The 56267-nt window shown below is 60.4% G+C and carries 55 protein-coding genes and 1 tRNA gene (1 of these 56 running past the window's edge); 25 read left to right on the top strand and 31 right to left on the bottom strand.

Going from position 1 to position 56267, the window contains the following annotated elements:
* The 4 genes from ACR0K1_RS10895 to ACR0K1_RS10880 form a co-directional block, all read right to left on the bottom strand.
* Nucleotides 1-202, bottom strand: the beginning of a protein-coding gene (locus ACR0K1_RS10895; RefSeq protein ID WP_480614035.1) for a glutamate--cysteine ligase. It extends 1169 nt beyond the left edge of the window; the window shows 202 of its 1371 coding nt (coding positions 1-202); the start codon lies at nt 200-202; its stop codon lies beyond the left edge, outside the window.
* Nucleotides 203-269: 67 nt separating this feature from the next.
* Nucleotides 270-797, bottom strand: a complete 528-nt coding sequence (locus tag ACR0K1_RS10890) for a hypothetical protein (RefSeq protein ID WP_480614034.1) — start codon at nt 795-797, stop codon at nt 270-272.
* Nucleotides 794-1642, bottom strand: coding sequence for a GNAT family N-acetyltransferase (locus tag ACR0K1_RS10885; RefSeq protein WP_480614032.1), 849 nt, complete (start codon nt 1640-1642; stop codon nt 794-796). The genes ACR0K1_RS10890 and ACR0K1_RS10885 overlap by 4 nt, the downstream gene beginning before the upstream one ends.
* Nucleotides 1639-2364 (bottom strand): 16S rRNA (uracil(1498)-N(3))-methyltransferase, encoded by a 726-nt coding sequence (locus tag ACR0K1_RS10880; RefSeq protein WP_480614030.1) that lies wholly within the window; start codon nt 2362-2364, stop codon nt 1639-1641. Before ACR0K1_RS10880 ends, ACR0K1_RS10885 begins: the two co-directional genes overlap by 4 nt.
* Nucleotides 2365-2376: 12 nt before the next feature.
* Here ACR0K1_RS10880 and ubiA point away from each other — a divergent pair, with 12 nt between their 5' ends.
* The 3 genes from ubiA (at nt 2377) to ACR0K1_RS10865 (ending at nt 5639) form a co-directional block, all read left to right on the top strand.
* A complete protein-coding gene (ubiA, locus tag ACR0K1_RS10875; protein WP_480614028.1) occupies nt 2377-3339 on the top strand; it encodes a 4-hydroxybenzoate octaprenyltransferase in 963 nt (320 codons plus the stop codon).
* Nucleotides 3340-3403: 64 nt separating this feature from the next.
* On the top strand, nt 3404-5317 hold the full coding sequence (locus ACR0K1_RS10870; RefSeq protein ID WP_480614026.1) for an OmpA family protein: 1914 nt from the start codon (nt 3404-3406) through the stop codon (nt 5315-5317).
* A 1-nt stretch (nt 5318) separates the two neighbouring features.
* Nucleotides 5319-5639, top strand: coding sequence for a hypothetical protein (locus ACR0K1_RS10865; RefSeq protein ID WP_480614024.1), 321 nt, complete (start codon nt 5319-5321; stop codon nt 5637-5639).
* A 10-nt stretch (nt 5640-5649) separates the two neighbouring features.
* Here ACR0K1_RS10865 and ACR0K1_RS10860 read toward each other — a convergent pair whose 3' ends face one another.
* The 3 genes from ACR0K1_RS10860 to pgsA are packed head-to-tail and all read right to left on the bottom strand — an operon-like array spanning nt 5650 to nt 7012.
* Nucleotides 5650-6093: a molybdenum cofactor biosynthesis protein MoaE gene (locus ACR0K1_RS10860; protein ID WP_480614022.1), complete on the bottom strand. Its 444-nt coding sequence runs from the start codon at nt 6091-6093 to the stop codon at nt 5650-5652.
* A 1-nt stretch (nt 6094) separates the two neighbouring features.
* Nucleotides 6095-6340 carry a molybdopterin converting factor subunit 1 gene (gene moaD / locus ACR0K1_RS10855; RefSeq protein ID WP_480614020.1) on the bottom strand — a complete coding sequence of 82 codons (246 nt, stop codon included), beginning with the start codon at nt 6338-6340 and terminating at the stop codon, nt 6095-6097.
* Nucleotides 6341-6343: 3 nt separating this feature from the next.
* Nucleotides 6344-7012 carry a CDP-diacylglycerol--glycerol-3-phosphate 3-phosphatidyltransferase gene (gene pgsA, locus ACR0K1_RS10850; RefSeq protein ID WP_480614018.1) on the bottom strand — a complete coding sequence of 223 codons (669 nt, stop codon included), beginning with the start codon at nt 7010-7012 and terminating at the stop codon, nt 6344-6346.
* A 147-nt stretch (nt 7013-7159) separates the two neighbouring features.
* Here pgsA and ACR0K1_RS10845 point away from each other — a divergent pair, with 147 nt between their 5' ends.
* Nucleotides 7160-8044 (top strand): DMT family transporter, encoded by an 885-nt coding sequence (locus tag ACR0K1_RS10845; protein WP_480614016.1) that lies wholly within the window; start codon nt 7160-7162, stop codon nt 8042-8044.
* Here ACR0K1_RS10845 and uvrC read toward each other — a convergent pair.
* The 7 genes from uvrC to ACR0K1_RS10810 form a co-directional block, all read right to left on the bottom strand.
* A complete protein-coding gene (gene uvrC / locus ACR0K1_RS10840; RefSeq protein WP_480614014.1) occupies nt 8041-9915 on the bottom strand; it encodes an excinuclease ABC subunit UvrC in 1875 nt (624 codons plus the stop codon). The genes ACR0K1_RS10845 and uvrC overlap by 4 nt on opposite strands.
* A 290-nt stretch (nt 9916-10205) precedes the next feature.
* Nucleotides 10206-10985: an SDR family oxidoreductase gene (locus ACR0K1_RS10835; protein ID WP_480614010.1), complete on the bottom strand. Its 780-nt coding sequence runs from the start codon at nt 10983-10985 to the stop codon at nt 10206-10208.
* A 21-nt stretch (nt 10986-11006) separates the two neighbouring features.
* Complete coding sequence (locus ACR0K1_RS10830) at nt 11007-11969, bottom strand: calcium/sodium antiporter (RefSeq protein WP_480614009.1); 963 nt, start codon at nt 11967-11969, stop codon at nt 11007-11009.
* Nucleotides 11966-12136, bottom strand: a complete 171-nt coding sequence (locus tag ACR0K1_RS10825) for a hypothetical protein (RefSeq protein WP_480614007.1) — start codon at nt 12134-12136, stop codon at nt 11966-11968. The genes ACR0K1_RS10830 and ACR0K1_RS10825 overlap by 4 nt, the downstream gene beginning before the upstream one ends.
* A 1-nt stretch (nt 12137) precedes the next feature.
* The gene (locus ACR0K1_RS10820; RefSeq protein WP_480850587.1) at nt 12138-12935 is read right to left on the bottom strand and encodes a S49 family peptidase; all 798 of its coding nucleotides are present in this window, start codon (nt 12933-12935) and stop codon (nt 12138-12140) included.
* A gap of 114 nt (nt 12936-13049) precedes the next feature.
* Nucleotides 13050-13811 (bottom strand): ABC transporter permease, encoded by a 762-nt coding sequence (locus ACR0K1_RS10815; protein WP_480850585.1) that lies wholly within the window; start codon nt 13809-13811, stop codon nt 13050-13052.
* The gene (locus ACR0K1_RS10810; protein ID WP_480850583.1) at nt 13808-14737 is read right to left on the bottom strand and encodes an ABC transporter ATP-binding protein; all 930 of its coding nucleotides are present in this window, start codon (nt 14735-14737) and stop codon (nt 13808-13810) included. Before ACR0K1_RS10810 ends, ACR0K1_RS10815 begins: the two co-directional genes overlap by 4 nt.
* Nucleotides 14738-14930: 193 nt before the next feature.
* Here ACR0K1_RS10810 and ACR0K1_RS10805 point away from each other — a divergent pair, with 193 nt between their 5' ends.
* Nucleotides 14931-16019 carry a CaiB/BaiF CoA transferase family protein gene (locus ACR0K1_RS10805; protein WP_480850581.1) on the top strand — a complete coding sequence of 363 codons (1089 nt, stop codon included), beginning with the start codon at nt 14931-14933 and terminating at the stop codon, nt 16017-16019.
* Nucleotides 16020-16099: 80 nt separating this feature from the next.
* Here the strand turns inward: ACR0K1_RS10805 and hemE are convergent, their stop codons facing one another.
* Complete coding sequence (gene hemE / locus ACR0K1_RS10800) at nt 16100-17134, bottom strand: uroporphyrinogen decarboxylase (protein WP_480850579.1); 1035 nt, start codon at nt 17132-17134, stop codon at nt 16100-16102.
* Nucleotides 17135-17240: 106 nt separating this feature from the next.
* Here hemE and hemC point away from each other — a divergent pair, with 106 nt between their 5' ends.
* Nucleotides 17241-18203: a hydroxymethylbilane synthase gene (gene hemC, locus ACR0K1_RS10795; protein WP_480850577.1), complete on the top strand. Its 963-nt coding sequence runs from the start codon at nt 17241-17243 to the stop codon at nt 18201-18203.
* A 219-nt stretch (nt 18204-18422) separates the two neighbouring features.
* Here hemC and ACR0K1_RS10790 read toward each other — a convergent pair whose 3' ends face one another.
* From ACR0K1_RS10790 to ACR0K1_RS10760, 7 genes are all read right to left on the bottom strand, one after another.
* Entirely contained in the window at nt 18423-19700 is a 1278-nt protein-coding gene (locus ACR0K1_RS10790) for an aspartate aminotransferase family protein (protein ID WP_480613993.1), read from the bottom strand.
* Nucleotide 19701: 1 nt separating this feature from the next.
* A complete protein-coding gene (locus ACR0K1_RS10785) occupies nt 19702-20805 on the bottom strand; it encodes a mandelate racemase/muconate lactonizing enzyme family protein (protein ID WP_480850574.1) in 1104 nt (367 codons plus the stop codon).
* Between the two features lie 109 nt (nt 20806-20914).
* A complete protein-coding gene (locus ACR0K1_RS10780) occupies nt 20915-22030 on the bottom strand; it encodes a mandelate racemase/muconate lactonizing enzyme family protein (protein WP_480613989.1) in 1116 nt (371 codons plus the stop codon).
* Nucleotides 22030-23133 (bottom strand): mandelate racemase/muconate lactonizing enzyme family protein, encoded by a 1104-nt coding sequence (locus tag ACR0K1_RS10775; RefSeq protein WP_480613987.1) that lies wholly within the window; start codon nt 23131-23133, stop codon nt 22030-22032. The genes ACR0K1_RS10780 and ACR0K1_RS10775 overlap by 1 nt, the downstream gene beginning before the upstream one ends.
* Entirely contained in the window at nt 23130-23705 is a 576-nt protein-coding gene (locus ACR0K1_RS10770; protein WP_480613985.1) for a dimethylsulfonioproprionate lyase family protein, read from the bottom strand. The genes ACR0K1_RS10775 and ACR0K1_RS10770 overlap by 4 nt, the downstream gene beginning before the upstream one ends.
* Entirely contained in the window at nt 23702-24784 is a 1083-nt protein-coding gene (locus tag ACR0K1_RS10765) for an alcohol dehydrogenase family protein (protein ID WP_480850571.1), read from the bottom strand. The genes ACR0K1_RS10770 and ACR0K1_RS10765 overlap by 4 nt, the downstream gene beginning before the upstream one ends.
* Nucleotides 24784-27237: an FAD-dependent oxidoreductase gene (locus ACR0K1_RS10760; RefSeq protein WP_480850570.1), complete on the bottom strand. Its 2454-nt coding sequence runs from the start codon at nt 27235-27237 to the stop codon at nt 24784-24786. The genes ACR0K1_RS10765 and ACR0K1_RS10760 overlap by 1 nt, the downstream gene beginning before the upstream one ends.
* Nucleotides 27238-27305: 68 nt before the next feature.
* Between ACR0K1_RS10760 and ACR0K1_RS10755 the strand changes: the two genes are divergently transcribed.
* The 13 genes from ACR0K1_RS10755 to ACR0K1_RS10695 all read left to right on the top strand — a co-directional run bounded on the left by ACR0K1_RS10755 (nt 27306) and on the right by ACR0K1_RS10695 (nt 38911).
* Nucleotides 27306-28193, top strand: coding sequence for a MurR/RpiR family transcriptional regulator (locus ACR0K1_RS10755; protein ID WP_480613980.1), 888 nt, complete (start codon nt 27306-27308; stop codon nt 28191-28193).
* Nucleotides 28190-29281 carry an aromatic ring-hydroxylating oxygenase subunit alpha gene (locus ACR0K1_RS10750; protein ID WP_480613978.1) on the top strand — a complete coding sequence of 364 codons (1092 nt, stop codon included), beginning with the start codon at nt 28190-28192 and terminating at the stop codon, nt 29279-29281. The genes ACR0K1_RS10755 and ACR0K1_RS10750 overlap by 4 nt, the downstream gene beginning before the upstream one ends.
* A 13-nt stretch (nt 29282-29294) precedes the next feature.
* A complete protein-coding gene (locus tag ACR0K1_RS10745) occupies nt 29295-30128 on the top strand; it encodes an aspartate racemase/maleate isomerase family protein (RefSeq protein WP_480613976.1) in 834 nt (277 codons plus the stop codon).
* Nucleotides 30129-30132: 4 nt separating this feature from the next.
* Nucleotides 30133-30873, top strand: a complete 741-nt coding sequence (locus tag ACR0K1_RS10740) for a sulfotransferase-like domain-containing protein (RefSeq protein WP_480613974.1) — start codon at nt 30133-30135, stop codon at nt 30871-30873.
* A 17-nt stretch (nt 30874-30890) separates the two neighbouring features.
* Nucleotides 30891-31283, top strand: a complete 393-nt coding sequence (locus ACR0K1_RS10735) for a carboxymuconolactone decarboxylase family protein (protein WP_480613972.1) — start codon at nt 30891-30893, stop codon at nt 31281-31283.
* A 167-nt stretch (nt 31284-31450) separates the two neighbouring features.
* On the top strand, nt 31451-32161 hold the full coding sequence (locus tag ACR0K1_RS10730) for a DUF4129 domain-containing protein (RefSeq protein ID WP_480613971.1): 711 nt from the start codon (nt 31451-31453) through the stop codon (nt 32159-32161).
* On the top strand, nt 32158-33468 hold the full coding sequence (locus ACR0K1_RS10725) for a hypothetical protein (RefSeq protein ID WP_480850566.1): 1311 nt from the start codon (nt 32158-32160) through the stop codon (nt 33466-33468). Before ACR0K1_RS10730 ends, ACR0K1_RS10725 begins: the two co-directional genes overlap by 4 nt.
* A complete protein-coding gene (locus tag ACR0K1_RS10720; protein ID WP_480850564.1) occupies nt 33458-34414 on the top strand; it encodes an AAA family ATPase in 957 nt (318 codons plus the stop codon). The genes ACR0K1_RS10725 and ACR0K1_RS10720 overlap by 11 nt, the downstream gene beginning before the upstream one ends.
* 17 nt (nt 34415-34431) lie before the next feature.
* Nucleotides 34432-35694 (top strand): DUF58 domain-containing protein, encoded by a 1263-nt coding sequence (locus tag ACR0K1_RS10715; protein ID WP_480613965.1) that lies wholly within the window; start codon nt 34432-34434, stop codon nt 35692-35694.
* On the top strand, nt 35694-36689 hold the full coding sequence (locus ACR0K1_RS10710) for a stage II sporulation protein M (RefSeq protein WP_480850562.1): 996 nt from the start codon (nt 35694-35696) through the stop codon (nt 36687-36689). Before ACR0K1_RS10715 ends, ACR0K1_RS10710 begins: the two co-directional genes overlap by 1 nt.
* Nucleotides 36686-37573, top strand: a complete 888-nt coding sequence (locus ACR0K1_RS10705) for an RDD family protein (protein ID WP_480613961.1) — start codon at nt 36686-36688, stop codon at nt 37571-37573. Before ACR0K1_RS10710 ends, ACR0K1_RS10705 begins: the two co-directional genes overlap by 4 nt.
* A gap of 115 nt (nt 37574-37688) precedes the next feature.
* Complete coding sequence (locus ACR0K1_RS10700; RefSeq protein ID WP_480613960.1) at nt 37689-38483, top strand: hypothetical protein; 795 nt, start codon at nt 37689-37691, stop codon at nt 38481-38483.
* Nucleotides 38484-38821: 338 nt separating this feature from the next.
* Nucleotides 38822-38911, top strand: a tRNA-Ser gene (locus ACR0K1_RS10695).
* Nucleotides 38912-39266: 355 nt separating this feature from the next.
* Here ACR0K1_RS10695 and ACR0K1_RS10690 read toward each other — a convergent pair.
* A complete protein-coding gene (locus ACR0K1_RS10690; RefSeq protein ID WP_480850779.1) occupies nt 39267-39887 on the bottom strand; it encodes a transposase in 621 nt (206 codons plus the stop codon).
* A 180-nt stretch (nt 39888-40067) separates the two neighbouring features.
* Between ACR0K1_RS10690 and ACR0K1_RS10685 the strand changes: the two genes are divergently transcribed.
* Nucleotides 40068-40772: an SDR family NAD(P)-dependent oxidoreductase gene (locus ACR0K1_RS10685; protein WP_480613958.1), complete on the top strand. Its 705-nt coding sequence runs from the start codon at nt 40068-40070 to the stop codon at nt 40770-40772.
* A gap of 490 nt (nt 40773-41262) precedes the next feature.
* Here ACR0K1_RS10685 and ACR0K1_RS10680 read toward each other — a convergent pair whose 3' ends face one another.
* On the bottom strand, nt 41263-42285 hold the full coding sequence (locus tag ACR0K1_RS10680) for an amidohydrolase family protein (RefSeq protein WP_480850559.1): 1023 nt from the start codon (nt 42283-42285) through the stop codon (nt 41263-41265).
* Nucleotides 42286-42350: 65 nt separating this feature from the next.
* On the opposite strand from ACR0K1_RS10680, the gene ACR0K1_RS10675 reads away from it, so the two are divergent.
* The 3 genes from ACR0K1_RS10675 to ACR0K1_RS10665 all read left to right on the top strand — a co-directional run bounded on the left by ACR0K1_RS10675 (nt 42351) and on the right by ACR0K1_RS10665 (nt 46110).
* Nucleotides 42351-44063, top strand: coding sequence for an AMP-binding protein (locus ACR0K1_RS10675; protein WP_480850777.1), 1713 nt, complete (start codon nt 42351-42353; stop codon nt 44061-44063).
* Nucleotides 44064-44862: 799 nt separating this feature from the next.
* Nucleotides 44863-45063, top strand: a complete 201-nt coding sequence (locus tag ACR0K1_RS10670) for a hypothetical protein (protein WP_480850557.1) — start codon at nt 44863-44865, stop codon at nt 45061-45063.
* Between the two features lie 567 nt (nt 45064-45630).
* Nucleotides 45631-46110, top strand: coding sequence for a GNAT family N-acetyltransferase (locus tag ACR0K1_RS10665; protein ID WP_480850555.1), 480 nt, complete (start codon nt 45631-45633; stop codon nt 46108-46110).
* A gap of 382 nt (nt 46111-46492) precedes the next feature.
* Here ACR0K1_RS10665 and ACR0K1_RS10660 read toward each other — a convergent pair whose 3' ends face one another.
* Nucleotides 46493-47359: a LysR family transcriptional regulator gene (locus ACR0K1_RS10660; protein ID WP_480850553.1), complete on the bottom strand. Its 867-nt coding sequence runs from the start codon at nt 47357-47359 to the stop codon at nt 46493-46495.
* Between the two features lie 96 nt (nt 47360-47455).
* Here ACR0K1_RS10660 and ACR0K1_RS10655 point away from each other — a divergent pair, with 96 nt between their 5' ends.
* Nucleotides 47456-48763, top strand: a complete 1308-nt coding sequence (locus tag ACR0K1_RS10655) for an aminotransferase class I/II-fold pyridoxal phosphate-dependent enzyme (protein ID WP_480850551.1) — start codon at nt 47456-47458, stop codon at nt 48761-48763.
* 244 nt (nt 48764-49007) lie between these two features.
* Here the strand turns inward: ACR0K1_RS10655 and ACR0K1_RS10650 are convergent, their stop codons facing one another.
* The 5 genes from ACR0K1_RS10650 to ACR0K1_RS10630 all read right to left on the bottom strand — a co-directional run bounded on the left by ACR0K1_RS10650 (nt 49008) and on the right by ACR0K1_RS10630 (nt 54694).
* Entirely contained in the window at nt 49008-50630 is a 1623-nt protein-coding gene (locus ACR0K1_RS10650) for an FAD-dependent oxidoreductase (RefSeq protein ID WP_480850549.1), read from the bottom strand.
* A gap of 403 nt (nt 50631-51033) precedes the next feature.
* Nucleotides 51034-52530 carry a tripartite tricarboxylate transporter permease gene (locus ACR0K1_RS10645; RefSeq protein WP_480850547.1) on the bottom strand — a complete coding sequence of 499 codons (1497 nt, stop codon included), beginning with the start codon at nt 52528-52530 and terminating at the stop codon, nt 51034-51036.
* 1 nt (nt 52531) lies between these two features.
* Entirely contained in the window at nt 52532-52981 is a 450-nt protein-coding gene (locus ACR0K1_RS10640; protein ID WP_480850545.1) for a tripartite tricarboxylate transporter TctB family protein, read from the bottom strand.
* On the bottom strand, nt 52981-53937 hold the full coding sequence (locus tag ACR0K1_RS10635; protein ID WP_480850543.1) for a tripartite tricarboxylate transporter substrate binding protein: 957 nt from the start codon (nt 53935-53937) through the stop codon (nt 52981-52983). The genes ACR0K1_RS10640 and ACR0K1_RS10635 overlap by 1 nt, the downstream gene beginning before the upstream one ends.
* Before the next feature lie 25 nt (nt 53938-53962).
* Nucleotides 53963-54694 carry a GntR family transcriptional regulator gene (locus tag ACR0K1_RS10630; protein WP_480850541.1) on the bottom strand — a complete coding sequence of 244 codons (732 nt, stop codon included), beginning with the start codon at nt 54692-54694 and terminating at the stop codon, nt 53963-53965.
* Nucleotides 54695-54774: 80 nt separating this feature from the next.
* On the opposite strand from ACR0K1_RS10630, the gene ACR0K1_RS10625 reads away from it, so the two are divergent.
* Nucleotides 54775-55560 carry an amidohydrolase family protein gene (locus tag ACR0K1_RS10625; RefSeq protein ID WP_480850539.1) on the top strand — a complete coding sequence of 262 codons (786 nt, stop codon included), beginning with the start codon at nt 54775-54777 and terminating at the stop codon, nt 55558-55560.
* A gap of 386 nt (nt 55561-55946) precedes the next feature.
* On the opposite strand, the gene ACR0K1_RS10620 is transcribed toward ACR0K1_RS10625, so the two are convergent.
* Nucleotides 55947-56165 (bottom strand): hypothetical protein, encoded by a 219-nt coding sequence (locus tag ACR0K1_RS10620; protein WP_480850537.1) that lies wholly within the window; start codon nt 56163-56165, stop codon nt 55947-55949.
* Between the last annotated feature and the right edge of the window lie 102 nt (nt 56166-56267).

Below are 56267 nucleotides of genomic sequence, written 5' to 3'. Positions count from 1 at the left end.
GGCCGCGCAGACCTTCCAGCACCGCAACGATCGAGCGGGTGCCTTCGAAGGGCAGCGGTTTCAGCGTGTCCTTGCAATAGCCGAACTTCTCGTGCTCGGTGCCGATGCGCCAATCGGATTTGGGCTTGCAGCCTGATTCCAGATATTCGGCCAGTTGCTCATGGCGTTCGATCGGCCCGCCGCCGGACTGGGGGATGGACATGAACCGCTCTCCGATCCTGATGTGTCTCTGTCTTGACGGTCAGTCCTGAGCGCAATCCGCGCCGGTGTCAATGCAGCCGAACGTGGGAAGGGCGCATGGGCTTGCGTTCCCAGATCACCACCGGATGCACCGCGCCGCCGTTCAATTCCGACAGCATCTGTTCGGTTTTCAGCCCCGGCAGGGTCGAGAACACATCGAACAGCGCCTCGGCCCCTTCGGCGTTCACCGGAATGTGAAGCGTGGGCTGTCCCGGCTGGTCCAGCACCCAATGCGCCGGGTCCGAGGTCGGATCCAGCGCCAGCCTCTCGATCTCACGCGTTGCGACCATGCCGCCGTCCAGCGGGCCGAGATAGGTGATCTGCCCCTCGTCGACAGACACGACGCCGGGGCCGCCTGCCCCGCCACGAAACCGCGCGCGCTGAAAGCCGATCACCGCCAGGGCAAAGGCTACGGCGACCAGAACCAGCCCGAGCCAACCCAGCAGCCCGCCCGGGCCGCTGTACCAGCTGAGGCCGACCAGCAGGACCACCACCGCCACCAGCACCTCACGCCAGCGCCACAGGGTTCGTTTGGCTTCGGGACGAATGAAACTCATGCCGGGTCCTCTGGGGTCTTGAACAGGATCAGCGAGAACTGTCCTGCCGGTTGGAATCCGATAGCGATATAGGCACGCGCGGCGGATTCGGAAGCGGCGAACAGACCGGCGCGAGTTGCCCCGGCATTTCGCGCCTCGTGCAAATGCAAGGCAACCGCCAGCCGAGCATAGCCGCGCCCACGCAGATCGGGTGGTGTGTAGACGCCGCCAACCTGAACAGCTTCGGGCAGGCGCGCGTTGAAACCGGTCATGGCCACGGGCGTGCCGTCCATCAGCAGAACCCGATGAGAATTGCGCGCCGTGTAAGCGGCCCAGTCCTTTCCCGCCTGACACCGCGCCCGTTCAGGGTCGAAATCCATCGCTTCGATCAGGTATTCGGCCCGCCATCCTTCGGTAACATCGCGGCCCAGATCACCCAGCCGCACCAGTTCGGCCCCTTTGGCGTCCGGCATGACAAGCTGGCTCAGGTCCAGCGAAAAACCCGGCTCGTCGCTGTTGAGCGTCGCGGGCCGATCCTGCCAGCCTGCCAGCCGCATGATCCGGCGGGCCTGTGTCGCCTCGGCGGCCACACCAAACAGGGGACGGCCCCGGATCAGGTCGATTGCGGCAGTCAATTCGTCATCGGTGCAGTCCGGGCATTGCGGCAGCACCATGCCTTCGTTGGTGATGGCGAACACAGCGCGCAGGGGGTCGCCCAGCATCCAGACGGTCACCGCCCGCGGGTCAGACCCCCGCAGGCCATAATCGCGCAGATTGGCCAGCGGGAACATCGAGCTCTGGATGTGCTGCATCAGAAAGCGGTCGATCTGTGCAACCTCTGCCTCCTGCGCCAGCCGCCACGTCACGACCAATCCCCCAGCGCCTGTTGCCACATGGTCAGCGCCGCCACTGCCGCCGTGTCTGCCCGCAGGATGCGCGGGCCAAGGCTGACCACATGCGCATAGGGCAACGCGGTCAGCCGCGCGCGTTCCCGGTCGGAAAACCCGCCTTCGGGGCCGATCAGAATGGCCCAGGGCTGGCCTTTTTCGTTGGCAGCCAGCCGCAGGGCCGAGCCGACCTCGGCCTCGTTACAGAACATCAGTTGCCGCCCCTCGGGCCATGCATCCAGCACCCGGTCGAGGCGTTGCAGGTCCAGCACCTCGGGCACATATGTGCCGCCGCATTGCTCGGCGGCCTCAACCGCATGGGCCTGCAGCCGGTCCTGACGGATACGTTCGGAATTGGTAAATTCGGTCTGCACCGGCATGATCCGCGCCGCCCCCATTTCCGCCGCCTTTTCAACGATGAAATCGGTGCGCGCCTTTTTGATCGGCGCGAACAGGAACCACATGTCGGGCGGCAGTTGCAGCGGTTTGGTCTGCTCGACACAGGCCAATACACCGCCGCGTTTACCGGCCTCGGCCACTTTGGCCAGCCACTCGCCGTCCTGCCCGTTGAACAGGGCAACCTGCCCGCCAACGGCCAGCCGCATGACGCCGAACAGGTAATGCGCCTGATCGCGCGTCAAATCAACCGATTGCCCCGGACCCAAGGGCTGCTCTACATACAATCTGATCTTCGCAGTCATGAGACCTTACATATGCAAGGCAATGCCCCAACACCAGACGGTCAGGTTGCCGATGCCGTCAGCGGCAACTGGGTTGATACCCACGCGCCCGTCTTTGCCCGCCCTTACCTGCGCCTGTCGCGCGCGGACCGGCCCATCGGCACTTGGCTGCTGCTGATTCCCTGCTGGTGGGGTCTGGCGCTGGCGATCCTCAGCGACGGCAGCCCAAGGTGGGAGGATCTGTGGATCGCCATTGGCTGCGCCATCGGGGCCTTTCTGATGCGCGGGGCGGGCTGTACGTGGAACGACATCACCGACCGGGATTTCGACGGGCAGGTGGAACGCACCCGCTCGCGCCCGATACCCTCGGGTCAGGTCAGCGTGCGGCAGGCGGTTATCTGGATGGGCCTGCAATGCCTGCTGGCGCTGGCGATTCTGCTATCGTTCAATCAGGCCGCCATTGCGATGGGCGTGCTGTCGCTGCTGCCAGTCGCCATCTACCCGTTTGCCAAACGCTTTACGTGGTGGCCGCAGGTGTTTCTGGGGCTGGCCTTCAACTGGGGCGCGCTGCTGGCCTGGGCCGCGCATACCGGCGGCATCGGCTGTCCTGCCATCACTCTGTATCTGTCGGGAATCGCCTGGACGCTGTTCTACGACACGATCTACGCGCATCAGGATGCCGAGGATGATGAGATGATCGGCATCAAATCCACCGCCCGGCTGTTCGGCACAGACACGGCGAAATGGCTGAAGTATTTTCTGATCGCAACCGTCGCCCTGATGGGGCTGGCGATTGTCGATGCCGGGGTACCGGATGCCTCGGCCTTTGCGGTGATCGTGGCGCTTGGCGGGCCCTGGGCGATGGGCTGGCACATGATGTGGCAACTGCGCGGTCTGGATATCGAAGACAATGGCAGGCTGCTGATGCTGTTCCGCTCGAATCGTGACACCGGCCTTATTCCGCTGATCTTCCTCTGCGTCGCCCTGCTGCTCTGATTGCACCTGCTGTCCGGGGTCTGTAAGAGTCCGCCCACCTGCCTGAGGAGTCTCAACGCCGCACATGCGTCTGCCCTATGTTTTTGCCGTTTCCCTGATTTTTCTTGTCTCCGCCGGGCTGTCGTTGCTGGCGGCCAGCTATGCGGTGACAAAGATCGAAGAAAGCTCGGAATTCGCCGTGCGGCGTGCGTTGGACCTGAACGGCCATGACTGGGCCGAGGTCGAGTCCGACGGGCTGCGCGTGGTGCTGACCGGCATTGCCCCGGATGAGGCCACCCGCTTCAACGCCCTGACCGTTGCGGGGACCGAGGTCGATACATCCCGGGTCATTGACGAGATGGAGATCACGGCGACATCCGATCTGGCGGCACCGCGGTTTTCCGCGGAAATCCTGCGCAATGACAGCGGCATTTCGGTGATCGGGCTGATCCCGGCCAGCCATGATCGTGATGATCTGATCGCGCGGCTGGATGATCTGGACAGCGACCGCGCCGTATCGGACCTGTTGGAAACGGCGGATTACCCAAAGCCCAAAGGCTGGGATGAGGCGATGGCTTACGCAATCGAATCCCTGTCCAGCCTGCCCCGGGCCAAAATCTCGGCCAGCCCCGGTCTGGTCAAGATCACCGCAATCGCCGACAGTCAGCAGGAAAAAGAGCGACTGGAACAGGACCTGACCCGCGCCGCGCCGCCCAGCCTGCGGATCGGGCTGGCAATCTCGGCCCCGCGGCCGGTGATCACGCCCTTTACCCTGCGCTATCTGATCGACGCAGACGGCGGCCGGTTTGATGCCTGTTCCGCACAGGATGAAGAGGCGCGCGATGCGATTGTCGCAGCCGCCCAGGACGCGGGGCTGTCGGTCCCCTACAACTGCACCATCGGTCTGGGTGTGCCCTCGCCCCGCTGGCCCGAGGCGGCGTCTTTGGCGATCCGCGCGCTGGCCGAGATCGGGCAGGGCTCGGTCACGATGTCTGATGCGGATATCACCCTGATCGCGGCGCAGGGCAGCGACCCTGCGGTGTTCGACCGCGCCGTGGGCGAGTTGGAAAATGCCCTTCCCGGCGTCTTTGCCCTGCACGCCGTCCTGCCCGAACCCGAGGTCGAAGAACAGTCCGGCCCCATCGAGTTCTCGGCCACGCGCAGCCCCGAAGGGCTGGTTCAGCTGCGCGGGCGGCTGGGCGACGAAACCCTGCGGGACATGGTCGACAGCTACGCGCGCGCGGCCTTTGGCTCGGAACAGGTCTATACCGCCACCCGCATCGCCCCCGATCTGCCCGGCGACTGGCCCGTGCGCGTGCTGGCCGGGCTCGAGGCACTGTCGCAACTGCATAACGGGGCGCTGACGGTGACGCCGGATTCGGTCGATCTGACCGGTCTCAGCCATGATGAAGAGGCCAGGGCCCGCATCGCCGGGCAATTGTCCGAAAAGCTGGGCGAGGCGCAGGATTTCACCCTGTCGATCACCTATCAGCCGCCGCCCGAACCCGAAGACGCCCTGCCCGACCCCGAGATCTGTGAGGAGCGGATCGCCGAGGTGCAGGCGCTGAGCAAGATCGCGTTCGAACCCGGCTCGGCCACTATCGCATCAGAGTCGCGCGACACAGTGAACCAGATCGCCGAGATCCTGCGCGATTGCGGCCCGATCCGGATGGAGATTCAGGGCCACACCGACAGTCAGGGCCGCGAAGAGATGAACCAGCAGCTGAGCCAGGCGCGCGCGCAGTCGATCCTGAACGAGCTGCGCGGGCGGCGGGTGCCGACCTCGAGCTTCACCGCCGTGGGCTATGGGGAAACCCAGCCCATCGCCGACAATGACAGCGAAGAAGGCCGCGAGGAAAACCGCCGGATCGAGTTCCGCCTGATCCGGCCCGAACCGCTTGAGAATGCGGAAACCGGGCTGGAAGCCATGGAAGACGGCACCACCGGGGCCGAACAGACGGACAATGCCGCCTCAGACGCGGATGCAGGGGACCAGTAAGTTGAACCGAATCGAATTCATCATCGCCACCGCCATCATCCTGTTTGCCGCCTTCTGCATGGGCTGGTTCGCCAACTGGCTGGCCCATCGCCTGTCCCGCGTGCGCCAAAGCGACGTGGCCGATCTGGACCGCATGAGCCAGGAGTTGCACGAGGCCGAGGAAACCCGCGATCAGGCCATCACCTATCTGCAGCAGCGCGAGGCGGAACTGACCAACCAGCTGACCCAGACCGAAGCCGAATTGTCTGCGGCGATGGACGGCCTCCGCGCCGCCCGGCAAGAGGCCGAGGAACTGCGGGGCCGGATCAACAACGCGGATTGAGACCGGGCGCTTACCACCGCGTCAGTGCGTCTTCGTCTTCATCCTTGGCGGCGACCCATTCCTCACCGGTTCTGGTGATCTCTTTCTTCCAGAACGGCGCGCGGGACTTGAGGTAATCCATCAGGTACTCTGCCGCCTCGAACGCATCCTTGCGATGGCGCGCGGCGGTGGCGACCATCATGATCCGGTCGCCCGGTGCCAGCCGTCCGTGCCGGTGGATCACCAGCACATCGCCCAAAGACCAGCGCGCTTTTGCCTCTTCGGCGATCTTGGTCAGGGCGCGTTCGGTCATGCCGGGGTAGTGTTCGATCTCCATCACGTCCAGATCACCCGCCGCCAGATCGCGCACAACCCCGGTGAAGGTCACGATGGCCCCGTTGGCGTCGTCCCCGGCAGCAAAGGCGTTGGCCTCGGCCCCCAGATCGAACGGGGCGTCCTGAACCACGATACGCATGTCAGCCGCCGGTCATGGGGGGAAAGAACGCCACCTCGCGCACGCCTGCCAGCGAGGCATCGAAATCCGACAGTTCCTGATCCAGTGCCACGCGCAGGGCCGAGATATCGGCAAAAGCGGCGGCATAGCGGTCTTCGCGCGCGCTCAGCTCGGCCACAAGGTCGCTGACCGTGGCGGCCTGCGTCTCGACGCGTTCGCGGGGCAGGCCGATGCGTTCGCGCACCCAGGCGAAATACAGCACATCCATCCGTTAACTCTCCTTCAGATGCGGCATGGCTTTACGTAGGTAGTCATAGCCCGTGATCAATGTCAGAGTCGCCGCGATCCACAGCAGCCACAGCCCGATCCGGCCCGACCAGAACATCCCCTGAAGATGCCAGCGCAGCCCGTTTGCGTCTTCGACCTGCCCGCTGAGCACCTGATCGATGAGGGCCGGGTCCATGCCGAAGGATCCCATCACAAAGTAGTGCTCGAAAATGCCCTGCGAAAACAGAACGGCAATTGCCACCATCTGCGCAGTCGTTTTCCACTTGGCCAGCTTGGTGACTTTCAGCGTCCCCGCCGTGTCGCCCAGATATTCGCGCAGGCCCGAGACAAACACCTCGCGGAACAGGATCACGGTCGCTGGCAGCACCAGCCAGGGCGTCCAGCTTTCGGTTGAATAGCCCACAAGGATCATCAGCGCGATCACCACCATCGCCTTGTCGGCGATTGGGTCCAGCATCGCGCCGATCTTGGTTTCCTGTTTCCACGCCCGGGCCAGGTAGCCGTCGAACCAGTCGGTGATGGCGGCAGACAGGAACAGGACCAGCGCGAACCAATCGGCATAGGGCCGGGTGAAATACAGAAACATCACGGCCAGACCGGGTGCGGCCAACAGGCGCAGGACGGTCAGGATATTGGGCAGGTTCCACTTCATGACCCGACACTACATCGCGGTTTCGGGACAGAAAAGACAGGGCGGCGAAAAACATCCCCAATCCCAGACAGTTGGTCACTGCATAGCAGCCCTTGGCCTTTGGTCGATTTGGCGTCAGATTGCGGCTCGAAACAAAGGTAAAGACGCATGACCCCCCATATCCGGACCGACCCCCGGTCGAACCTGATCGGCAGCGCGTGGATGATAGCGGGCATGGCGCTGTTCGCGCTGGAAGATGCGCTGCTGAAAGGCGCCTCCGCAGCCCTGCCGATCTGGCAGATTCTGATCCTGTTCGGCCTCGGCGGGTCGGTGATCTTTGCCATCGTCGCTCTGATGCGCGGCACTAATCTGTTGCACCGGGATGTGCTGTCGCGCCCGATGAAGGTTCGGGTGTTTTTTGAAATTTTCGGACGGCTGTTCTATGTGCTGGCCATCACGCTGACGCCCCTGTCGGCGGCCACGGTGATTTTGCAGGCGACCCCTCTGGTCGTGGTGGCGGGTGCGGCGCTGTTTTTCGGCGAAACCGTCGGCTGGCGGCGGTGGAGCGCCATTGTCGTCGGACTGCTCGGCGTTGTTGTGATCATCCAACCGACCGGGGACAGCTTCTCGGCCCTGTCCATCCTTGCGGTGCTGGGCATGCTGGGGTTTGCCGGGCGCGACCTGGCCAGCCGCGCCGCACCCGCGTCGCTTGGCACCGAGGTTCTGGGCTTTTACGGCTTTCTCTGCGTCATTGTCGCCGGGCTGCTCTATCGGTTTTGGGAGGGCGCCCCCCTTGCGCCGGTCTCGCTGCATACCGGCCTGCACGTCACGGGGGCCTTTCTTATGGGCACCGCCGCCTATGCCGCGCTGATGAAAGCGATGCGGACGGGCGAGGTTTCTGCGGTCACGCCATTTCGCTATTCCAGGCTGCTGTTCGGGGTTGCGCTGGGGGTCGTGTTTTTTGGCGAGAGGCTGGACCAGACCATGTGGATCGGCAGCGCGCTGATCGTGGCCTCGGGGCTATATATCCTGTGGCGCGGGCGGCGGGCCTAGCCCTTGTCATGGAAGAAATCGTAAACCTTCTGCGCCAACCCGGCTGAGATCCCCTCGACCGCTTTCAGATCGGCCAGATTTGCGCGGCTGACCGCCTTGGCACTGCCGAAATGGGCCAGCAGGGCGCGTTTGCGGGCCGCGCCGACGCCGGGGATTTCGTCCAGCGGTGTCGCCCCAACTGCCTTGGCCCGTTTGGCGCGATGGGTGCCGATGGCAAAGCGGTGCGCCTCATCCCGCAGGCGCTGGATGAAATACAGCACCGGGTCATTGCGTTTCAGGGCAAAGGGGCGCTGGCCGATGCGGTGGAATTCCTCTTTGCCGTGGTCGCGGTCAACGCCCTTGGCGACGCCGACCATAGGGATATCCTCGACCCCGTGCTGGGCCATGATCTCATGCACAGCACTCACTTGCCCCGCGCCGCCATCGATCAGCAACAGGTCGGGCCAGTGGCCTTTGTCGCGGTCCGGGTCTTCCTTTTGCAGACGGGTGAAACGGCGGGTCAGAACCTCTTTCATCATGCCGAAATCGTCGCCGGGGGTCAGGTCGTCGCCGCGGATGTTAAACTTGCGATAGGCGTTTTTCATGTACCCCTCGGGGCCCGCCACTATCATACCGCCCACCGCATTGGTGCCCTGAATGTGGCTGTTGTCGTATACCTCGATCCGGGCCGGAGGGCCGTCGAGGTCAAACGCCTCGGCCACGCCGCGCAGCAGTTTGGCCTGCGTGGCGCTTTCGGACATGCGGCGGGCGAGCGATTCACGCGCATTGCGCAGCGCTCCGGCGACCAGTTCCTGTTTCTCACCGCGTTGCGGCACGAGGATGTCCACTTTACGTCCGGCTTTTTCCGACAAAGCCTCCTGCATCAGATCGGCGTTTTCGATCCCGTCCGACAGGATCAATTGCCGGGGCGGTTCCTTGTTGTCGTAGAACTGACCCAGAAAGGCCTCCATCACCTCGGCCGCCGACACATCCGGGCCGACCCGGGGATAGAAATCCTTGTTGCCCCAGTTCTGGTTGGCTCGAATGAAGAACACCTGAACGCAAGCCTGCCCGCTGTCCATATATAGCCCGATCACATCCGCCTCGGCCACGCCGCGCGGGTTGATGCCCTGCGACGTCTGCACCTGCGTCAGCGCCCGGATGCGGTCGCGCAGTCCGGCGGCGCGTTCGAACTCCATCGCCTCGGACGCGACCATCATCTGTTCGGCCAGATCCTCCTGCACCTTGGTCGAACGGCCCGACAGAAAGCGTTCCGCATCGCGCACGCTTTCGCGGTAATCCTGTTCCGAGATCAGCCCGACGCACGGCCCCGAACAGCGTTTGATCTGATACAGCAGGCAAGGCCGCGTGCGGCTGTCGAACATGGAATCCGAGCAGTTGCGCAGCAGGAACGCCTTTTGCAGCTGGTTCAGTGTCCGGTTCACCGCCCCCGCGCTGGCGAAAGGGCCGAAATAAGCGCCCTTTTCCTTTTTCGCGCCGCGATGTTTCTTGATCTGCGGAAAGGCGTGATCCTTGGCGACCAGAATGTTCGGAAAGCTTTTGTCATCCCGCAGCAGCACATTGTATTTCGGCTTGAGCTGCTTGATCAGGTTCTGTTCCAGCAGCAGCGCCTCGGTCTCGGTGCGCGTGGTCAGGAACATCATCGAGGCGGTCGCGCCAATCATTTTCTCGATCCGGCCCGAATGCCCCGGACGGGTATAGTTCGACACCCGCGCGCGCAGGTTGCGCGCCTTGCCCACGTATAAAACCCGGCTGTCGGCATCCAGCATCCGATACACGCCCGGTGAACTGTCCAGCGTCTTCACGTAACGCTGGATGCAGGCATAACCGGTAGGCTGAGTGTCCGAGGGCGAGTCGTTCTGAGTGGTCATGACCCAGAGATATGATTCTCTGCCACCGGCTGCAATCTTGAGCGCTTGGGATCAAGGGAAAACAAATCCACGGATTATGTGGATAAGTTTGATGATAAGTTTTGCCGCATCGGGATTCTCCCTTGTTTTCTTGCCTTTTCCTTGATTTGCACAAAAAATAGGCAGCTCTATAACATATTGATTTTTATGGAAATTTATTTGTGCACAAGGCAAGTGTATGAAAAACAATACAATTTTGTAACGCGCATGTAACGGGATTGAGAGCGGTGTAAAACTTGCGGCGAATATGTCTATTCTACGCCCAGAACGTCCGGCGTCTGCCATGCCAGATGCTGCCCGCCATCGACGCATAGCAACTGCCCCGTGACAGCCTGCGCATCCAGAAAATACCCCAGCGCGGCGGTGATATCGGATGGGTTCGCGCCACGCTCCAGAACCGTATTTGCCCGCTGGGCGGCGAAGTGCTCGGCGCTCTGCCGGTGGCCCTGCAGGGTGGGGCCCGGTCCGATGGCGTTGACGCGGATGGCCGGGGTCAGTGCCTGCGCCGCGGTGCGTGTCAGCGCCCACAGGCCCATCTTGGCAATGGTATAGGTCATGAACTCGGGCGTCAGCTTGCGCACCCGCATATCGACCATGTTGACGATCAGGCCGGTGGCGACCGGTTCGCCATTGGCATCGGTGTCCGGCTTCAATCCTTGCGCGGCCATGGCCTGTGTCAGAACAAAGGGCGCGCGCAGGTTGCTGTCCATATGCCGGTCCCAGCTTTCGCGCGTTGCGGTGCGGATCGTGTCATATTCGAAGATCGAGGCATTGTTCACCAGACAGGTGATCGGCCCGCCCAGCGCCTCGGCGGCGCGGGGCAGCAGGGATGTGACCTGCGCCTCGTCCAGCAGATCGGCCTGCAGGGCGACCGCCTGACGGCCCAGCGTGCGAATGTCTGATACGGTGTCCTGCGCCGGTTGTTCCGAGGATGCGTAGTGCACGGCCACGTCATAACCGCGACCCGCCAGATACTCGGCCATGGCCCGGCCCAGACGAATTCCGGCACCGGTCACTAAAGCTCGGGTCATGGATCACCTCTTTCCGTCAGATCACACCAGCAGGGTGGTGACATAAAGCGCATAAAGGAAAGTCAATGCCAGACCCCAGCCACGCGTGATATCCTGCTTGTAAAACACGAAGGGGATCAGCAGCAGCGAGGCACCCAGCATCACCCACAGGTCGAAATACAGGAATTCCGGGTCGACCGGGATATTGCCGAACCATGTCGCGATGCCGACAATGGCCAGCAGGTTGAACATGTTCGACCCGATCACATTGCCCAGCGCCACATCCGCCTGACGGCGCAGCGCGGCCATCATCGTGGTCGCAAGCTCGGGCAGAGATGTTCCGACCGCGATCAGGGTCAGACCGATCACCGTTTCACTGACCCCATAGGTGCGCGCGATGACGGTGGCATTGTCCACCAGCAGATGCGCCCCCATCGGCAAGCCGACCAGCCCCAGGATCAGATAGATCGACACCTTCCAATAGGGCATGTCGGGGTCGGCCTCTTCCAGACCGTCCAGTTCCTCATCATCGGCGCAGGCTTCGCCGCAGGCGGCGCGATGGCGTTTCGCCTCGCGAAAGGCATTGCCCAGCACCAACGCCAGCGCCGCCAGCAGGATGGCCCCGCTGATCAGGTTGAAGACCCCGCAGAAAGCCAGACCGATGAACAAAACGGTCGCCAGCAGCATGAACACATAGTTCCTGCGGCTGTCACACTCGCTGGTATGCAGCGTGGCCAGCAATGCGGGCAGGCCCAGCACCAGCAGGATATTGGCCGTGTTCGACCCGACCACGTTCCCCAGCGCGATGCCCGGAGCGTTTTCCTTGAGCGCGCTGATGGCGATCAGAAGCTCGGGCGCCGAGGTACCGAAGGCCACGATGGTCAGACTGACGATCAGCGCCGGAACCCCCAGCCGCAGACTCAGGTTCACCGCACCGCGTACCAGCGCGTCGCCTGCCAGCAGCAGGATCACCAGACCCAGACCGGATAACAGCCATGCCGTCATGTCCGGTCTCCTTTTTCGCAGGCGCAGGGGCCCTTGCCGATCCGGAACCGCCCGCAGCGGGGGCATTTGGCGGAACTCAGCTTCTTCTGTCCCGGAAAGCGCAGCTTGCCGAACATGGCCAGAACGCCCATGGCGATCAGAAACAGGGTGACGGCTTTGATGATCACGTCACAAACCGAAACGCGCGTAGGCCGCCCGCTCCTCTAACCCGGCGATGGCGTCCTGCGCCACCGAGGCCCCCAGCCGCGACCAGAGGGGTTTGCGCAGCCCGTAGCGGCGGAATTTGACCTTATCTCCGAACCGCTCCTGCATCATGGGTTTCAGATGCGCGATGCCGTCGATCAGGCCGAGTTCCTGCGCCCGCCGGGCCAGCCATATTTCGCCGGTGAACAGGTCCGCGGTCTGGTCCAGCTTGTCGCCGCGCCGTGCTTTGACATGGGCAATGAAATTCTCGTGGATATCGCCCAGCAGGCCCTGCAGGCGCGCCACGTCCTCTTCCTTTTCCGGCGAAAACGGGTCGAGCATGGATTTCGATTTGCCCGCCGTATGCACCCGCCGTTCGAATCCCTGCCGCGCCAGAAAGATATGCGCGCCGAACCCGGCCGAGATCACGCCGATGGACCCCAGAACCGAACTTTCGTCGGCGAAAATCTCATCCGCCGCCGCAGCCAGCCAGTAGCCGCCCGACGCCGCGACATCCTCGACGAAGGCAATGACGGGAATATCCAGTTCGTCGGCCAGCCGCCGGATACGCGCACCGATCAGCGAGCTTTGAACGGGCGAGCCGCCGGGCGAGTTGACCTCGAGCGCGACGGCCACGGGCTTGCCCTTGCGAAACGCTTTTTCAAGGACCGGAGCCAGCGCCAGCTCGTTCATCGACCCGCGACCAGACATTCCGATCGCGCCGGACAGGCGCACGACGGCCACAACGGGTTGCTTTTTGACAAATGGCAGGCTGAGTTTCATGGATGCCCATGTAGAGTGCGCCCAACCGGTAAACAAGATATCCGCGAACCGTTAAACCCGACGTGACCCAATTTCCCGAACCTGATCGGCAAAAATGCAACGCCGGTTCCGTGCCTAGTTGCGGATGCGCCAGCCGGTTTTGAAGATCCACCAGATCACGCCCAGGCACAGCCCGGTAAAGGCCAGAATGGCCAGCAGGCTGAGCACAATCGGCACGTCCGCCAGCCCGTAGAACGACCACCTGAACCCCGAAATCAGATAGACCACCGGGTTGAACAAGGTGATGGTCTGCCACAGCGGCGGCAGCATCGAGATCGAATAGAACGTGCCCCCCAGAAAGATCAGCGGCGTCACCACCAGCTGCGGCACAAGCGACATCTGTTCGAAATTCGTGGCCCAGATGCCGATGATGAACCCCAGCAGCGAAAAGCTGAGGCAGGACAGGATCAGAAACGCCGCCATCGCAAACGGGTGTTCGATCCGGATGTCCACAAAGAAGGTGGCGGTGATCAGGATCACCAGACCGACAAACAGCGATTTCGTCGCCGCCGCCCCCACATATCCGATCACGATCTCGATGAAATTCACCGGGGCCGAGAGCAATTCGTAGACCGAGCCCAGAAACTTGGGAAAGTAGATCGCGAACGAGGCGTTCGAGATCGACAGCATCACAACCGACAGCATGATCAGCCCCGGCACGATGAAGGCGCCATAGCTGACCCCTTCAACCTCTTGTATCCGGCTGCCGATCGCAGTGCCGAAGACCACGAAGTAAAGCGAGGTCGACAGCACCGGCGACAGAAAGCTCTGCGCCAGCGTGCGGAAGAAGCGGGCCATCTCGAACCGGTAGATGGCGGAAACGGCGGACCAGTTCATGCAGCCTCTCCCGATACCAGAGTGACAAAAATCTCCTCAAGACTGGACTGCCGCGTCTGCACGTCGCGCAGCACCAGCCCGGCCCTGGCAACGTCGTTCAGCAGGGTGGTGATGCCGGTGCGGTCCGCATGGGTATCATAAGTATAGACCAGCGCATCGCCATTGCCGTTCAGGGTCAGTTTGTGCTCGGCCAGACTACCAGGGATTTCCGCGATGGGCTCGGTCAGCATAACCTCGATCTGCTTCTGGCCCATCTGCGCCATCAAGGTGTCCTTGTCCTGCACCAGCAGCAACTCACCCTTGTCGATCACACCCACGCGGTCGGCGATGGCCTCGGCCTCTTCGATGTAATGGGTGGTCAGAATGATGGTGACACCGGACCGTTTCAGCTCGGCCACGATTTCCCACATGTCCTTGCGCAGCTCGACATCCACCCCGGCAGTGGGTTCATCCAGAAACAGCACGCGCGGCTCATGCGCCAGCGCCTTGGCGATCAGCACCCGCCGCTTCATCCCGCCGGACAGTTCCTTGATGGCGTTCCTGCGTTTGTCCCACAGGGACAGCTTGCGCAGAATCTCTTCGATCCGAGCATCGTCCCGGCCATAGCCGAACAGCCCGCGCGACAGCCGCACCGTGTTCCAAACCTTCTCGAACGGCTCCAGCGCAATCTCCTGCGGCACCAGCCCGATCATCCGGCGCGCCGCGCGGAATTCGGCCTGGATGTCATGGCCGCCCACGGTCACGCTTCCCGAGCTCGGCGTGGTAATGCCGCAGATGGTTGAGATCAGTGTGGTCTTGCCCGCGCCATTTGGTCCCAAAAGAGCAAGAATCTCGCCTTCTTCAATATCCAGCGACACGCCCTTCAGCGCCTCAAATCCGTCCGCGTAAGATTTCCGCAGGTCCTTGATGGACAAAATCGTGGTCATGCATGTTCCCCGTTCTGGCCATGGACCCTATCGCGCAGTTTGCGGACGGAACAGGGCAATTCCGCACAGAAGGGTGCGCATTTTAGCGCCGGATCAATCGGGGCGAGGTCGCGGACCCGCAACCACAGGTCCGGATTCTCCAAGCTTGCAATCCGTCCTCTCACCCGAAAAGTTACATGCGACGGAGGGACATATGCTGAACGGATTGCGCATCATCGAAATCGAAGGGCTCGGCCCCGGCCCGTTTGCCGCCATGATGCTGGCCGATCTGGGCGCTGACGTGATCACCATCCACCGCAAAGCAGACACAACAGCCCCCGGCACGCCCGAACGATCCGTTCTGGACCGCGGAAAACGCTCCATTGCGCTGGACCTCAAAGACCCAGACGACCTGAACACCGCCAAACGCCTGATCGCCACCGGCGATGCGCTGATCGAAGGGTTCCGCCCCGGCGTGATGGAAAAACTGGGCCTCGGCCCCAAGGTCTGCCACGCGCTGAACCCAAAACTGGTCTATGGCCGGATGACCGGCTGGGGTCAGACCAGCCCGCTTTCAGGCACCGCCGGGCATGACCTGAACTACATCGCCCTGTCCGGCGCGCTGTGGTACGGCTCACCCCCCGGCCAGCCGCCGCAGACGCCCGCCACGCTGGTCGGCGATATCGGCGGCGGCGCGATGTATCTGGTCGCTGGCATTCTGGCCGGGCTGCTCAACGCGCAAAGAACCGGTCAGGGCACCATCGTCGACGCGGCGATCTATGACGGCTCCGCCCATATGATGAACCTGCTGATGAGCCTGCGCCAATCCGGCAACCTGAGCGACTTGCGCGGCCAAAGCCTGCTCGACGGCCCGCATTGGAGCCGCACTTACACCTGCGCCGACGGGGAATTCATCACCGTCCAATGCCTGGAACCCAAATTCTATACCGAATTCCTGCAAATCATGGGCCTGTCGGAGGACACCGATTTCCAACAGCAATACGACCGCGCCCGCTGGCCAGCCCTGACCCGGCGCCTGACAGAAATCTTTGCCCGACACCCCCGCGACCACTGGGCGGACCTGTTCCATGGATCAGACGCCTGCGTCGCCCCGGTCCTCAGCCCCGAACAGGCCCAGGCACATCCGATGAACGCAGCCCGAAACACATGGGTAGAGCCCGACGGCACCCTGCAAGCCGCCGCCGCCCCCCGCTTCTCAACCTACAATTGGAACCAAAAACCCAGCCCGACCCGCGGCGAACACACTGAAGAAATCCTCGCCGACCTCTCCAAAAGCGACTGATCTGCCCTTCATCTTGCCAAAAATATCCCGGGGGATGAATTGGCCGCAGGCCAAGAAGGGGGCTGGCCCCCTTCCTTTACCTACCGCCCGCGCACCGTATCGATCATCAACTGCACGTTCTCCGGGTCTGCATCCGGGGTGATCCCATGCCCCAGATTGAAGATATGCGGCCCCTTGGAAAACGCCTCGACAATCCGGCGCGTCTCATCCACCAACGCCTGCCCTCCTGTCACCATATGAGACGAGGCCAGATTGCCCTGCACACAGCCATCCACCTGCACATGCTCAGCCGCCCAGTCCGGTAACACCGAGTTGTCCAGCGCCACGCAATCCACGCCTGTGGCCTTGGCAAAGCCGACATAGCCCTCACCCGCTTCGCGCGGGAAGCCGATCACCGGAATACCCGGATGACGCGCCTTGATCGCCTGCGTGATCACCCGGCAGGGCTCAACCGCATATTTCCGAAACGCCTCGCCTTTCAGCGAGCCCGCCCAGCTGTCGAAGATCTTTACCACTTCCGCCCCGGCCTCGATCTGGGCCGAGAGATACTCGATCGTCGCCAGGGTAATCCGGTCCAGCAGCGCCTCGAACAAAGCGTTGTTTTCCTCGCGCAGCGCATGCGCCGGACCCTGATCCGGAGTGCCGCGCCCGGCGATCATATAGGTCGCTACCGTCCAGGGCGCGCCCGCAAAGCCGATCAACGTGGTCTCGGACGGCAACTCCCGCGACAGGATGCGGACCGTCTCGTAGACGGGCGACAGGGTCTCGTGGATGTCCTCGACCGGTTTCAGCGCATCGAAATCCGCCTGCTGCGTGATGGTCGACAGGCGCGGGCCTTCGCCGGTGACAAACCACAGATCCGCCCCCAGCGCCTGCGGCACCAGCAGGATATCGGCAAACAGAATCGCCGCATCGAACCCGTAGCGGCGGATCGGCTGCAACGTGACCTCGGCGGCCAGTTCGGGATTGTAGCACAAAGACAGGAAGTCCCCCGCCTGCGCACGGGTGGCGCGGTATTCGGGCAGATACCGCCCGGCCTGACGCATCATCCAGATCGGCGGCACGTCCTGCACCTCGCCCGCCAGCGCCCGCAGCAGTTTCTTTGTCTCGGCCATCTCTGTCCCCAATCATCCGGTTTCCGCCACCGGTCGTGCCTCAGTGGCAATTTGTCAAGCTCTGCCCCCATTGTCAGGGCAAAGTGACGCGACTAAAGCTGTGCGTATGACTTTGACCCTGCCCACCCCCGTATCGCCGCTGAAGATCGGCACCCGTGGTTCGCCTCTGGCACTGGCCCAGGCCTATGAGACGCGCCAGAGGCTGCGCGACGCGTTCGACCTGCCGGAAGACGCGTTCGAGATTGTGGTGATCAAGACCACCGGCGACAACCGCGCCATGATCGAAGCCGACCGCCCGTTGAAAGAGATCGGCAACAAGGGGCTCTTTACCAAGGAAATCGAAGAGGCAATGCTGCGGGCCGACATCGACATCGCCGTGCATTCCACCAAGGACATGCCCGTCGAACAGCCCGAGGGTCTGGTGCTGGACACGTTCCTGCCACGCGAGGATGTGCGCGATGCGTTCATCTCGCCCAGGCTCAGCTCGATCCACGAACTGCCGCAGGGCGCGGTTGTGGGCACCTCCTCCCTGCGCCGCCGGGCGCAATTGCTGAACCGGCGGCCCGACCTGCAGGTGGTCGAGTTTCGCGGCAATGTGCAGACCCGGCTGAAAAAGCTGGCCGATGGCGTGGCCGATTGCACCTTTCTGGCCATGGCGGGCATCCGGCGCCTGAACATGGCCGAGGTCCCGGCCACGGCAATTTCGACCGACGACATGCTGCCCGCCATCGCACAAGGAACCATCGGCATCGAACGCCGCAGCGACGACAGCCGCGCCGCCGGGATGCTCGAGGCGATCCACCATACCGAGACCAGCCAGCGTCTGGCCGCCGAACGTGCGCTGTTACAGGCGCTGGACGGGTCCTGCGAAACGCCCATCGCCGGATTGGCGGAACTGCAGGATGGCCAGTTGCGTCTGCGCGGCGAAGTGCTGCGCCCCAATGGCGCCGAAGCGATTGCCGACGACACCACCGGCGCGGTCAGCGATGGCGCGGAAATGGGCCGTGCAATGGCGGAAACCCTGCTGAAACAAGCGGGTCCCGGGTTCTTTGACTGGAAAAACACGTAAAAGTTTAGCCTGTGTGAACTGCTTCACAGTCGCGCGGCCCTTCTTCCCGCACTATAAGGGCATACCAGTTGTTAAGTCGGGTCAGCCTCGAAAGTATCGAAAAGTTTCAGATTGTTGGTGGTTATTTCAGTATTCGAGGGGGCGAGGCTGACCCCCGACTTCAATAGGTAGCGGGTCGCTGTTGTTTGCAACAGCGGCCCGTTTGATTTGGGGCGCGCCTCAGACCCGGCCAATCGCCTCGACCGCGCGCTGGACGGCGGCTTTTGTCTGCTCCAGATCGGCCTCGGTCACGGCCATCGACGGGTAGAGCTTGCCGGGGGCCTTGAACACGCCATTGGCCCTGAGCGCGGCGTTGTAGACAGTATTGCGCTGCGGATCATCGTGTTTGGCACTGCGGTAATCGCGGCAGGCGTTTTCGGTGAAATAGATGTCGAACAGCGTCTCATCCCCGCAGATGCGGTGCGGAATACCGGCTTGGGTCAGCGCGTCGGATTGCATGTCCTGCAGGCGCTTTCCGATGCCGCGCAGATGCTCATAGGCCCCGTCCCGGCGCAGGATTTCCATCGTTTTCAGACCCGCGACCGAGGCCACGGGGTTGCCGGACAGGGTGCCCAGCTGCATCAGCCAGCCCTCCTCGCCCACTTGCGACTTGTCGAAATGCTTCATGATTTCAGCACTCGCGCCCAGCGCGGCCAGAGGGAACCCCCCGCCGGTGATCTTGCCCAGCGTACAGATATCCGGGGTCACGCCATATCGTTCCTGCGCACCGCCATAGGTCAGACGGAAACCGGTGACGATCTCATCGAAGATCAGCAGCACGTTATGCTTGTAGCACAGATCGCGCAGCCCCTGCAGGTAGCCGGGCTGGGGCGGTATAATCCGCTGCAACGGCTCGACCATGATCGCGGCGATATCGTCATGCTCGGTCAGCAGGGTGGCGACCGCCTCAAGATCGTTGAAAGGCGCGATCAGCATCTGGTCGGCCACACCCTGCGGGATACCGGCACTGTCGGGCACGGCTTGCGGAAAATTGACCTCGCGGCTGGGGGCAAGGCTCATCTGCGCTTCGGCGCTCATCCCATGATAGCCGCCTTCGAATTTCAGGATTTTGTCACGGCCTGTGTAGGCCCGGGCCAGACGGAGCGCATACATATCCGCCTCACCGCCCGAGGCGACAAAGCGGATTTGTTCGCAGCAGGGCACGGCGTCGATAATGGCCTCGGCCAGTTCGACGCCCTTGCTGTTATTGGCGAAGAAGGTCATGCCTTTGGGCAGCTGTTCCAGCACCGCCTCCATCACCTCGGGGTGGCCGTGACCCAGCAGCATCGGGCCCGAGCCGATCAGATAGTCGATATATTCATTGCCATCTTCATCCCAGACCCGGCTGCCCTGGCCGCGGGCGATCAGGATACCGGGGTCGAAATTGCCAAATCCCCCGGCGGGCAGAACCTCATTCGCGCGGGCGATCCATTCGGATTGCGTGTTGATCTTCAGCATCTCAGACGATCTCCAGTATCGGGGAACCAAGAATTTCGGGGTCGGGGGTTACACCTAAGCCCGGACCGTCGGGCGGTGCAATCCTGCCGTTTTCGCGGTCGGGTGCATCGGGGCAGAGGCGCGGGGCCACGTAAGAGGACAGATCGCAGGTGTTCAGCAGCGATCCATGCGGGGTCGAGGCCGCGAAATGCAGCGAGGCGGCGGTGACGATATCCGAGCCCCACGTGCATTCGGCGCAGATCTCGGCCCCCAGATGCACGGTCAAATCGCGCGCCCGGCGCATTGCCGACAGCCCGCCGAACTTGGACAGTTTCAGCGCCACCGCATCCATGCAGCCCAGTTCGTGGGCGCGCAGCAGGGATGCCAGATCGTGGGCGTTTTCGTCGATCTTCATCGGCAAGCCGGTCGCCTGACGAACAGCGGCGCAGTCTTCCAGCGTCTTGCAGGGCTGTTCCAGCATCACGTCCAGATGTGCGACAGCGCGCCCGGTTCGGGTGGCCTGCAGCCGCGATGCGCCGCAGTTCCAGTCACCATAGACGATGGGCCCCGGCCCTACGGCCTCGCGCACTTTGATCAGGCGTTCGGCATCGGCCTGCCAGTCGGCCTCGACCCCCAGCTTGACCTGAAACTGGCGGATACCGGTCTGATAAGCCACTTTGGCGATCCGCGCCATCTCATCCGGCGCGATGCAGGTGATCGAGTGATAGAGCGGCATGTCCTTGCGCGTGCGCCCGCCCAGCAGGGCATAGAGCGGCTGGCCCGTGGCCTGTCCGAACAGGTCCCAGAGCGCGATATCTACAATCGACTTGGCATAGCGGTGGCCTTGCAGAACCCCGTCGAGCTTGCGCATGGGCGCGTCGGCCCCGAAGGGGGTGATGCCGAGGATTTCCGGCCCCATCTCGGTGATTGCGGCAGGCACACCATCGGCATAGGCGGGCAGGTAGTGCGGGATCAGGCAGACCTCGCCCCAGCCTTTCAGGCCGGTATCGGTTTCCAGGCACAGGATATGGGTTTTGACCGTTGCGCAGGTTTTGCCGTCGGCCATGTGGTAGGTTTCGTGGCTGGTCAGGTTGACGGACCAGAGGGTGAGCTTGGTGATCTTCATGCGGGCCGTCCTGTGGGGTGTGGCGTGGCGCTGTCAGAGGGGCCAGCCCCTCTCTTGGCCTGCGGCCAATTCACGCCCCGGGATATTTTTGGACAGATGAAGCAGGGGATCATCGCGGGGCCTCGTAGGTTGCGATTGTGGGGCCGAGGGTGTCTTCGTCGGGGTGGACGCCGAGGCCCGGGGTTTCGGGCAGGTGCAGGTGGCCGTCGATGTTGCGGGGGCCGCGCCCGCCGGCGATATCGACAGCGATCATATCCTGACAGGCCCAGACGGCGTGGCAATTGTCATCGGGGATAGTGGCGGCCAGATGCAGCGCCTCGGTATCGGCCAGGACCGAGCCGCCGGTGGCCATCACGAACATATCGATTCCGTGGGCCAGCGCGATATCGCGCATGCGGGCGGCTTTGGTCAGGCCGCCGACGCGGTTGAGTTTGATCCCGAACACCTCGGCCAGCCCATCGCGGGCGATGCGGGCGGCGTCCTGCAGGGTGACGAGGCTTTCATCTACTGATACGGGCGAAGCATGGCGGGGGGCGATGGCGGCGATGTCGTCCAGCGTTTCGCAGGGCTGTTCGAACATCACGTTCAGGTCTTCGCAGGCTGTCATCACCCGCAGGGCCTGTTGCCGGGTCCAGCCTCGGTTGACGTCATAAAGCACGATCTCGCCGGGGCGGCGGATGCTTTCCACGTCGCGGACCCGGGCGATATCGCGTTCGACATCGCCGCCGATCTTGACCGAATGGGCCACGTAGCCGCGGTTGCGGTAGCGGTCCATTACGGCGCGGGTTTCTTCGGCTGTCTTGGCCCCGACAGACGAGGCAATCGGGCGCGGTGTGCGGGACCCGCCGCCCATCAGGTCGGCGATCGGCAGGCCCGCCGCCTGCCCCGCGATGTCCCAGCAGGCCATATCAATAGGGCTTTTGGCATAGAGGTGGCCGGGCAAGGCGGTGTCCATGGTCCGTTCCACCTCCAGCACTTTGCGGGGGTCGAGGCCGAGGAGGAACGGGGCCATGGTTTCGATCCCTGCACGAATGCCGGGGCCGTGAGCGGGAACATAGGTGTGACCCCACGGCGTGCCCTCGCCCCAGCCGGTCAGGCCGCTATCGGTTTCGATTTTCACCAGCGTCGCATCCAGCGTTTCGAATTTCAGGCGACCGCCCGACAGCCAATAGGGGTGTTCCAGCGGCAGGTCGACCTGATAGACGGTGATGGTTTTGATCTTCATCAGGCGTACTCCGCCACGGGCGCGCCGAGGCTTTCGAAATCCGGTGTCACGCCCAGTCCTGGCGTATCCGGGGCATAAAGCTTGCCATCCCGCGACATCGGACCGCCGATTCCGGTGGATCGGCTGTTGTAGTTCATCAGATCGGTGGTGTTTTGCAGATAGTCTTCGGGTGTTGAGGCGGCAAAATGGGCGACGACCGAGGTCGTGATCTCGCCGCCCCATGTGTCTTCGCTGACGACGGGGATGCGGTTGTCGATCAGATAGTCCCGCACCCGCCGCGCCTTGCTGAGCCCACCGAGGTTTGAGAGTTTCAGGCAGCAGATTTCGGCCCCGCGATCCGCGACAATCCGCTGGGCCATATGCAGGCCCGTCAGGCATTCGTCCAGCTTCATCGGCTGTTCGGCGACGCGGCGGACCTGTTGACATTCCTCATAGCTGCGGCAGGGCTGTTCGAGGATATAGTCCAGATCGCGCGTCGCCCGCGCCACCCGGATCGCATTGTCCACGCGCCAGCCCTGATTGGCATCCGCCATCGCCTTTTCGCCCGGTTGCAGCAGCGGCACGGTGGCGCGGATGCGGTCGATATCACTGGCCCAGTCGCCGCCCACCTTGATCTGAAACTGGCGATAGCCCTGATCGCGATAGGCGTTCATCTCGGCCACTGTTTCCTCGACCGTTTTTTGCGGCGCGACCCGGTACATCGGCGCGCCATCGGTCAGCTTGCCGCCCAGCAGCATCCAGACCGGCTGGTCGCAGGCCTGTCCCAGAATGTCCCAACAGGCGGCATCGAAGGGGGCCTTGGCGTATCCGTGCCCCTGCACCAGATGGTCCATCAGCTGCTCGATCCGGGCTACCTGACGCGGGTCTTCGCCCAGCAGTTTCGGCGCGACCAGACGCGCCAGCGCTGCCACGCCTTCGGAATGGGCGACCATGTAGCTTTCACCGCAGGGCGTGAATTCGCCGCATCCCTGCAGCCCGGCATCGGTGTCGATGACCACAACCGAGGCGGTGGCGGTTTCAATCGCATTGCCCGCGCCCCAGACATAGGCCCCACCCACATAGGGCAGCGCGGTCTTGTAGATGCGGATGCGGGTGATTTTCATGCGGCGTCCATCCGGGGCAGATCGGCCATGCCTTCACCGCGCCACAGTACGAAGGTCAGGATGGGCTCGTCGGGCGTGATCATGGCGTGGCTCTGCCAGCTGCCATGTTGGCGGGTCTGGTTCGGGCCGATATAGGCGTCGTTTCCATCGACCCGGAACAGAGCGCCACCGGCCAGGGTCAGGTACAGTTCCTCCGCCTGATGGCTGTGCCAGTCATAGGTCAGGCCCGCGCCCCAATAGGCCACGTAGCCCCGCAACTGGGTGCTGTGGAAATGGCCGGTCGGGCCGAAGAGTTCGTAGTAGCCATAGCGGTTCAGGAAATCGGCTCCGACCTCGGCCTCGGTATAGGTGTGTTTCCAATGGGCCAGATGTGCGGTTGCGCGGATCGCGTCGGTTAGCGGATTCGTTGGCGCGTCGCTGGTGGGGATCTCTTGCACCAGAGGAACGGCAGGGACCGCGTTTGGGTGCAATTCGGTCGGGGTCAGGTCATCGGGCCACGGCCCAAAAGCCGACAGATCGGGATGGGCCTGATGCACCTGCCGGGCGGCTTCCAGAACATCGTCCAGCGTCATGGTACCACCACGATATTGCCGGTGTGCTGTTTGGCGATGAAAGCCGCCTGGGCGTCGCGCAACTCCTCCAGCGGATAGGTCGCGGCGAGGGCGGGTTTGATCTCACCCGCTTCGATATACGTGACGAGGTTGCGCATGACCTGCGGGGCGATCACGGTTGATCCGGTAAAGGTCAGGTCACGCAGGTAGAAAGTACGCAGGTCGAACTCGACCATTGGGCCTGCAATCGCGCCCGAGCAGGTATAACGCCCGCCGCGTTCCAGACAGTCGATGAGGTTCGGCCAATAGGGGCCGCCGACCACATCCGCGACCACGGTGATCTTCTCGCTGCCCAGCGCGGCGCGCAGATTTTCGGGCGCGCGCGGCAGGATCATGTCCGGCCCCAGTTCGGCCACGTCGGCATGTTTCGCCTCGGACGCCAGGGCGATCACACGCGCGCCGCGCCGTTTCGCCAATTGCACTAACGCGCCGCCGACGCCGCCCGAGGCTCCGGGTACCAGAACGGTGTCTTCCTCGGTGACATTGGCGCGGGTCAGCATGCCTTCGGCGGTGGAGTAAGAGCAGGAAAACGTTGCCAGTTCTGCATCCGACAGGTCTGAGGTGATCGGCACCGCATTCACCGCCAGTGTCGTGGCGTATTCGGCAAACCCGCCGTCCCGTTCCGAGCCGAAATAGCCGGTCTTGTCCATGTTGCCGGGGTCCTCGGGGTCGCGCAGCCAGCCATCGGTGATGACGCGCTGACCGATCCGCGCGGGATCGACCCCGTCGCCCACGGCCACGATCTGCCCGCAGATATCGGCCCCCTGAATGCGAGGAAATGTGATCGGTGCGCCGCCCCAGGTGGGGTCGTCCTGCCCGACCTCGTCAAACGCGCCGCCGGTGGTCGCATCGGTGACGGTTTTCGAATACCAGCCCGAGCGCGTGTTGACGTCAGTGTTGTTCAGGCCGCAGGCCGCGACCTTGATCAGCACCTCGCCGGGGGCCGGATCGGGGCGCGGCCAGCCTTCGTGCAGCACCATCTGTTCCAGACCGCCATGGCCCATCGTGACCATGGCTTTCATTGTATCGAGCAGTTTCATCATGCAGTCTCCATCACGGCATCGGTGCGGGGCAGCAGGCTTTGCGGATCATAGGCCGGTTCCCCCAGCACGCGCGCCGCGCGGGGGGTGCCGTGGATTACCACCTGCAACTCCGTCCCTGGCCTGGCGGCCTCGGGCTTGATATAGGCAAAGGCGAGGATCTTGCCGACCGTGTGCCCATAGGCCACCGAGGCGGTCGAGCCCACAACGCGCCCGTCCAGCATGACGGCCTCGCCGCCATGGCCGTCGATCTCTCCGTCCGGTTCGATTTCCAGATAGGCGCAGACCCAGGGCAGGTCGGTGTTCAGGGTCTTGTCCCCGCCCAGATAGTCCTTGTCGGTGCGGGCAAAGCGCAGCACATCCGCCTCGGCCAGTGTGACCTCATTTGTCAATTCGCCCGCGCCTTTGAAGCCCTTCTCCATCCGCATCACGTTCATGGCAAAGCTGCCGTAGTCGGCGATGCCATGCACCTCACCCGCCGCCCATAGCGCGGTGTAGACGTCGAGACAGGCGGCGTTGGGCATGTGCAATTCCCAGCCCAACTCGCCCGCATAGGACATGCGGAAGGCCCAGACCTTGTGGCCCGCGATAGTGACTTCCTGCGCCGAGAGCCAGCGGAACCCGGCATTGGTCAGATCGGCATCGGTGCAGCGCGCCAACACGTCCCGCGACCGGGGGCCGTTCAGCGACAGGGCCGACCAATCGGCGGACAGGGCGGTGATCTGCACATCCTCACCCGCACGCTGCTGCGCCAGATGATCCAGCAACCGCTGTTCGAAGAAGGCCGCGCAGACCAGATAGAAGCGGTCATCGGCCATGCGGACGATAGTTGTTTCCAGTTCGATCCGGCCGCGGCGGTTCAGCATATGGGTCAGCGTGATCGAGCCCACCTTCTGCGGCATCCGGTTGGCGGTCAGCCGATCCAGCAGTGCGTAGGCATCCGGGCCCGAAACCTCGACCTTGGTAAAGGCGGTCACATCCATGATGCCGACACGCTCGCGCACCGCTTTGACCTCAGCCGCGACCATGTCGTCGGCGGGCGTGCGGCGGAAGGAGTAGTGGTCGCGCTGCTCGACGCCATCGCGGGCGAACCAGCGCGGGCGCTCGAATCCATAAACCTCCTCATGCACTGCACCCTTGGATTTCAGCAACTCATAGAGAGGCGACGGTTTGATCGGACGCCCTTCCAGACGGTTGAAATGCGGAAAGGGGATTTCGTGGCGTAGGCAGTAATCTTCCTCGGCCTTGATCACCTGCCAATCCTTGGTGGCATAGCTACCGAACCGGCGCGGGTCGAACTCGCGCATCGAGATATCGGCAGCCCCATGCACCATCCAGCGCGCCAGCTCGCGCGTCAGACCCGGCCCCCAGCCAATGCCGATCTGCGTGCCACAGCAGCACCAGTAGTTGCGCACCCCCGGCGCAGGCCCGATCAGAGGGTTGCCATCCGGCGGGTGCGAAATCGCCCCATGCACATCCCGCTGAATGCCCAGCTCGGCAAAGATCGGCATCCGGTTCAGGCTTTCCTCAAGCCATGGCATCACCCGGTCGTAATCCGCATCGAACAGCCAGTTCTCGTATTCCCACGGGCAATGATCATGCCAGACCGAATTCGGGTTTTCCTTCTCGTAAATCCCGATCAGCCCGCGCTGCTGCTCCATCCGGATATAGCCCGAGACCTTACGGTCATCGCGGATCACCGGCAGTTCGGTGTCCAGGTTCTGGAACTCGGGCACCGGTTCGGTCACGAAATAGTGGTGCGTCATCGAGGTCATCGGCAATTGCAACCCGGACCATTCGCCCATCTGACGGGCATAGGTGCCGCCTGCATTCACCACATGCTCGCAGGTGATTGTTCCTTGCTCTGTCTCGACCACCCACTCGCCGTTCTCGGCCTGCGTGATGTTTGTGGCGCGGCAGTTGCGGAAGATGCGCACGCCCTTCTGACGCGCACCCGCGGCCATCGCCATGGTCACGTTGGTCGGATCGACATGACCGTCATCCGGCGTATGCAGCGCGCCCAACACGCCTTCCAGATTGTAGAACAGGTGCAGTTCCGCCACCTTTTCCGGCCCGACCAGTTCGATGTTGAAGCCCAGCGACCGGCCCACCGACAGGGTGTGGCGCAGCCAGTCCATCTCATCCTCGGTATAGGCCAGACGGAACGAGCCGCAGCCATGCCATGTGACGGGCTGGCCCGTCTCGGCCTCCAACGCACCGGAGTAAAGCCCGATGTTGTAATCCACACATTTGCCCAGCCCGAAGCTCGAGGTCGAATGGGTGATCTGCCCCGCCGCGTGCCAGGTGCTGCCACTGGTCAGCTCGGCCTTTTCCAGCAGGACGGTATCGTCGCCCCAGCCTTCATGCGCCAGATGATAGGCCAGACCGACCCCCATGACGCCGCCTCCAACGATGACCACGCGGGCGTGTGACGGCAATTTCTTCTCGGACATGACATTTCCTCTTCCCGAGTCGCTTTTCTGCTCGACAGGCTAATTCCACATTTGTACCATCGTCAATCATGAATGACACAAATGTATCATCAATCGTTCTCGACCGCCTGAGCGCGGAATGGGAGGCCCTGACGCCCGAGGCTCAGAAGGCCGCGCGGTATGTGCTGGAAAACCCAACGGATGTTGGGGTTTCGACCGTGCGCGAGATTGCCGAGGCCGCAAAGGTCAAGCCCAACACGTTTGTTCGCATGGCCCGGCAGGTAGGGTTCGAAGGCTATGAAGATTTCCGCGCCCCCTTCCGCGACGCGATTCGGCAGGGCACCGTGTCCTTTCCCGACCGCGCGCGGTGGTTGCAGGATATCGGCAAGTCCGGGGAACTGGGCGGGCTCTATGCCGATATGGTGGGCGCTGCGATCCGCAATATCGAGGAAACCTTTGCCGGGATCGATGCCGCAAGCCTGAAATCCGCAGCCGAGGATATCTGGACCTGCCGCCAGATTTTCACGCTGGGCGTCGGTGTCAACAACGCCAACGCGCGCAACTTCACCTATCTGGCCTCGACGGGGATGAAACAGTTCCACGCCATTCCCCGCCCCGGCTCAACCCCTGTCGACGATCTGGCCTGGGCCGATGAACAGGACGTGCTGATCGCCATCACCTGCCACCCCTACCGGACCGAGGTGATCGACGCGATAAAGCTGGCCCGCCAACAGGGGCTGACCGTGGTGGGCATTTCGGACAGCCCGGCCAGCCCGGTCATCCTGAACGCGCAGCACGGCTTTGTCGTGGCCGCCGACACGCCGCAATTCTTCCCCTCCTCCGTCTCGACCATCGCCTTGCTGGAAACGCTGCTGTCCTTCGTGATTGCCGTGTCCAGCGATGAGATCGTCGAGCGGGTGGAGCGGTTTCACCAACGCAGACACCAACTTGGCCTCTACGCGGAGGAGCCCGAATGAACGCCCCCCTGACCCACTCGCTGGACGCGCGCTATTACACCGACCCTGCGATATTCGAGCAGGAACTGCAGGGATTGCTGGCCCGAACCTGGCAGTTCGCGGGCCATGTGGCGCAGGTGCGGGAACCGGGTGATTATTTCGCCTTCGAGATCGCCGGTCAGAGCCTGTTTTGCATCCGCGGCCGCGACGGCGAAATCCGTACCTTCTATAACGTCTGCCAACACCGCGCCCATGAGATGGTGACGGGCGCAGGCAACACCCGCGTGGTCGTCTGCCCCTATCACGCCTGGACTTATGAGTTGTCCGGCCAGTTGCGCGCCGGGCCCAACATCAAATCCGTCCCCGGCTTTGACCGCAGTACCATCTGCCTGACCTCGGTGCGGACCGAGGTGTTCAACGGCTTCATCTTCGTTAATCTCGACGACACCGCCGCGCCGATGGACGAGTGGTATCCCGGCGTGCGTGAGGAAATCCGCGCCTTCGTTCCGCATATCGACGATCTGGAACCGCTGGAATGGGTCGAGATTCCCGAAAACTGCAACTGGAAGGTCAGTATCGAGAACTACTCGGAATGCTACCACTGCCCCACCAACCATCCGACCTTTGCCGAAGGCGTGGTCAAGCCCGAGACCTATGACATCCAACCCGACGCGGGCGGCGGCTATGTGCTGCGCCATACCACCGAGTGCCAAAGCCTCGACAAAATGACCTATCCCATCGACCTGTCGGTGCCGCATGCGGGGGATTATCAGTCGTGGTTCCTGTGGCCAATGTTCTCGTTCCAGTGCTACCCAGGCAATGTGCTGAACACCTATCACTGGCGCGCAAACGATGCCGACCACTGCACCGTCTGGCGCGGCTGGTATACCGAGGGCGGCTCGGAAAGCGCGGTAATCCGGCAGTTGGCGGTGCAGGACCGCGAAACCACGGTCGAGGAAGACATCCGTCTGGTCGAGAGCGTCCACCGCGGCCTGAAATCCCGCGGCTACCGCCCCGGCCCGCTGGTGCTGGACCCGGGCTGTGGCGTGATGTCGGAACACTCGATTGCCCGGTTGCAACAATGGATGCGCGAGGCGGTGGATCCTTGACCGGAGAATCCCCATGCTGATGCCCGAAGACTGGCGACCCGAACACAAGCTGTTCCCGCATCAGGTCGGCTTCACCTGTCCGCCCTTCGATTTTGACGCCGCCCCGTCGGATTTTCTGCGCATCTGCCCGGAAACGGTCGGCGTGCATGGCTGGATGCTGCATGTGCCGGACTATGTGCACGGGCTGGATCAGCGTAAACAGAATTTCGGCATGCTCGAGGATTTCGTGCATTGCATGTCGCGCAACGGGGTGGATGTGTGCGGTCAGGTCGGCTCGAACTGGGTTCATGCCTGCGGGCTGGGGGTTGAAGGCGTGCGGCAGCATTGCGCGGATCTGTCGGACAAGTATGGCACCCGGTTTCACATGGCGGGCTATGCCATGATCGAAGCGCTGCGCGAGATGAATGTGGAAAAGGTGGCGCTGAACGCTGCCTATCACTGGCCCGCATGGTGGCAGGGCACGGTCGGGTTTCTGCAGGAGGCCGGGTTCGATGTGCTTTATGCGGGCAATTTCCACGATCAGGGGTGGTTTGACAGTCAGGAGGATATCAACGCCTGCCGTTGGGTGTTCGACAGTGATCTGGCGATGAAGAGCTTTGAATATGTGGCCGAGCAGGCGCCGCAGGCGGATGCGATCCTGATCAACGGCATGTGCAATTTCCGCACCGGGCCGGATGGCCTGCCGCAGCGCCCGCTGCATCTGGCCGACCAGCTAGAGGCCGCCCTGGGCAAGCCGGTGATCGGCCATGACATCGCGCTTTACTGGCGTATTTTCAAATCGCTCGGCCTTGCGCCTGCAACAGCGCATGGCCGGTTGTTGAAACGGCTCCGGCACCAAGGAACCTGAGATCATGCACAAAATCCTCGCGCTGTGGGCCGTGCCCCGCTCGACCTCGACCGCCTTTGAATGGATGATGCGCCAGCGCGGCGATATGGAATGCCTGCACGAACCGTTTGGCGAGGCCTGGTATCAGGGCGAAGATCCGCTGTGGCACCGGTTTCAGCCGGGGGACGTGACGACACCGGGCCTGACGCTGGAGTCAGTCTGGGCCGACATTCAGGCGCGTGCGGAACGCGGTCCGGTTTTCATCAAGGATTTCCCCCATTACATCAACCACATGTGGGATGCGGAATTCCTGTCCCACTTCAACCACGCCTTCCTGATCCGCGATCCGGCCAAGACCATCACCTCGATGTACAAACGCTGGCCGGATTTTGCCGAAGGGGAGGTTGGTTTTCCGGAACAACGCGCCCTGTTCGATCTGCTGACGGCGTTGAACGGAACCCCGCCGCCGGTGATCGACAGCGACGATCTGCTGGAAGACCCGCATGGGATGACGCAAGAGTTTTGCGCGGCGGTGGGCATCCCGTTCCTTGAACATGCCCTGACATGGCAGGCGGGCGGCGACCCGTCGGCGCATAGCTGGTGGGATGGCGGGTCGTTCCATGCCAATCTGGCCAATTCGACCGGGCTTGCGCCCCAGCCCCGCTCGTATATCGATATCGGTGATGCACCGGATCGGGTCAGGCAGGTGCATCGCCGGATGAAACCGCATTATGATCACCTCTATCACCATCGCCTGACCTGCTGACGAACCGGAGACCTGACATGGCCGACACTTTCAACGAAGACCTTTTCCTGAAAGGGCTGGCGCAGCGCAAAGGCACGCTGGGGGCCGAATATGTGGAAAAGAACCTGGCCGCCGCCGATGAGTTCACCCGCCCGTTTCAGGAGGCGATGACCGCATGGTGCTGGGGCTTCGGCTGGGGGGACGAGGTGATCGACGCCAAGACGCGCTCGATGATGAACCTGTCCATGATCGGAGCTTTGGGAAAGATGCATGAGTGGGAGATTCACTGCCGGGGGGCCATCAACAACGGTGTTTCCCGCGAGGAAATCCGCGCCATCATCCACGTGATCGGGATCTATTGCGGCGTCCCGCAGGCGCTGGAGTGTTTCCGTGTGGCCCGGAAGGTGCTGGAGGCTGAAAACATGCTCTGAGGCCGGACACGCCCATCCGGACGGCATGGCAAATGGTCATCATATAGTCACATCAAAGCATGACGCTGGGGCACAGTGGCAAAGCTGCCGCACCGGTGTCTGACAATCCAAGCGTGATAAGGCGCGGGTTGTTGCATGCGGAAAGAGAGTGAACTAACGATACCGCGATGCGATTTCTTCTGGTCCTGATTTCCATTGTGCATATCTGCGCCGCTACTGTCGCCCGCGCGCAGGATTCAGCGCTTTCCCAGCCGGACCTCAGCGCATCCGGCGCCGCGTATCAAAAGGCCGTCCGGTATCGGGGCATTGACACGGATGTGGTCTATTTCGACCCGACCCAACCCGCCCCGCCGCTGGACACGGAGTTTACCCCGAAAAAGGACGACGCGCCTGAAACGGACCCGTCCGAGGGTGACAGCGAAGGCTTGATCGTGGCGGGCATTTCTGCGCTGGTTCTGGTTTTCATTTTCACCCTCGTCTATTTCGGCGCCGGGCGGGCCTCGGTATCGTTCCGCTCGGCCGGCGAGAATGCGCGGCGAAAGCCCGGTCAGTCGCCAGAGGATCAAATGCCGGACGCAAACAGGCTGCCGGACCTTGACGCCCTGCTCAGGTCAGGCAATCGCGACTTGGCTGTTGTGGGTCTTGCGCAGATGGCCCTGACCCGCTGCCTTGCCGCCAATGAGGTGCTGTTCAAACGCAGCTGGACCCATCGCGAGGCGCTGCGCAGCCTGCCCCAAAGCCTGTGGTACATGCCGGACCTGCGTGCGCTGGTGCTGGCGAGCGAGCGGGTGAATTTCGGCCATCGTTCGATCAGTCAGACGGATTTCGACGCGCTGGTCGCGCGCGTCCGCCCGATCCTGCGCGAGGTGCCCGCATGACGGATATCACCCTCTACGACACCGATGGCCGGATGCGGCTGGACTGGATCGTGATCGGCGTCGTCGTGGTGCTGTGCGCAGGCATCTTTCTTTACATCCTGGCCGGGCGGCAATACGCGCTGCGCGAATCCGCCAGCGGGTTTGACGGGCTGGATTACTGGCTGACCAGCGAAGGCCACGCCGCCCAAAGCTTTACCGGAGGGTGGCCTCTGGACCGCAGCACCATCGGGCTGCTGGTGCGACCGATCTACGACACCCATCCCGGCACCGACCGGACCCCGGCCAAGACCAAGGAAGACCTGCTGTTTCAGGCGGATGAGTTTGATCAGGACGTCGACGTCATCCGTGAACGGGCGCAAGCCGTACCCAGCCTTGTCATCCTGCCCAAGTGGCGCAGCGGCATGCGTCTGACCGGGTTCGGGCATCCGGTTCTGATTGCCCCGCGCGCTGATATTCAGGCCGTGCTGCATCAGGTGCTGGGGCCCGAGGTCGGGCGTGTCTCTTTTGTGCGGTCTCCGTTTCGGGAGTATGCGCTGAATTCAGACCGCGATCTGGTTGCGCGGATCTATGCGGCCCAGACCTTTGAGGGGCTCGGGTGCGAGCCCCTGTTGGGCCGGAACGGGGCAATGCTGCTGGGGCGGTGCCCCTTGCCGGGGGACGGCGAACAGGATCACGTCTATGTTCTGTCCGACCCCGATCTGCTGAACAATCACGGCCTGACCTTGGGCGACAACGCGTTTATCGCCGCGCAACTGCTGCCCGGTATTGCAGGGGATAAGCGGATCATCATCGACTACAGCGACCGGAACTGGCTGACAAAGCCGGAACAGGCGGTTCAGCGGGACCGCACTTGGGAGGACCTGAAACGCCTGTTCGAACCGCCGTTTCTGATCCTGTGGATCGGCGCGGGGCTGCTGCTGGCGCTGGCAATCTGGCGCGGTGGCCTGCGCAGCGGGCAGGTCGCGGACCTGCCGCTGGCGCAGGGAACCGGCAAGCGCCGGGCCAACCGGGTGCGCGCGCGGCTGATGCGGATGACGGATCAGGACGGGGCCATGCTGTCGGATTTCATCGACACCCGCCTGCGCGCCCGCGCGGCGCAGGTGTTTGGCGCAGGCCACAAAACCCAGACCTCGCCCGAGGTGGCCTATCTGAATTTCGTCCGGGCCCGAAAGCCCGACCTCGCGGCGCGGCTGGAGGATGTGATCGCAAAGATCCGCGCCCTGCCCGCGCATCTGGGGCCCAACGACGCGATACATTACGTAGACCAATTTGAATCGATATTGGAGCAGCTTGCCGATGACGCTTGATGACTTATTCGCCCATGCCGAGGCCATGCGGGCCGAGATCGGCAAGGTTGTTCAGGGCCAGCATGAGGTGATCGACCTTTTGCTGACCGCCCTGTTTGCCCGCGGCCATGTCCTGCTGGAAGGCCCGCCGGGAACCGCAAAGACCCTGCTGGCGCGCAGCTTTGCCGGCGCGCTGAACCTGGAATTCGGGCGCATCCAGTTCACCCCCGACCTGATGCCGGGCGACGTTCTGGGCACCTCGATCTACAACTTTCAGACCAGCGAGTTCGTTCTGACCAAAGGCCCGGTTTTCAGCCAGATTCTGCTGGCGGATGAGATCAACCGCGCCCCGCCGAAAACGCAGGCCGCTTTGCTGCAGGCGATGAACGAGCGGATGGTGACGATTGATGGCACCGACCATTCGCTGGGCTCGGAATTCATCGTTGTCGCGACCCAGAACCCGATCGAGCAGCAAGGCACCTATCCCCTGCCCGAGGCGCAGCTGGACCGGTTCCTGTTCAAGGTGAACCTGATCTTTCCGCCCGAAGAGGTCGAACTGTCGATCCTGCGCCAGCATGCAAGCCGGCCGCTGGATTTCCTGAGCGCGGTAGAGACGGTAAAACCCCTGCTGGACGCGCCCACCATGGCCGCGGCGCGCGGCCTGATCGACGGGATCGTGCTGGATGACGACATTCTAGCCTATATCCTGCGGCTGGTGCGCGCCACCCGCGAAAGTGCCGATATCGCCTTTGGCGCCTCGACCCGTGCGGCGGATGCCATCGCCGGGGCGGCCCGCGCGACAGCGGCGCTGAACGGGCGCGACTTTGCCATCCCCGATGACGTCAAGACCCTGATCATCCCCGCGCTGCAGCACCGGATCGTCCTGTCGCCTTCGGCCGAGATCGAAGGACGCGGCGCGCGGCAGGTTCTGGAAAACATCCTCAACCAGATCGAGGCCCCCCGCTGATCCGGCCATCCCGCATATTGCTGATCGCGGCCTGCGCGGCGCTTTGCCTGTCGCTGGCCGCCGTGATCATGGGCGAGGCCACGCGCCCCGTGGCCGGGTTGCCGTGGGCGGTGCTGGGCCTGCTGGCGGTCGGCGATCTGTTGCTGTCCTGGCCGCGCAAACGGGCGATCTCAGTCGAACCGCTGGGAGATATCTTTGTCGGCGAAGACGCGCAGATCGACCTCACCGTCAGCCCCACCACCCAAGGTCTGCGCGGAGAACTGGACTGGCCCCAGGGCCTGCAAGGCCCCGCGAATGTCGACCTGTCCACGGGCCATGCCCGCATTCCCTTCCGGGCCATCCGGCGCGGGACATGGGTGCTGTCGAACCTGTGGCTGTCCTGGACCTCGCGCCTGCGCCTGTTCGAGTTTGTGCCCAAGGTCGCCTTTGGCCTAGAAATCGCAGTGATCCCGAATATCCGCAGGGTGCAGTCGGGTGAAATTTCCACAACCGTTCAGTCCCGGTTGTTCGGCGTCAAGGAAAACCGGGCCATCGGCGAAGGCACCGAGTTTCATCAGCTTCGCGAATTTGTCCCCGGCATGGATGCCAGCTCGATTGACTGGAAACGCTCGGCCCGGCACCGCGCGCTGGTCGCCAAAGAGGTCCGGGCCGAGCGCAACCACCATGTGATCATTGCCCTAGATAACGGCTTTCAGATGCGCGAGGAAATCGCGGGCCTACCCAAGATCGACCACGCCATCACTGCGGCGCTGGCAACGGCGTGGGCGGCGGCCATCGGCGGCGATCTGGTCGGGCTTTACGCCTATGACGCCAAACCCCGGCTGTTCCTGCCCCCCGAACCGGGGCGCGCTGCGTTCACCCGCCTACGCAGCCGCACCGCCGAACTGGCTTATGAAAGCGTCGAGACCAATCACACGCTGGCGATGACCGAGTTGAACGCGCGGACACCAAAGCGCAGCCTGATCATCGTATTCTCGGATTTCGTCGATACAACCTCGGCCGAGTTGATGGTGGAAAATGTCAGCATTCTGGCCAAACGTCACCTGATTGTTTTCGTGGCGCTGCGCGATCCAGTTCTCGAGGCGCAGGTCAGCCAGCCGCCGCAGGACATGGACGGGGTGGCCCGGACCGTGTCGACCGGCCAATTGCTACAGGAACGCCGTCTGGTGCTGGAACGGCTGCACCAGTTGGGCATCACCGTGATCGATGCGGAACCCGGCACCGCCTCGGCCCGGCTGATCTCGACCTATCTGGAAATCAAAGCGCGGGAGATGATCTGATGGCACAGAGCGATCTGATCCGCTCGGCCCGGTTCCGGCAGGAGCGCGAAGGCGACTGGCGCAGATTATCCGCGCTTGTCGACAAGGCCGAAACCCGGGGCCTGCACCGCATGAGCTTTCAGGAGGCGCGCGATCTGGCCGACCTCTACCGTCAGGCCACCACATCCCTGTCCATCGCGCGCGAAATATCGCTGGACCGCGGATTGCTTGAATATCTCGAAGCCCTGACCAGCCGCGCCTATCTGAGCGTCTATGCCCCGCAGCAAAGACTGGGCGGCATCCTCCGCAAGTTCCTGACCAGCGGCGGCCCGCGGGCGATGCGGTCATCCTGGCGGGTGACGCTGCTGGGGTTTCTGTGCATGGCGGCCGGGACGGTTGCCGGGTATTTCTTCTATTTCGACAATCCCGAATGGTTCTATGTCTTCATGGCCCCCGAACTGGCCGGCGGGCGGGGGCCAGAGGCTACGACCGAATTCCTGCGTTCACGCATCTATGGCGACGCCTCAAGCAACGGTCTTGGGGCCTTTGCCACCTACCTGTTTTCCCACAACACCCGCATCGCCATCCTCGTCTTTGGCCTTGGCGCCTTTCTATGCGCGCCGACGGTTTTGCTGCTGTTCTATAACGGCCTGATGCTGGGCGTTTTCTACGCGCTGCATGTCGACCGGGGGCTGGGCTGGGACATATTCGGTTGGCTCTCGATCCATGGCGTGACCGAACTGTCTGCGATCTGCATCGCCGGGGCCGGAGGGTTGAAGCTGGGTCTTGCGGTCCTGTTTCCGGGCCAGCAGACACGAAAAGCCGCCTTGCGCGCAGCGGGCCATGACGCGGTCAAGCTGGCCCTGATTGCGGCGCTGATGCTGGTGGCCGCCGCGCTGCTCGAAGGGTTCGGACGCCAGTTGGTGCAGGACCGCAGCACCCGTATCGCGATTGGCTGGGGGATCGGCCTGCTCTGGCTGCTCTGGTTCCTGCTGGGCGGGAGAAAACGGTCATGACCAAACCCGCGCTGGACCGCCTGCTGCCGCCCGAAGGCGTGCCTCTGTACTTCCGGGTCGCTGGCGTCGGCGTGCGAACCGCCGCGCAACTGACCGATCTTGTGATCACCGTCGTTGGCGCCATCGCCGTTTTCCTGCTGGCGCTGGCGCTGGAACTCGTCAGCTCGGGCACCGCAACGGCGATTGCCGCCATGCTGTTCTTCTTCATCCGCATCCCCTATTACGCGGCATCCGAGCTCATCTGGAACGGGCAGACCATCGGCAAACGGATGATGAGGATCAAGGTGGTCTCGGCCGATGGTCAGGCGCTGACCACGCAATCTCTGGTCGTGCGCAACCTGATGAAAGAGGCCGAGATTTTCCTGCCCGGCACAATGGTCGTGACCCTGAACACCGCAATGCTGATACCGTCAATCCTGTCGCTGATCTGGGTGCTTGCGGTTCTGTCCGTGCCGCTGTTCAACCGGCGCAGGCAGCGGCTGGGCGATTTCGTCGCCGGGACCTTCGTGATCCACCTGCCAAAACCGATCCTGTTGCCGGACATGACGAAAATGGCCCGGCCACCGTCCGCCGTGCAGCCGAAATTCCGGTTCCTGTCGCATCAGCTGGAATATTACGGAGCCTACGAGCTGCAAACGCTCGAAAGCGTGCTGCGCGCCGCAAACCGCGCCATGGGCCCCGAGGCATATAAACGCCAGAAACAGACACTGGCCGCCGTTGTCACCCAGATTCGCCAGAAGATCGAATATGCCGATCCGGTGCGCGAGCAGGACCATCAGGCTTTTCTCGAGGCATTCTACAAGGCGCAGCGTGCGTTTCTGGAACAGCGCCAGCTTTTTGGCGAGAAGCGCAAAGACAAACGCCACGCCGAATCTCGGGACTAGGCCCATCTGTTGCAGTTTTACCAATCCGGGAAAACAAAACCCAACTTTCGTCTTGAGGGTGATAGCGACCATGCGGCCTTATCTGCGGAGCATTAACTGAGTTCAGGACTTTAACATGACAGATATGCCCCATCCCGACACCCACATACCCTTCGGCACAGGCGCGGTTGTCGCGGAAACCTTTTCGATCCTTTTCAAGAAGATTCACATTGTAATTCTGCTGGGTTTCATCCCCGCGCTGATCGAGATTATTCTGACCACCGCCCCTTTTCTGAACCAGTCCATCGGGGCCAACCCGACCGGCGAGATCGACTTTGCCGGATTGGGTCTCGTGTTCATGGTGACGTTTTTGATCACATTGGTGGCCGTCGCGCTGACAACTGCAATGGTGGTTCAATTGGCCTATGACGCCAAATTGGGACGTCCCGCGCAGATCGGCCGGTATTTTGGCGCGGCCCTCAGCAATCTGCCCGCGATTGCGGTTTTGTCGATCGTGGTCGGCATCTGCAACATGATCGGACTGCTGTTCTTCATCGTCCCCGGCGTCTGGCTGTACGGCGTGTTCTCTGTCGTCGCACCCGCGATCGTGATCGATGGCGCAGGCTTTGGTGCCCTGCGGCGCAGCGCCGACCTGACCCGGGGCTACCGCTGGCCCATCGTCGGCGCGCTGGTGCTGGTGTTCCTCTGCATCATGCTGATCTCTTTTGCGCTGGCCTTTGTCGTCGCCATTTTGACCGGCAGCTTCGCAACCACACCGACCGCGGGTTTCGGGCCGCTGACCCTCGTGCAGGTCGTCGTCAACGGCTTCGCCTATGGGCTGAGCGGTGTCGCCATCGCAATGATCTTCGCACGCCTGAAAGAGATCAAAGAGGGCGTCAGCGTCTCGGACCTGGTGGATGTCTTCAAATAGGCAAAGCCTGTAACCTAGGTGAAAACAAACACCGGACCGCCCAAACCGGAGGAGACAGGCCATCAAAGCCTGACCCTATCTGGCGGTCCGGCCCCGAAAAGGGCCGATTGCGATGCATAACGGATCGCCGCGCCCCGTCCCGCCGCAGCGCCGTTGGCTCATTTGAACCTGGCGGGCGCGGCTTAGGGTCAGAAAAACTCTGAAAACACTGCCGAAACCTCAGAGGAAGCGGCGTGTTTTTCCCTGATTTCAACGGGTTCAGGAGTTTTGACCACCTCCCGCACAAATTGGAAATTTCGCCTTGTATTCCCGCCGCTTGCAAGGATATACCCATCGACGGAGACGTGGCCGAGTGGTCGAAGGCGCTCCCCTGCTAAGGGAGTAGGCGGGAAACCGTCTCGAGGGTTCGAATCCCTTCGTCTCCGCCATATATCGTTGAATTTAAATGGTATTTTTCGGCTCTAATGGCGATACCCGCCAAAAAACCCACCATCCCAATTGCGCTTGGTTGCCACCCCATGCGACAGATGAATCAGTTATGCCCAACTGCAATCCATTGGCCGCTTCACGCATCGTATTTAAATTGCGTATTCTAATGCGATTGCCGCACCTTTCCTAAAACCATTGCCGCCCAGTCCCAAAAGGATTGTGCAGCCATCACTGCTCGCATGAAGCGAACCTTAGCCGCACGGTTCATCAAGGTCTGCATTGCGGAGATTGTGTTGACATAGACAGCGGTTGGGGTTTCGAAGGTTGAAGCCGCAAGCCACTGAGCTCTTCTTCTCAGCCTGTTGGTGCCGGTGCCGGGACCAGCTTGGCGAGTTTCCTGAGGTTTTGGGCGGTTGCTGCGAGTTGGAATTGCTCATATGCGCCTTTGGGTCTTCGGGGCCGCATCATCGGGACGCCGATGTATCGCTTCAGGTGTGCGAAGAGCATCTCGACTTTTCGCCTTTGGATGAACGAGGTCAGGTAGGCATCGGTCTTTCGGATTTTTCGTGCAATGTCACGCGCGGCTTCATGGGCAGAGCGCATCAAGCGCCTCCCTGGGTCTCCCGGGCAGCACTGCGGCTTTAGTGGGCACATATCGCAACCGTGCTTTGAGGCGCGGTATCTGATGAACCCGTCTTTGCCGCCAATGGGTTTTCGTGGCTTGGTGAAGTTCCGGCGGTATGTCCGCAGTTTTTTTTCGCCCCGGGCATGTGTAGCTGTCGGTCGTGGGGTCATAGACAAAGTCTTTGCATAAGAATGTGCCATCAGTTCGTTTGGACTTGTCCCAGACCGGAATACCGGGGCGATGCCACGGTCTTCAACGAGCCAGCCCAGCATCTCTGCCGATCCGTAACCCGTATCGCCGACCAGCTTGCGTGGTGTCATGTCAAATCGATCCGTAATCCGGTCGATCATCCGGCGTGCCGCAAGGGTCACCGCCTTGCCCTCCACTCTCAAAACGAGCGAATCTGCGAAAGGCCATCCAATCAACGGACTTTTTCAACACTACCCGGACAAAGCTGCCGTTCGCTATGTTGCAAGGCCCCTTCGTGATAGGATTGACCGCGTTCCACATGCTTTGAGGAGGGTTTCGCCATGGGGGGTAAGGTATGTGCAATCATCGGCTTTGGTCCGGGTCTTGGAGCTGCTTATGCCGAGACCTTCAATCAAGCCGGATACAGTCTTGGCCTGCTGAGTAGGTCGGGAGCGGGGTTTGACGGAGCGGAAGCGACCGATACATCGGTTCGGACCTACAAATGCGACGCGGGCGACCCTGACAATCTCAAGGGGGCTCTTACATCCGTGCAAAGCGATCTTGGTCCCATCGACGTCGTAATTTACAACGCAGACCTCGCCCAGTTTGGAGCTTTGGACGATGTTTCCGAGCTCCAGTTCGAACAAAGTTGGCGTGTTGGAGCGCTGGGTCTCTTCGCCGCCGCCAAGGCTTTGGGGCCTCAAATGTGCGAACGTGGCTCCGGTGCAATCATCGTATCCGGGGCCACTGCAGCGCTCCGGGGGAACGTCTGGACAACAGCGTTTGCCCCCTCGAAGTCCGCCCAACGCACATTGGCGAACGCGCTTGCCAAGCAACTGGGTCCGAAAGGCGTGCACGTTGCGTATTTGGTCATCGACGGCGTGATCGACACGGAAGACACCCGAACGAACTTCGCTCCAAACGAGCCGGACGAATTCTTTATCGATCCCCAGCGCATTGCGGAAACGGCATTGATGATTGCGCATCAAGACAAATCTGCTTGGACGTTCGAGCTCGATATTCGGCCATTCGGCGAGAAGTGGTGAAGGGATGGGCGATCTACTGGCTGCTTAGCAGGACTTTCCAGACATTCAGTTTTTGCGCTTCGCAGATGCAGCATGATTTTGTTGCGATGCAACGTGCGTCACCAATCCGGTCGTTCGAACGCGTTGTTTTGACTCGAACCGGAACCATACTTTCGCAGCAACCTGGTAAGACCAACAAAGCGAAGGACAAAGTTACCACTCCACTTCTGTAAACCAAAGTCCGCTTTGCGTGCTGCTGCGACAGCAAAAACAAACGCCCGGGGCGGGAAACGTGAGTTCACTGCTACTACAAAGGGCCAGCGTCCGAGAAAAAAGCGGACGTTCATCGAAAGACTAACGTCGTTAGCCGTTCAGTCACGATTGTATTCAGACGGTATCAATCCTCCTGCGCGGCTGAAAACGGTGGTGGAAAGTCTGCCAGAGCACCGGTACTGAGTCACTGTTTGCAACGCCAAGGCGATAAGGCCAATTTGAGCTCCGATATGGTTTCCTAGCTTGATCCCGCGAACTCGCGTATCACCTGACCAGCGTTTACCCGGGTTCGTTTGCCTTCGCGCATGGACAGTTGCCCGTTGACCAAGACATAAGCGACACCTGAAGCATATCGACGCGGATTTCGGGCTGTGGCGTTGCTGGCGATATTGACCTGGTCAAAGACGCAGATATCCGCCTTGTGACGCGGTTTCAATTGACCACGGTCTTTGAGACCCAGGCGTTTGGACGGTATCATGGTCAGTTTGGAAACGCCTTCTGCCAGAGTAAGAGCGCCTCGGTCGCGAACATAATACTGCAGGAAACGAGCGGCCCACCCGTAACCTGAGAGCGAACCGACGTGGTCTTTCAGAATACCCTCGTTGGCAATCGCCACCGTGTCCGAGATCACGGCACATTCAGGTTGCTCCAGACACAGTTCAACGTCTGAATCGCGAAAGGATTTCGAGGACCACATGCAGGCCATGAGATTTTCGCCCTCTTCCAACAGGATATCCAGAACTGCATCGTAGGGATCGCACCCGCGCATTCGACCGATCTCGGCGAAATCCGCACCAACGATATCTTTGTTGACCGTCGCATTCAGAAGTACGATGTCAGACCACTTCTCGGCCTTGACGATCAGCCACATTGGTTGCGGGTTGGCCTTGATCTTTTCCCGGCATTCAGGGTCGGCAAGACGTGCAAGAATGTCGTCCAGAGTTCCCGCCTGGGCCCATTTGGGCAGAATGGCGACCATCAGCGTGTGGTTCCAGTCATGGGGAATGACGTCAAAGGCAATGTCTACGTCCTGCTGCCGTGCCAGTTCGATCATCTCAAGCGAATGGTTCATGGCATGATCAGGCGCGCCGAATTTTGGCTGGATGTGGCTGATCTGCAGTTTGGCGCCAGATTTCTGTGCCGTTGTGATAGCCTCGGCGAAACCCAGATCGTCGGGCTTGACATACGTTTGAGCCCTACCGCGCAGCCGGAACTCAGCACCCTGATTGGCATTGGTCTTGCCCAATCCCTTGGTGAACATGAATGCGCCCGTTGGGAAAGGCGACTATTGGCGCGACCAGCTTTGAAATTGCAGGAGCAACCCTAATGACCCCAGATTCCAACAGTGATCTTGCCCCGCTCAACAACCGGTCCCATGTCAGGGGCGCAAACCAACCTTCGCTGCAGCACATTACGATTCCCGACTTGCTTCGTGCTGCTGTTACCACTCACGGTGACAAAGAATGTTGCGTTTTTACTGATGGCGGAGCGTGGCTGAGCTACAAAGATTTTGCCCAAAGAGTCGACGAATTGGCGCTGGGACTTCACGCGCTTGGATTGGAAAAGGGTGACAGGCTGGGTTTGTGGTCGCCCAACCGGCTCGAATGGGTGCTGACGCAATTCGCGACCGCACGCATTGGGGTCATCTTGGTGAATATAAACCCCGCCTATCGGTTATCCGAACTTGAATACGCACTGAACAAAGTGGGGTGCCGGGCACTGGTGTTGGCGGACCGGTTCAAATCCTCCGACTATCTTGGGATGATCTCGGAATTGGCTCCTGAGTTGGCCATATCAGACCCCGGCGCCTTGCAGGCCGCGCGGTTGCCCGAGTTGCGGTCGGTCATTGCCATGACCGACTCTCCGCCTGAAGGAATGATCGGGTTCAATCAGTTGCTCCAACCGCCAGATACCCATGGCCAGGCCAAGCTTGACCAGATTACCGGAACTCTGGCGCCCGAAGATCCCATCAATATCCAGTTTACCTCTGGTACGACCGGGCAGCCAAAGGGTGCCACGCTTTCTCATTTCAATATCGTCAACAATGCCCGGTCGGTCACGGATCGTATCAACATGACCGACGCGGATCGGTTGTGCATTCCCGTGCCGCTCTATCATTGTTTCGGAATGGTGATGGGCGTTCTGGGCGTGGTCAGCAAAGGCGCAACAATGGTATTCTCAGGAGAAGCGTTCGAGCCGAGCAAAACACTCGATACACTTGCCGCAGAACGCTGCACCGCGCTTTACGGTGTACCCACAATGTTTGTGGCCATGCTTGAGGCACTGGACCAGCAACGCCGCGACCTTTCGAATATGCGCACAGGTATCATGGCAGGCTCGCTTTGCCCGGTTGAAATCATGCGTCGTGTGCAGGATCAGATGAGCATGAAGGAGGTGACGATAGCTTATGGCATGACCGAAACCTCGCCGGTTTCCTTTCAGAGTTTCACAACCGATCCGCTGGAAAAGCGATGCGAAACCGTGGGCCGGATTATGCCGCATCTCGAGGTCAAAATCGTTGATGCAGAGGGCGCCACCACACCAGTCGGCGTTCCGGGAGAGCTATGCACAAGGGGCTACTCGGTCATGGCAGGCTATTGGTCCGACGACGAAAAGACCGCCGAGAGCATTCAGGACGGCTGGATGCATACGGGTGATCTGGCAACTTTGGACGAAAACGGATTTTGCCGCATCACCGGACGGCTCAAGGATATGATCATTCGCGGGGGCGAGAACATCTATCCGCGCGAGATCGAAGAGTTTTTGCTGACACATCCGGACATTGTGGACGCCCAAGTGTTTGGTGTCAGCGACCCTAAATTTGGCGAAATCGTTGCCGCCTGGGTTATAGGGCGAAGTCAAGTCGCTTTGGATGAAGAGGACCTTCGCAATTTCTGCAAAAACCAAATCGCGCACTACAAGATTCCGGCTCATATCCGGCAAGTTTCCGAATTTCCAATGACTGTCACTGGCAAACCTCAGAAGTTCATCATGCGGGAACAGACCGAGGCGAGTTGGGCCGTGAGCCGCCCGTCATAAAACGAAGTGATCTGAATGAACGGCGGCGCATCGTAGGTTTTGGCGCATCGGTATGGACACTACGCAGCGCGTTCGAGGACCAACAAGCATCTCTGTTTAAGCGTTCTTTCCTTATACCAATGTCAGCATTGGATAGGTCGCCTTGCGAAGCTGACAATTCGTTTCGATGTTAAGTTTGTGCCGCCTTAGTAGCGAATGATGTCTGCTTTTCGACGCTTAGCCGCTATTTAGGCATCGCGCAGCATTCGGAAGGCATGGGCTAAGACCACGAATTCGCCGCCTGCGGCGCAAACCACTGCTCTTGAGATGCCAATGACCGTGCATTGCACGATAAGACTCAAGATCAATGGCTTGCTAGAATTTGCTGACGGCGGACTCCGTTCCGGCTTCAATTTGAGGCTTAACGTGACTAGTACTAAGGCGTTCGCCCCCTTGGGTCGGTCGCTTGCTTTCGAAGTGCAAATCTATGGGAAATGTCGGCGCGAATATCGAACCTGCGCGCTGCAAAAATGCAGGCGAGCGACACCCCTAAATACACTTGCAATGTCATCAGTAAGGATTGAGATCGCCATAGTGCTGCCGCATTCCCGTGGTGTCTCCGGACCACAACCGCTTGTATGTAAAGGAGTATTTCATGCGCAGGTTTATCGCAACTGTTGCCCTGCTACCATTTGTCGCCGCTTGTGCGCAGTGACCGGACAAAGTCGGGGCCACGTATGTCAGCCCTGCGATCTTCGATGGACGTTCGTGCCAGCAGTTGCACGCAGAGCGCAACCAGATTGCGAGCAACGTCAACAAGTTGACGGCGGATCAGAAAAAATCATCGACGAATGATGCGGTCATCACCGGTGTTAAACTTGTCCTGTTCTGGCCTGCTGCGTTCGCACTAGCCGCGACGCAGGATCACGCCGACCAGTTGGCCCAGGCTAAAGGGAACTACGATGCCATCACGCAAGCCATGCAGGCGAAGAACTGCCCTCAGATCGGCGTGACTGGCTAGCGACGACAACGCCCAAAGGAAGGGGCACGCTGCTGTGCGCCCCTTCTTTTCGCGGTATCGTTTGGCTACCAGCATCACAAAACTAACGAGTAAAGAACCTCAAGCCATTTATTTTGGCTTTGACTGATAGCACCGACGGTGAGGCCGCGCCGGTTCTCATTGTGGAAAGTTTGGTTGCGGGAGCTGGATTTGGCCTTTGGCGAACGTCCACAAAACTAATTCCCTAACGCGCCCTCTCTTCCAAACTCTTTTTTGAATAATACCTACTCTGGTTTTGACCAATAGCCGCTTTGTCCGAGTGTTGCCTATTCATGCGGCGTGTAGCGAAAGTCGATCCAAACCAGACCGGCCCTTGGTACAGATCGCGGCGAAGGTCCGATGTGAGCCCAAAGTTGCCGATGCTGCGCGTCGAAAGAATGTCTGCAATAGTGATGGGATCATCTGATCCGATAATTCCGGTAGGAAACGCCATGAATTTTGTGAAACCGCTTACTCTTGTGAAAGACATAGAGAAGTCCAAGTGCTTCCAGCCTGCCTTAGTCGTATCTGCCAGCTTCTCGATGTCTCATGTCCCGGGATAAGTTTGCCGCGATGAAGTCGCTCAAAATCCGACAGGCAACAGTTGCCGATGTAATTCCGCTCAGTGGGTTGATCCGACGCACAATTCGCGTTTCGAATTCCAAGGAATACGATCAAAAGTCAATCGACAGGCTGTGCACGATTTTTGAACCGGAGCCGGTCACCAAAAGAATTGAAAACGAGCTAATTCTTCTTTGCTTCATGGGCACCGAACTTGTTGGAACGGTGGGGCTGAGAGATGACTATCTGCGATCAATGTTCGTGGACCCTGGGTTTCAGGGGCGAGGGTTGGGCAAAATGCTAGTTGCAAGAATTGAAGACGAAGCGCGACAAAAGGCAATCCCAGAAATGATGCTTCATTCCTCACTGACCGCGCGAGAATTCTATTTGGCCCTCGGCTATGAATTTGTGGAATTCCAAACGTACCCAGAAGGACCATTCGTTTTGATGAGAAAGCCGCTCTTATAGCAACTTGCTGGAAACAAAATGAAGGCAAGAAGCGCGGTCGTCAAACAACTAAATAAGAACCTGAGAAAGACTTTGCAGTACGAAAAGTTGGCACAAAGTTTGCCCGATGTGTCTCGACCCCCCATTTGAATCATCAGCATAGAGCAGACATTTGTTTCCACGATGCCGACGGCTGTTTTGTCCGCAGAGCTGATATTTGCCCCCTGGTTCTGAACGTCAGGAATGCACGGTTCGCGACGTGCTGTACATGCAAAAGACTGATGTGTGATCGATGACAGCTAAGGGCTCAAACCACTTGTCTGAACCCACCGCAGAGAATGACGGCGGTGAGCCCAAACCTACGAAATGCTGCACCACGCTCAAATGGGGGCCTTGGGAACTTCTAGTAGAGCAGCGAAATGACTTGATCGGTTTCGGGTCTTCGCCTCGAATCTTCGGGCAGTCGAGCGCACAAATGACGCCCTGTATGGCAGGTACGCTCGCTGGCACGTTTCAGCGAACCGTTCGCGAGCGCTTCTTCGACCAGGCACAGATGCCCGATCAAGACGCCGGCACCGGCTTTGGCCTCTTCCACGGCAAGGCTGTAGAGGGAAAACTTCGGACCGTGTATTGGATCGCTTGTGGGCGTGGCTGTCGCCTTTGACCAAACGGCCCAGTCGTCTGCCCAAGTCTGGTCATGCAGAAGCGTCGCTGTCTCGAAGTCTGCGTCCCGTTCAAGAAGCGCGGGTGCGCATACCGGTACAATCTCATCGGCACAAATCGGGACCTGATCGGGGGATCCATCGGGCACATCGAAGAAAATCGCCAGATCGAACAGTTCCCTCGACAGGCTCGGCGGGGTTTCCATGGCGGTGACCGAGAAGTTGATCATGGGCAATTGCGCTCTGACCTTGCTCAGTCTTTTCGGCAACCAAAGCTGAGCGACGGAAGGAAGGGCAGCGATGTGAAAATCCACGTCCGGTCCAAGGTTGCGCAAGGAGCGCGTTGCATCCGCCAACGCGTCAAAGGCAGATGTGAACCTTGAGACCAGCGATGCTCCGGCCTTCGTCAACTCCACCCCTTGGGCGTTACGGCGAAAGAGTGACATGCCTGCCCAATCTTCCAACGTCTTGATATGTTGAGAGATCGCGCCGGGAGTGACGCAAAGCTCATCCGCGGCCGCAACAAAACTCACATGTCGCGCAGCAGCTTCAAATGCACGCATGGCGTTCAGCGGTGGGCCCTTCGGACGTTTGGGGGCGACGCTCATTCTTGTAGCCTTAGTTTTTCTACGCCCAGAAATAGCAATTCTGCTTTGCGCTGTCACGCTTCAGGCGCCAGATTGGTGCAAACAGGAGGATGGTGCATGACACTTGCACAGCGAAACTGGGTTCCCGGAACGAGCGAAACTCTGGTTCAGGACATTGCCAACAAGGCTGCGTCCACGACCTCGGCCGATCTTCTGGCCCGGGTTCAGACACTCGCTGAGCGGAACCGCGTGATCCACGAGGAAGAATGCTTCAACCTCAACCCGGCGACCAATGTTATGAACCCCAAGGCAGAGGCGCTCTTGTCGTCAGGAATCGGATCGCGTCCGTCCTTGGGCTATCCCGGTGACAAGTATGAAATGGGATTGGAAGCGATCGAAGAGATCGAAATTATCTCCGCCCAGCTTTGCGCAGAAGTGTTCGATGCCAGTTTTGCAGAGGTCCGCGTGCCCTCTGGCGCGATTGCCAACATGTATGGCTTCATGGCGACCTGCAAACCGGGTGACACGATTATCGCTCCGCCCGCGTCGATTGGCGGGCATGTGACGCATCACATCGCGGGCTGTGCGGGGTTTTATGGCCTGTGCACGGTCGAGGCTCCCGTAAACAAAGATGGCTACACGGTCGATCTGGATCAGCTTCGCGCATTGGCCTTGGCCGAACGACCCAAGCTGATCACTATCGGCGGCAGTCTGAACCTGTTTGAGCACCCCGTGGCCGACATTCGTACCATCGCGGACGAAGTCGGCGCTAAGGTCATGTTCGACGCGGCTCACCAATGCGGGATCATAGCCGGGCGGGCGTGGTCGAACCCGCTGAAGGAAGGCGCGCATTTCATGACGATGAGCACCTACAAAAGCCTTGGGGGACCGGCCGGGGGACTGATCGTCACCAACGATGCTGAGATCGCAAAGGCGCTGGATGCCATCGCGTTCCCCGGGATGACTGCCAACTTCGATGCTGCGAAGACGGCCGCTCTAGCGGTGACCATGCTGGATTGGAGGGACTTTGGGAAAGCCTACGCCAGGGGAATGATCGCAATGTCGCAAGCATTGGCGACCGCATTGGAAACAGAGGGCGTTCCGGTCTTTGCAGGGGCCGAAGGCTTTACGAACTCCCACCAGTTCGCTGTGTTGGCCGAACGCTTTGGCGGCGGTCAGGCGGCGTCGAAAAAGCTGCGCCCGAATGGGTTCCTTGCTTGCGGCATCGGACTGCCTTTGGCCGTGGTTGACGGCGATATGAACGGATTGCGCATTGGCACGCCAGAACTGGTCCGTTGGGGCATGACGACGGCCGATGCAGGTCAGCTTGCCGCGCTAATTAAACGCGGTCTCAACGGCGAAAGTGTTGGAGAAGAGGTGGCGTCCTGGAGGCGAAACTTCAACACTCTCTGCTTTGTTCACTGAGACCGACAGCAGCTGTTGGTGCCTTCCTGACAACCGGCGGCTCTATCCGCACCTTTCGTGTTGGTCGGCGACCTTTTGAACGGCTTCGATAGCGTTGTCCGGTCCTTCGCCTAAGGCGCGGCGAACCAACCTGAAGAGCCCATTCTGACCAATGCTGCGCGCCGTTTCAGTGGCAAAAAACACAAAGTGGCCGCCGTTCGCATTGGCCCGTTGCGGATCGTGTGTGTGACGAAAGCCTATGGCCTCAACCGGCACCCTGTTTTCGCCGGACTCCATCAAGGTGAACCTGATAGGAGACTAGCTCATCTTCAATCCTTGAATTTGACCAGCCCAGATGTGGCGCTGCCGCCTCTGCAATTTTGCGGGCTTGTCCCAGGCCTTGATCCGGTTCCCACCCCAGACCAAGCCTCCGCATGAGCAAATCAGCCAGATTGCCCGGCATTTCGTTGCGCGCAGAATTTGTAATCACGGAGCTGTAATCCTTTGGTTTCTGGTTGCCGTCACATGCGGCGTCGTAGTCAAATATTGTCTGAGTGCCACAGTATTGCAGATCGCGCCGATCTCTGGAGGGCACTAGTCGCTCTTGAATCTCCCGGGTGATTTTTCTTGCGACGCGCCTATGGGTCATGATCGGGCCACCAGTCAGCGCCAGCATGTTGGGCAATCCTTCAACCGACAAATCATGGATCTTGATCTCGCGACTACCCATTGGTTCCAGCGGATCACGCGTCAGCGGGTTGACGCCAGCCCAGGTAAACAGCACATCGCTGGGTTCCAGAGAAAGCTTTGGAAGACACCGGTTGGTTTCCGAAACCATCCATTCAATTTCCTTGTCCGTCGCCGAGACGTTAGCGGTATCTCCTTGGAATGGGGTTCGCGTCAAACCGACATAATGGATACCGCGAAAGGGTAGGCAATAAAGTGGTTCGCTTATGCTGTTATAGGTGAATACCCCCCAATCAGCGAAGTCCTCTGGCAGTTGCACCGCAATATGTATGCCTTTCATCCCCATACATTTGGGAGCCGCGTTTGACCCGGTTCTGGCAGTCACATCATCGACCCAAGCCCCTGCCAGATTGAGGACAAGGTCCGCAGTGACAGTGGCGGCCTCAGGAGCGCCCAGTGCTGTTTTGTCAGTCGATTGCAGCGTAATGTGCCACCGCGCATCCTTTTGCGCTTGCCTGATCTCCACCACCCGTGTGTAGTTACGGACGCACGCTCCCATCCGACGTGCATCAAACAGGGCATCCAGCGCGATACGCTCTGGCCAATCAAAAATATACTCCTGAAAAACCGCGATGCTGCGCAGCTTTTCAGGATCTCGCAACCACGGGCTGATTGGAACCTGATCGGTGTTGTCTGGACGGTAGCGACGATACCTCAGCGGTTCGCCGGTTGGACTGGTCATCCGTAGTGCTGCAAAGGCCGCATCTAGTTGCCAGGGGGTGTATTGATCATCTGAATAGATTGGCAAACAGAAGTTGATTGGCTTTACCCGGTTGGGGATCGTACGCACGATCTCATCTCTGGCCAGCATGTCATCACGAACGGTTTTCATGGACATAGCCAGACGCCGTGGGCGCAACAACGTCCGCCAGAAACCGGAGCCTGAAGCCAAATGCCTAAGACCACAGTGAAGCAAGCGACTGGAACGACTGGTTGCCCCATTGGCAAAATCATCCTGATCGACAACAAGCACACTGTAGCCAGCCGCGCAAAGATGCTGGGCAGCGCTGGCGCCGTTTATTCCCGCACCAACAATGGCAATATCAAAGTGGGTTTGGTCTAATTGGGACAGTCCGTGAGGGGACGTCGAAACAGTCGGCGACAATGGAGGCTCCTTTTGTAGCGTTACTGGTTTCAGCATAAGAAGGTACGATTAACACCTGTCTCCGACCAAATCCCTATGTCGTGGGAAACACTGCATGCTATCAGATTGTATATACTCTGAGCCAAGCTCTGGCGATGGCAGCCGCGAAACTAAACTTAGCCCGTTGCATTGCACGTGAAACACACAAAGCGCCAGTTTCGGCTATTCAGGTGACAGCGTCGAAAGCCCGGTTTGTCCGCACAGCAGACGCTCACGAGTACTTTGCAAATGACCGCATCGAGCCCAAACGTACCATTGCTGCGAACAGTACCAAGGTCGCCAACGCGCAGAGAGCGGACTTTGCAAAGTTCGGCGTGCGTCCCAAACCTATAGTTCGCTGGAAGCAAACGTCGCTGCTTTACCTAGTGAGAGCAATCGCTAATCGTTACGGCTCCCGGTCTCATGGTTTGGCGGCAGACCGCTTATTGCGCATCGCTTTAACAATTGGCCAGGCGATGACCAGAAGTGTGGCAATTGCCAACATGGCTGAAAGCGGTCGAGTAACAAGTTCGGTCGCGTCACCGCGGCTGATCAGTAGTGCCCGCCGAACGCTTTGCTCCGCCATCGGGCCAAGGATCATGCCTAGAATGATCGGAGCTAAAGGAACGTTGACCTTCTCAAGAAAATACCCGGCGATTCCGGCCAGGAACATGACCCACAGATCAACCGGGCGACCGTTGATTACGTAGACACCCACACACATCAGGATCAAGATGGACGGCACCAGCAAGACACCGGGAAGCCGTTGGAATTGCGCAAATACGCGCGTGGCGACGGCGCCTCCGAGCAGGAAAATCAGGAGAGAGGTGATCAGCATCTCCATCATGAATCCGCCAACAAGGACAGGGTTTTGGTGGAAAAGCTGCGGGCCAGGCTGCAAACCGTGGATGGTAAGTGCGCTTAGAACAAGAGCCGCGACAACATTGCCTGGGATGCCCAGAGACAATGCCGGAATCATAGACGCGGCGTTGTCGGCGTTGTTTCCGCATTCTGCGGCCGCGACGCCTTGCGGATTTCCTTTACCGAAGCTCTCAGGATCGTCGGAGGCATTCTTGGCAGCGTTGTAGCTGAGGAAAGCGGCAATGTTGCCACCTGCACCGGGTAGAATACCAACGCTGATCCCGATACCAGAAGACCGCAGCCAGGTCGGGATCAACTTACGCTTTTCACCAGCTTTGAACGGGACATCGGTCAGCTTGAGCTGTGCTGCGGACAGACCCTTGAGGTCGCACTTTTCTGCTAACTGCAAAACGGGCGGCAGAGCATAAATGCCCACCAGAACAACAATCAGGTCAAGGCCACCCAACAGCCAAGTTTGATCGAATGTGTAGCGAGCCTGCCCTGATAGGTTGTCGATGCCGATGGTGCCGATCAGTAGCCCCAGAACCGCCGCCATCATGCCTTTTACCGGGTCAGAACCGACCATCACTCCGACCGACGCCATGCCGAAAATCGCGATCCAGAAGTATTCTGCCGGGCCGAAGAACAACGTGACACGCGCGAGCAACGGCCCAACGGTCATCAAAGCAATAGCACTCGCGATGCCGCCCACAGCGGAGGACCAACACGCGATTTTCAGCGCCTTGGCTGCCTCCCCCTTATCGGCCATCGGAAAGCCGTCAAATGTGGTAGCAATCGAGGCTGGCGTACCGGGGATGCGCAACAGGATTGCCGGAATGGCTCCGCCATACATTGACCCGTTATAGATGCCCGCGACCATGGCCAAGGCGACTAGCGGGTCCATCGAATAGGTCAAGGGCAACAGCAGTGCTATGGCCATGACCGGGTTCAGTCCAGGCAAGGCACCGATAAAAACCCCCAGGAGGGTTGCACCGATCATGGCAACAAGTGGCCACACCGTCAGCACATTGCTCAGTGCCTGCGAATAGAACTCCATCTCAGCCCCCAAGTCCAACTAGTGCAGGCAGGGCCCCACGCGGCAGCGGCTTTTCCAGAAGCAGCGAAAAGACGAGATAGATAATACCCATGAAAACAGCAGCGACGATCAGAGCATAGAGGCCGCGCCGAAACCCCAATGCGATTGGCAACACCAGCATCATAAGGAAAGAGGCCGGGTAGAAACCCAGCGGCACAATCGACGCCACATAAATGATGCCAATCACAATCGTGACCAGCATCTGCGCGGGCGCATCGACCAGCTTGCGCTCATACGTCGAGCCCGCGCGCGCGGCTTTGAGAACGACAGTTGCACCGATAAGCGTCAGGATAATGCTAAGTACGAGGGGATAGATGCCGCTTGCCCCGGTATAGGATGTGGCCATCCACGCGGCGACGCCACCCAGCCCAATAAAGATAAGGCCAAGTACAATATCCTGACGCTGTTCCATCAGTTCGACAGCCCGAGGCTTTTGGACACCTCTGCCAATCCGTCAAACTCGGCTTGCAACCGGGCACCCAGATCATCGCCTTTCACGACATTGGGCACTTCACCTTTGGTTGCTAGGAACTCAACATAGCTTGGGTCGTTTACCGAAGTTTCAATTACGTCGGCGAGTTTTTCGACAATGGCGGGATCCATGTCTTTTGGCCCAAGAATTGCGCGCCACAACAGTGTTTCTTTGTCTCCCATACCAAGCGCATCCAGACCGGACGCATTCGGCATTGCGGCGACGTCAGCGGCCGACGTCACGATGGGGCAAGCGGCTTCGCCACTTTCGACGTAGGGCAATACCGTCGAGATTGACCCGCCATAGATGTCCACATGCCCACCAAGGAAGTTTTGCAGCGTCTCGCCAGCACCGCCGAAGGGGATCGGAACGGCGTCAATACCTTTGGCTTGGAAAATGCGTTCGGCTGCCAACTGCATTGTGCCACCGATTCCGTCATTGCCATATGTGTACTTACCGGGGTTGGCCTCAAGCTCGGCCAGGAAACCGGCTCCGTCCGTTGCCGGGAAATCGGTTTTGACACACAGCGTATACGCCGTCTCAGAAGTCGAGGCGATGGGTGTGAAGCTGTCCAGTGAATAGGCTACATTCTGCACTTGGGGAACGGTGGTCAGCGGGCTGTTCCAAGTCGCAAATAGGGAATACCCGTCTGGCTTGACCTGCATGAATTGCGATGCTCCGACCGAGCCGCCGCCGCCACCGACATTCAGGACCGCAATGGATGTTCCCAGCGCCTCCTCCAGCAGGATAGCCAGTTTGCGGGCGCTGGTGTCGGTGCCGCCACCGGCACCGGCCGGGATCGTCAACTCAATGGCGCGTTCGGGATATTCGGCAAAAACCGGCGTCGCCAGCGTGGCAGCGGTCAATGCACAGATTATGGTTTTCTGGATGGTCATCTGGTCCTCCCTGGACAATCAGTTGTCAGTTGATCTCGCTGCGATAGCGGAATTGTGCCGCGCTTCCGCGAGCAATACGCCATTCAACGGGCTTGTGCTCGATGTCGAAGGCAGTTCTGTGAATGACCGCCAATGGATCGCCTGTTTTCAGTCTCAACTGTTTGGCAACGGTTTCATCAGCCGAGCCAAAAGTCAGATCGTCGGTGGCGCGCCTTACCAGCACCCCAAAGCGCTCGAAGTAAATCGGGTAGAGGAGCGGTCCCAGCGCATCTTCATTCAGTGTTTCAAATCCTGCGAATAGTGACGCGGGCACATAAATCTCTTCGAACAAAACCGGAAGGTCACTCAGGCTACGTACCCTGACGATCTTGATCACATCGTGCGTTCCCAGAGCTTCTGCGGCCTCTGTCGGGGCGGATGCCCGTGTGCGAACGATCAACTTGCTGGAGGGGATTGATAGCTGCGACCCATCCACCTCGCGCCACTGAAAGAAACGGAACAGCGTCGCATCGAATGACGGTGCCTTGACATATGTGCCCGAGCCTTGTCGCCGCTCCAGCAGACCTTCGCCAACGAGACCGTCGATGCTTTTGCGTACGGTGCCGACCGACAGCCCGTATTCCTTAGCCAGTTTCGTTTCAGATGGAATCGGCTGCTCTGCGGTCCAATCGCCTGCCGCGATTTGGGCAGCCAGAGTATCGCGCAGCCGAATATAGGCCGGAAGCCTGTCATCTGTGGTGTGAAATTGTGCTGCCATTTCTTTCCTCCCAGGAATCCTCTACCTTATATTGACCTATATAGTCAACTAGTCATATATATGATTTGGGAGGCCCACCAATGATCGACTTCGATTGCCATGCGCATGTCTACGAACAATTAGTTGCAGTTGAAGGTGCGCGTTATGCCCCTAACGCCTTGGCTCCATTGGACAAATGGCTTGCGCATCAGCGGACACATGGCCTGTCCGGCGGAGTTATTGTGCAGGTCAGCTTCTTGGGAGCCGATAATTCCCAGCTTCTTTCGGCCCTTGCCGGACTGGACAAGTCGCGGTTTGGTGGAGTCGCCGTGGTTCCAATCGATATCGGCGCTGAAGAGCTGGACGCACTAGTCGATCAAGGTATTCGCGGTGTGCGATGGAACCTGGTGCACGGCGCGGCCATTCCTGACTTCGGGTCAAAACCTGTCAGCGACTTTCTTGTTAAACTGCGCGCCCGGAACCTGCATCTCGAAATTCATCTCGAAGGCTCCCGCTTGGCTGACATCCTCGACCCGTTAACGGATCAGGGCCTGAAAGTCGTAATCGATCATTTTGGATTGCCGTCCGAAGCTAACCCGCTGCGAGACCGGATGGTTACAGCGGTCAAATCCCTTCAGCGCGAAAATCTGTACATGAAATTCTCGGCACATTACCGAACGCCGTTCGATCTGAGCCCGCATGCCCACGAGTTACTGTCGGCTTTATCAGCGGACAAAATAGTTTGGGGCAGCGACTGGCCACACACCCAGCACGAAACCGTCGCTGATTTTTCGGGCTGCATTGAGTTTGGTCGGAGCCTATGGCCTGCTAGCGATAATTGTGCAGTCACATCCCTTTACGGGCTGAAAAAGCTTCAGCGCGTTTAGACATTTAAACAATCAGGCACAGGAGATAAATCTAGAGCACAGGTCTGTCAGGTTCTAGGGCTTCCAAAAGCTGAGTGGCGAATGACCGGTTTGGGCTGCCACCAGTCACTGGAGCGGAAAGTATTGAACGACAATGCTAAGTTCGTACTGTAAAGTTTTTTGGCATTGAAGCCCTTGACCGTTTTGATTGCCAGGTCGGCGGTCGCGCTCAGTTCAAGGTTTGAATTGTCCGCAGCCTATATGAACGACACAGCAAAATGAGTGAGCGCGCCGGATTGGACGCGCTCACCTAGCGGTTACGACACTCTCCTTTCTTGAAGCGGGGAGAAGCTTGCCTCAGGAGAACTTCATCAACGCGCTAATTTTACGCAAGACCATGACTTTCTTTAGGATGGCAACTCGCCGTCGACACCTTGCACAAACCAGTTCATCTCATGAACCTGCTTGTCGGTTAGCGCTTCGCCTTCTTCGATAACGGTCTCACCATTTGCGTTGGTGATAGGGCCAGCAAACGGGTTCAATGTTCCATCTTTCAGCGCTTGCTCGACATTGGTCGCGGCAGTTCTTACGTCATCTGGCAGCACGTCATTATAGGGCGCCATCATGACCAGACCCCCACTGAAGCTGACGGGTCGCCGTATTCCACCGCATTTCTTTCGGGATGCTGCCGCGACAACCCTGGCCCGCTCTTCTCCGGAACACGCCAA

The organism is Ruegeria sp. F5 (assembly GCF_056533845.1).
Note: the sequence above shows the minus strand (reverse complement) of the source record. Positions and strands in the feature narration are given on the sequence as shown.

Coding starts and splice junctions, on each gene's coding strand:
- ACR0K1_RS10640 (WP_480850545.1), bottom strand. CDS start 52,981: ATGGAACAGCGTCAGGATATTGTACTTGGCCTTATCTTTATTGGGCTG.
- ACR0K1_RS10750 (WP_480613978.1), top strand. CDS start 28,190: ATGAACGCCCCCCTGACCCACTCGCTGGACGCGCGCTATTACACCGAC.
- ACR0K1_RS10760 (WP_480850570.1), bottom strand. CDS start 27,237: ATGTCCGAGAAGAAATTGCCGTCACACGCCCGCGTGGTCATCGTTGGA.
- ACR0K1_RS10625 (WP_480850539.1), top strand. CDS start 54,775: ATGATCGACTTCGATTGCCATGCGCATGTCTACGAACAATTAGTTGCA.
- ACR0K1_RS10645 (WP_480850547.1), bottom strand. CDS start 52,530: ATGGAGTTCTATTCGCAGGCACTGAGCAATGTGCTGACGGTGTGGCCA.
- ACR0K1_RS10770 (WP_480613985.1), bottom strand. CDS start 23,705: ATGACGCTGGACGATGTTCTGGAAGCCGCCCGGCAGGTGCATCAGGCC.
- ACR0K1_RS10880 (WP_480614030.1), bottom strand. CDS start 2,364: ATGACTGCGAAGATCAGATTGTATGTAGAGCAGCCCTTGGGTCCGGGG.
- uvrC (WP_480614014.1), bottom strand. CDS start 9,915: ATGACCACTCAGAACGACTCGCCCTCGGACACTCAGCCTACCGGTTAT.
- ACR0K1_RS10725 (WP_480850566.1), top strand. CDS start 32,158: ATGACGGATATCACCCTCTACGACACCGATGGCCGGATGCGGCTGGAC.
- pgsA (WP_480614018.1), bottom strand. CDS start 7,012: ATGAAGTGGAACCTGCCCAATATCCTGACCGTCCTGCGCCTGTTGGCC.
- ACR0K1_RS10660 (WP_480850553.1), bottom strand. CDS start 47,359: ATGAGCGTCGCCCCCAAACGTCCGAAGGGCCCACCGCTGAACGCCATG.
- moaD (WP_480614020.1), bottom strand. CDS start 6,340: ATGGATGTGCTGTATTTCGCCTGGGTGCGCGAACGCATCGGCCTGCCC.
- ACR0K1_RS10805 (WP_480850581.1), top strand. CDS start 14,931: ATGCTGAACGGATTGCGCATCATCGAAATCGAAGGGCTCGGCCCCGGC.
- hemE (WP_480850579.1), bottom strand. CDS start 17,134: ATGGCCGAGACAAAGAAACTGCTGCGGGCGCTGGCGGGCGAGGTGCAG.
- ACR0K1_RS10745 (WP_480613976.1), top strand. CDS start 29,295: ATGCTGATGCCCGAAGACTGGCGACCCGAACACAAGCTGTTCCCGCAT.
- ACR0K1_RS10890 (WP_480614034.1), bottom strand. CDS start 797: ATGAGTTTCATTCGTCCCGAAGCCAAACGAACCCTGTGGCGCTGGCGT.
- ACR0K1_RS10620 (WP_480850537.1), bottom strand. CDS start 56,165: ATGATGGCGCCCTATAATGACGTGCTGCCAGATGACGTAAGAACTGCC.
- ACR0K1_RS10630 (WP_480850541.1), bottom strand. CDS start 54,694: ATGGCAGCACAATTTCACACCACAGATGACAGGCTTCCGGCCTATATT.
- ACR0K1_RS10655 (WP_480850551.1), top strand. CDS start 47,456: ATGACACTTGCACAGCGAAACTGGGTTCCCGGAACGAGCGAAACTCTG.
- ACR0K1_RS10730 (WP_480613971.1), top strand. CDS start 31,451: ATGCGATTTCTTCTGGTCCTGATTTCCATTGTGCATATCTGCGCCGCT.
- ACR0K1_RS10735 (WP_480613972.1), top strand. CDS start 30,891: ATGGCCGACACTTTCAACGAAGACCTTTTCCTGAAAGGGCTGGCGCAG.
- ACR0K1_RS10835 (WP_480614010.1), bottom strand. CDS start 10,985: ATGACCCGAGCTTTAGTGACCGGTGCCGGAATTCGTCTGGGCCGGGCC.
- ACR0K1_RS10675 (WP_480850777.1), top strand. CDS start 42,351: ATGACCCCAGATTCCAACAGTGATCTTGCCCCGCTCAACAACCGGTCC.
- ACR0K1_RS10775 (WP_480613987.1), bottom strand. CDS start 23,133: ATGAAAATCACCCGCATCCGCATCTACAAGACCGCGCTGCCCTATGTG.
- ACR0K1_RS10710 (WP_480850562.1), top strand. CDS start 35,694: ATGGCACAGAGCGATCTGATCCGCTCGGCCCGGTTCCGGCAGGAGCGC.
- hemC (WP_480850577.1), top strand. CDS start 17,241: ATGACTTTGACCCTGCCCACCCCCGTATCGCCGCTGAAGATCGGCACC.
- ACR0K1_RS10680 (WP_480850559.1), bottom strand. CDS start 42,285: ATGTTCACCAAGGGATTGGGCAAGACCAATGCCAATCAGGGTGCTGAG.
- ubiA (WP_480614028.1), top strand. CDS start 2,377: ATGCAAGGCAATGCCCCAACACCAGACGGTCAGGTTGCCGATGCCGTC.
- ACR0K1_RS10870 (WP_480614026.1), top strand. CDS start 3,404: ATGCGTCTGCCCTATGTTTTTGCCGTTTCCCTGATTTTTCTTGTCTCC.
- ACR0K1_RS10665 (WP_480850555.1), top strand. CDS start 45,631: ATGTCCCGGGATAAGTTTGCCGCGATGAAGTCGCTCAAAATCCGACAG.
- ACR0K1_RS10690 (WP_480850779.1), bottom strand. CDS start 39,887: ATGATCGACCGGATTACGGATCGATTTGACATGACACCACGCAAGCTG.
- ACR0K1_RS10720 (WP_480850564.1), top strand. CDS start 33,458: ATGACGCTTGATGACTTATTCGCCCATGCCGAGGCCATGCGGGCCGAG.
- ACR0K1_RS10820 (WP_480850587.1), bottom strand. CDS start 12,935: ATGAAACTCAGCCTGCCATTTGTCAAAAAGCAACCCGTTGTGGCCGTC.
- ACR0K1_RS10815 (WP_480850585.1), bottom strand. CDS start 13,811: ATGAACTGGTCCGCCGTTTCCGCCATCTACCGGTTCGAGATGGCCCGC.
- ACR0K1_RS10765 (WP_480850571.1), bottom strand. CDS start 24,784: ATGAAACTGCTCGATACAATGAAAGCCATGGTCACGATGGGCCATGGC.
- ACR0K1_RS10860 (WP_480614022.1), bottom strand. CDS start 6,093: ATGCGTATCGTGGTTCAGGACGCCCCGTTCGATCTGGGGGCCGAGGCC.
- ACR0K1_RS10830 (WP_480614009.1), bottom strand. CDS start 11,969: ATGACGGCATGGCTGTTATCCGGTCTGGGTCTGGTGATCCTGCTGCTG.
- ACR0K1_RS10700 (WP_480613960.1), top strand. CDS start 37,689: ATGACAGATATGCCCCATCCCGACACCCACATACCCTTCGGCACAGGC.
- ACR0K1_RS10635 (WP_480850543.1), bottom strand. CDS start 53,937: ATGACCATCCAGAAAACCATAATCTGTGCATTGACCGCTGCCACGCTG.
- ACR0K1_RS10845 (WP_480614016.1), top strand. CDS start 7,160: ATGACCCCCCATATCCGGACCGACCCCCGGTCGAACCTGATCGGCAGC.
- ACR0K1_RS10705 (WP_480613961.1), top strand. CDS start 36,686: ATGACCAAACCCGCGCTGGACCGCCTGCTGCCGCCCGAAGGCGTGCCT.
- ACR0K1_RS10740 (WP_480613974.1), top strand. CDS start 30,133: ATGCACAAAATCCTCGCGCTGTGGGCCGTGCCCCGCTCGACCTCGACC.
- ACR0K1_RS10685 (WP_480613958.1), top strand. CDS start 40,068: ATGGGGGGTAAGGTATGTGCAATCATCGGCTTTGGTCCGGGTCTTGGA.
- ACR0K1_RS10650 (WP_480850549.1), bottom strand. CDS start 50,630: ATGCTGAAACCAGTAACGCTACAAAAGGAGCCTCCATTGTCGCCGACT.
- ACR0K1_RS10810 (WP_480850583.1), bottom strand. CDS start 14,737: ATGACCACGATTTTGTCCATCAAGGACCTGCGGAAATCTTACGCGGAC.
- ACR0K1_RS10790 (WP_480613993.1), bottom strand. CDS start 19,700: ATGCTGAAGATCAACACGCAATCCGAATGGATCGCCCGCGCGAATGAG.
- ACR0K1_RS10755 (WP_480613980.1), top strand. CDS start 27,306: ATGAATGACACAAATGTATCATCAATCGTTCTCGACCGCCTGAGCGCG.
- ACR0K1_RS10780 (WP_480613989.1), bottom strand. CDS start 22,030: ATGAAGATCAAAACCATCACCGTCTATCAGGTCGACCTGCCGCTGGAA.
- ACR0K1_RS10785 (WP_480850574.1), bottom strand. CDS start 20,805: ATGAAGATCACCAAGCTCACCCTCTGGTCCGTCAACCTGACCAGCCAC.